The organism is Salinicola salarius, from assembly GCF_003206135.1.
Taxonomy (GTDB): Bacteria; Pseudomonadota; Gammaproteobacteria; order Pseudomonadales; family Halomonadaceae; genus Salinicola; species Salinicola salarius.
Map to the genome: position 1 here is coordinate 39647 of NZ_PZJT01000017.1, position 44141 is coordinate 83787.

Genomic DNA, 44141 nt, shown 5'->3' on the forward strand with positions numbered 1-44141 from the left:
ATGCCCGCTTCGTTGGCGGCGGCGATCACTTCCTCGTCGCGCATCGAGCCGCCCGGCTGGATCACGGCGGTGATGCCGGCGGCGGCGGCGTTGTCCAGGCCGTCGCGGAAGGGGAAGAAGGCGTCCGATGCCATGACGGAGCCTTCGACCTGCAGGCCGGCGTGTTCGGCCTTGATGCCGGCGATGCGGGCGGAGTTGACGCGGCTCATCTGGCCGGCGCCGACGCCGACGGTCTGGCGGTTCCTGGCGTAGACGATAGCGTTGGACTTCACGAACTTGGCGACCTTCCAGGCGAAGACGAGGTCGTGCAGCTCCTGCTCGGTCGGCGCCCGCTGGGTGACCACCTTGAGATCCTCGGCGGCGATCATGCCGGTATCGCGGCTCTGTACCAGCAGGCCGCCGTTGACGCGCTTGTAGTCCCAGCCTTCGGCGCTCTTCGCGGGCAGCTCGCCGCACTCCAGCAGGCGCACGTTGGTCTTGCTGGCGACGGCTTCGCGGGCTTCCGCCGAGATGCGCGGTGCGATGATGACCTCGACGAACTGGCGCGCGACGATCGCGCTGGCGGTATCGCCGTCCAGCTCACGGTTGAAGGCGATGATGCCGCCGAAGGCGGATTCGCTGTCGGTCGCGAAGGCGAGATCGTAGGCCTTGCGGATGCCGCCGTCGGCTTCCGGCACCACGGCGACGCCGCAGGGGTTGGCATGCTTGACGATCACGCAGGCCGGCTTGGTGAAGGACTTGACGCACTCCAGCGCCGCATCGGTATCGGCGACGTTGTTGAAGGAGAGCGCCTTGCCCTGAAGCTGGTCGGCGGTGGCAATGCTGGCTTCCTGCTGGCCGGGTTCGACCGTGCCTGACTCGACCGTGCCCGATTCAATGTAAAACGCGGCTTTCTGGTGCGGGTTCTCGCCGTAACGCATGCCTTGCTTCTTGGTGAACTGCAGCGACAGGGTGCGCGGGAAATCGGGCTCGCCGTTACCCACGCGCTGGCCGAAGTAGTTGGCGATGGCGGCATCGTAGGCGGCGGTATGCTCGAACGCCTTGATTGCCAGGTCGAAGCGGGTCTTGTGGCTGACGCCGCCCTCATGGCTGGCCATGTCCTTCAGGACGCGGGAATAGTCGTCGGCGCTGACCACGATCGTGGTGTGCTCGTGGTTCTTGGCGCAGGCGCGAACCATCGTCGGGCCGCCGATATCGATGTTCTCGACCGCGTCCTCCAGCGTGCAGTCCGGCTTGGCGACGGTCTGCTCGAACGGGTAGAGATTGACCACGACCATGTCGATGGGATCGATGCCGTGTTCCGCCATGACGGCGTCGTCCTGCCCGCGCCGGCCGAGGATCCCGCCGTGAATCTTCGGGTGCAGCGTCTTGACCCGGCCATCCATGATCTCCGGGAAACCGGTGTGGGCCGAGACCTCGGTCACGGCGATGTCGTTTTCCTGGAGCAGGCGGTAGGTGCCGCCGGTCGAGAGCAGCTCGACGCCGCGAGCCGCCAGCTCACGGGCGAAGTCGACGACGCCGGTCTTGTCGGACACGCTGAGCAGTGCGCGACGGATGGCCCGGGGGGCAGTAGAAGCAGAATTTTGAGACATGCCAGTCCACTCTTTTTTACGGCGAGACGGTTGACGATGAGACGGCTGGCGCCCAGGGCATCGCCCGTCCGGATAGGCTCCGCTGGAGCGAAGCGAAGGAGATTCGGGTCAGGTCGTACGGTCGTGTCGTTGTTTCGGATCGTGCCGGCTGGGTCGAATCACAATGGTGGATCGAACCGCACCGTTAGATCAAATCGTACTGCTTGAGCTTCTTGCGCAGCGTGCCACGGTTGAGACCGAGCAGTTCGGCAGCGCGGGTCTGGTTGCCTTCCACGTTGCGCATCACGACCTCGAGCAGGGGCGCTTCGACTTCCGCCAGTACCATGGTGTAGAGATTCGAGACGGATTCTCCCTCGAGGTGCGAAAAGTAGCGCTCCATGACGCGCTCGACGCACTCTCTCAACGTCGTGTGAGACAGCGCATCGGGCATCTGAAGAGGGTCGACCTCGGATGGGGATTCACCATCGAGGGCTAAAGGCTGCCGGCTATTCATGCTGCGTGGGTTCCGTTACCGATCGCGGCGGCGTCACCGCGAAAGAGTTCATGGAGAAACTCGAATTGTTGCGTTGCCTGCTCGAGACGATTGAAACGGGCACGGTGTTCGCGGCCGGGGTCACGCGCGGCGAGATACCAGCCGACATGCTTGCGGGCGACTCTGACGCCGAGATAGTCGCCGTAATGCTCGTGCAGCGCGCGCAGGTGACGTTGCATGGTAGTGGCGATCTCTTCCGCGCTGGGCGGCGCATGTTCGTGGCCGGTACGCAGGTAATGCTCGATCTCTCTGAACAGCCACGGGTTGCCCTGGGCACCGCGACCGATCATTACCGCATCGGCGCCGGTGTAGGCCAGTACTTCGGCGGCGCGTTGCGGCGTCGTGATGTCCCCGTTGGCAAAGACCGGTATCGACACCTGCTGCTTGATCGCCGCGATGGTGTCGTATTCGGCCGTCCCGGTGTAACGCTGCTCGCGGGTCCGGCCATGCACGGCCAGCGCGGCGATGCCGGCGTCCTCGGCAAGCCTGGCGACACGTTCCCCGTTGCGGCTCTCGGCGCACCAGCCGGTGCGAATCTTCAGCGTGACCGGAATGTCGACTGCCGCTACCACGGCCTCGAGAATGTCCGCGACCAGCTTCTCGTCCCGCAGCAGGGCAGAGCCCGCCGCCTTGTTGCAGACCTTCTTGGCCGGGCAGCCCATGTTGATGTCCACGATCTCGGCGCCGGCCTCGGCGTTGAGCCGTGCGGCTTCGGCGAGCATCTGCGGGTCGCCGCCGGCGATCTGTACCGAACGCGGCCCCGGCTCGCCGCGATGGATCATGCGCTGGCGCGACTTGCGGGTATGCCACAGCCGACTATCGGACGTCACCATCTCCGACACCACCAGGCCAGCGCCCAGCTCGCGGCAAAGCTGTCGGAAAGGACGATCGGTTACCCCGGCCATGGGGGCCAGAATCACGCGGTTGGGTAGCGTGTGATGGCCGATGCGGGGTAACGGGCGATCGGTCTGCGGTGACACCAAATCACGCATCGTTACAGAGGCTCAGGCAAAACGGGGAGGCTATGATACCGATCACCCTGACGTTGTTGAAGCGCTGTTTGTCGACTCGAGACCTAAGCCGTAGCGCGCAGGCTGGCGCATGAAGCACTTTCAGGCATGGGCAGCGCAGCATGAATGCCTTCGCAGCGAAAGGCCGGGACGAGGAGCGCCGTTACAAAACCTCAGCCCGGCCGACGCCCGGTCAGCAGAACCCAGCCCTCTTTTTCCTGCGGCTCGTCCATGAGGATGCCTTGGGCGCGATAGGCGTCCAGCACCGATTCTGCCTGGGCGGCGAGGATGCCCGACAGCGCCAGCTGGCCGGCGGGGCGGACCCGGGCGGCGATCGTCGGAGCCATCTCGATCAGCGGCCCGGCCAGGATATTGGCGACGACGACCTCGAACTCGCCCCGGCCGATCTTTTCCGGGTAGTCGAGGATCAGGCTCGCCTCGTCGATCTGGTTGCGCTCGGCGTTGTCGCGGCTCGCCTGCAATGCCTGCGGGTCGATATCGACCCCGACGGCGGTATCGGCTCCCAGCTTGAGCGCGGCGATGGCGAGAATGCCGGAGCCGCAGCCGTAGTCGAGCACCTGCCGTCCGGCGAGATCCTGTGCATCCAGCCAGCCGAGGCAGAGTGCGGTTGTGGGGTGGGTGCCAGTGCCGAAGGCGAGGCCGGGATCGAGCAGCAGGTTGACCGCGTCGGGATCGGGCGCCTCGTGCCAGCTCGGCACGATCCACAGGCGCTGACCCATGCGCAGCGGTTCGAAGCCGTCCATCCATTCGCGCTCCCAGTCGCGATCGGCCAGCAGCTCGTACTCGATCTGCGGCGGCGGGTCGTCGGGCAACTGCTCGGCCCAGGCGCGCCGAACGCGTTCGATCATCGCCTCGACCTCGTTGAGGTCGTCGTAAAGCCCCGTGAGGACGGTTTCCGACCACAGCGGGGTCGTGCCTCGGTCGGGTTCGAATACCGGCTCGTCGTGGGCATCCTGCAGGGTGATCGCGCTGGCGCCCTCGGCAAGCAGCAGCTCTTCCAGCCATTCGGCCTGCTCGGGGGCGATGGATGCCTTGAGTTGTAGCCACGCCATGGGCAGCTCTCCCGGAATGAAGTTTGTGCTCTGTTTGCATGAGCCGGGCTCGCCGGTTTCAGGCAGAGCCTGAGACTCGAGTGAAGATCAGGACGAAAACGGGGCGGCCTTCGAAGGATAGGCCGCCCCGTCGTCAATGCCCGGAAATCAACTCAGCCCGAGCTTCTTTTCAAGATAGTGGATATTGACGCCGCCACGCTGGAAGGCGCTGTCACGCACCAGATCCTTCTGCAGATCGATATTGGTCTTGATGCCCTCGACCAGCAGCTCGTCCAGCGCATTGCGCATCCGCACCAAGGCTATCTCGCGATCCGCCCCCCAGGTGATCAGCTTGCCGATCAGGGAGTCGTAATGCGGCGGCACGCTGTAGCCAGTGTAGATATGGGAATCCATGCGCACCCCGAGACCGCCCGGCGGGTGGTAGAGGTTGATCTTGCCGGGAGAGGGCATGAAGGTGCGGGAATCTTCGGCGTTGATGCGACATTCGAAGGCGTGGCCGCGCAGCTCGACATCTTCCTGGCGGATCGACAACGGCTGACCGCAGGCGATACGCAGCTGTTCCTTGACGATATCGACGCCGGTGACCATTTCGGTCACGGGGTGTTCGACCTGGACGCGCGTGTTCATCTCGATGAAGAAGAATTCGCCGTCTTCGTACAGGAATTCGAAGGTCCCGGCGCCACGGTAGTTGATCTCGATGCAGGCGTCGGTACAGGCCTTCAGCACCTTGGCGCGCGCTTCCGGGTCGAGATGCGGCGCCGGGGCTTCCTCGAGCACCTTCTGATGGCGGCGCTGCAGCGAGCAGTCGCGATCGTAGAGATGGATCGCGTTGCCCTGACCGTCGGCCAGCACCTGGACTTCCACGTGGCGCGGGTTCTCGAGGAACTTCTCCATGTAGACGGTGCCGTCGCCGAAAGCCGCTGCGGCTTCGGAGCGCGTCACGCTGGCCGCCTTGGCGACCTCATCGTCGTTGCGCACCACGCGCATGCCGCGGCCGCCGCCACCGGCTGCCGCCTTGATGATCACCGGATAGCCGATACGGCCGGCGATACGACGGATCTCGGCGTCGTCGTCCGGCAGCGGACCGTCGGAACCCGGCACCGTCGGCACGCCCGCCGCCTTCATGGCGTTGATCGCACTGACCTTGTCGCCCATCAGCCGGATGGTCTCGGCGCGTGGTCCGACGAAGGTGAATCCGGAGCGCTCCACCTGTTCGGCGAAGTTGGCATTCTCGGCGAGAAAGCCGTAGCCGGGGTGGATGGCGCTGGAGTCCGTCACCTCGGCCGCGCTGATCAGGGCCGGGATGTTCAAGTAGGATTGCGCCGAGGAAGCGGGGCCGATACAGACGGCTTCGTCTGCCAGGCGCACGTGCATCAGCTCCCGGTCGGCCTTGGAATGAACCGCCACGGTCTTGATCCCCAGCTCCTTGCAGGCGCGCAGGATGCGAAGGGCGATCTCGCCGCGGTTGGCGATGAGTACCTTGTCCAACATGATGGTTTCGCTCGTGTGGCCCTAGTTGAAGATGATCAGTTGATGATGATCATCGGCTGGTCGAATTCGACCGGCTCGCCATCCTCGACCAGGATTGCTTCGATCACGCCATCCTTGTCGGCTTCGATCTGGTTCATCATCTTCATCGCTTCGACGATACACACGGTATCGCCTTTCTTGACGCTCTGGCCGACTTCGACGAACGCCTTGGCGCCGGGCGCCGGGGAGCGGTAGAAGGTGCCGACCATGGGCGAGGTCACTGCGTGACCGGCAGGCTGGGCCGGTGCCGCGTCGCCGGCTTCGGCAACCGGCGCGCTCGGTGCCGCTGGTGCGGAAGGTGCCATCGGCTGCTGCTGTTGCATGACCATTGGCTGTTGCATGGCGCCGAAACCGTTAGGGTGGCGGCTGATGCGCACGGACTCTTCGCCTTCCTGGATCTCGATTTCGCTGATGTTGGACTCTTCCAGGAGTTCGATGAGCTTCTTGACCTTGCGTATATCCATGGCGATGTCTCGGTTTGGTTGAATGCGATAGTTGGATATGACAGTAGCGTGCGACGCGAAGTGTCGCTAAACGTCTGCTGGCGAAAAAGGATCAGTCTCGATCCAGCTGTGCAAGCGCGGCGTCCAGCGCCAGCACGTAGCTGTCGGCGCCGAAGCCCGCGATGACGCCACGGGCGACGTCGGAGAAATAGGAGTGTGAACGAAACGGTTCGCGCGCGTGCACGTTGGAAAGGTGCAGTTCGATGAACGGAATGGCGACGCCGGTCAGTGCGTCGCGCAGGGCCACGCTGGTATGGGTGAAGGCGGCCGGGTTGAGCAGGATGAAATCGATGTTCTCCTGCTTCGCGCGGTGCACCCGCTCGACCAGTTCGTGCTCGGCGTTGGACTGTAGCCAATCCAGTTGATGGCCGGCGCTCAGTGCGCGCTCGGTCAAGCGAATCCGGATGTCCTCCAGGGTGGTCGTGCCGTAGACCGCCGGCTCGCGTGTGCCGAGCAGATTCAGGTTGGGACCGTTGAGAACCAGGAGTCTAGCCATGACTGTCCTTGCGCTGTTAACCCTTTCATGGATTGTCGAGATCGCGTCACTTTGCTGCAAGATGCCGTCTCGGCGCACCGTTTTCGTTGGTGTCGAAGTTTGCCGAAAAATGCTGAGAGTGTCCACCCTCACCATCGAACGATGTTCGTTAATACCTGGTTTCCATTGCCGAGGGTTAACGGCGCGGAACCATGAACCAGGAGCCGCGAACTAAGAACTGAAAACTAAGAATTGAAAGCCAAGAACTAAGAACCGGACGCCACTGAAGAGCGGTCATGTGCCAGCCGCTTCACCGCATCCAGATGGCGAGTCAGCGCTTCGGCGTCGACTTCTCCCTGGATGCGGGCCCGTCGAAGCTCCGTGCCGTCGGCGAAAAACAGCAGCGCCGGTGGCCCGAACAGCTGGTAGTGATCGAGCAGCTCACGGCTTGCGGTGGTGTCCTGGGTCACGTCGGCGCGGATCAATGTGAAATCCGCCAGGCGTTCGGCCACGGCCGGCGCGGGGAAGACCGTCTGCTCCATCACTTTGCACGAGATGCACCATTCGGCGCTGACATCGACCATGATCGGCCGCCCGCTGGCACGCGCCGAGGCCAGTGCCGACTCGAGCTGGTCGAGGCGATTGACGGTCCGGAAGGCCAGGTTCGACGTTTCCGAAGACGCCTCGGCGTTCGATCCCGGCAAGGGGCGCAGTGGATCGCCACTACCCTGGGCCGCGCCCCAGACCATCGCCACGCCCCACACCAGCAGTACCCAGCCGGCCGCCTGGCGCACCCGCGGCCAGCCACCGCCGATCTGTCTATCCAGCGCGCCCAGGGCCAGCGCGCAACCCAGCGTCAGCGCTCCCCACAGCAGCAAGACCGCCGGTGCCGGCAGCAGGCGCTCGACCAGCCAGATCGCGACGCCCAGCAGCATCACGCCGAACAACGCCTTGATGCCTTTCATCCAGGCGCCGGCGCGGGGCAGCCACTGCCCGCCGAAAGTCCCGACGAGAATCAGCGGCACCCCCATGCCGGCACCCAGCGCGAGCAGCGCCAGTGCGCCGCCCAGGGCGTCGCCGGTGGAGGAGATGAAGACCAGCGCGCCGGCCAGCGGTGCGGAAACGCAGGGTGACACCACCAGCACCGACAGGGCGCCGGCCGCGGCCAGGCCGAGCGGGCCGCTGCGCTGCATTCGGCCTTGCCAGGTATCGACCCGCTGGCTGATCCCGTTGGGAAGCCGCAGGTCGAACGCGCCGAACATCGCCATCGCGAAGAGCACGAAAAGCAGCGCGAAGGGGACCAGTATCCAGCCGGATTGCAGCCGCGCCTGGAGATTGAGCGAGGCGCCGAAGACGCCCATCAGCGTGCCGAGCAGCGTGAACGTCGAGACCATGCCGATCACATAGCTCGCCGATAGCAGCAGCGCCCGCCCGCGACGCGCGTTCTGGCCCACGATGATGGAGGTCAGGATCGGCAGCATGGGCAGCACGCAGGGGGTGAAGGTCAGCCCTAGCCCCGCGAGAAAGAAAAGCCCCAGCGTGCTCGCCCCGAGGCCTTCGCGGAGCAGGGATTGAAATTGGCCATCGGCGGTGGCGACCGGCAGCGCGGTGCTCTCGCTGGCTGAAGCGGGCGACAGAGCCGCCGTTGGTCTGGACGTGTCGGGGATAGACGTGCCGGAGATAGACCTGTCGGGGATAGACCTGTCGGGGACAGACACTTCGGGAGCGATGGCCGAATTCGAGAGCGGTTCGTCCCCGGGCGATGCGGAGAAAGGATCGCGGGTGGCCTCGGGACCGGATGCCGGCGATAGGATCGGCGAGGCCTTGGCGTCACGGCTGGCATCGCGATAGGCGGCGGGCGGCGGCCCGGCCTTGGCGGTCAGCGACCAGTGCTCGGGGGGATAACAGAGCCCCGCATCGGCACACCCCTGGAAGGAGAGCGTGATCGGTATCGGAGCCTGGGAGGCGAGGTCGTCACCGCCGGCCAGCGGCGCGCTGATCTCGACCTGATCGTAGAACACATGGACATCGCCCAGATATTGATCGTGCTTGAACTGGCCGGGCGGGATCCTGAACGATCCCAGCGCGATTCCGGGTTGGCGACTTTCCAGGCCGAAGCGATGACGATAGAGATAGTAGCCGGGCTGGTTGCGGATGCCGACGTAGACCCGTTCGTCGTCATGCCAGGCGTAGGCATGAAAGGCCTGATCGACCGGCAGGAACTCGTTGCCGCCGCGAGCGGAAAAGGCGGCCTGATTCGAGGAAGCGGGAGAGTCCTGTGCCTGGGCCGGGGCAAGGGCTGCCAACAGGCAGTAGCCGAGCACCAGGAGGCATCCGTAAAAGCGTGACGTCAAAACATGAATTCCTGACAGCGATGAAAGCGCAGACCTGGCGTGCCCGCTCATGGTGAATCCGAGCATGCCGCCCGCCTTGTTGCTCGTTCGTGCGTACCTGTCACGTTCGTAGTCGCGAAAGGCGAATGACGCTTTGATCGCATGGGGCGAGAAAAGTGCCGCGGCGACAGCGCAGTAGGCCGATATGCAGCGAAAGACGGGCTGCGTGTGACGGGGAGCATGATAGGATAGAGTCAATCCTATCCCAACCCTGTTTCCGTTGACGCTGGCTCTCTGCGCCGGTTTTTACAACTGATCGTCACAACCGGTTTTCACTCTCAGCAATCACAAGGATCGTCCATGGCCCTGTTTCGCAAGAAGGCGCCGCTATCGCGCACCGAGGTTCTCGAAACGCCCCAGTACGGCTGGATCTGGAAGCCGCTGGTGGCACTGGTCGTCATCTATCTGCTGGTCTGCATCGTCCTCGGCATCTGGTGGAGCTGGACCCCGTCACCGACGGATCCCAGGCAGGCGGTCCAGATGCAGCGCGGCTTCCCGCAGAGCGTGGATACCGGCGGCAATGACGCCCAATCGCCGCCGGCCACCGCGCCAGGCGAGGCGCTTCTTGCCAGCAACATCTCGATTCTCGATACGCTGCTCGACAAGCCCGGCGGCTACCTGCGCAACGATGTGATGCCGCCCGGGCTGTGGCTCGACAACATGCCCAACTGGGAAGCCGGTGTGACCCGGCAGGTTCGCGATGCGGTGGCCCTGCTGGGCGAATCGCTGAGCGTGGGCGATGCGCCGCTGGCGCAGGCCAACGAATCGCTCTCCGGCGATCTGGAAAGCTGGCGCTGGCCGGCCTCCGAAACCGTATTGCGCGCGGCTCGCAACAATCTCGGCGAAGCCTTCACCGCCGTGGAGAACGCTGCCGGCCCTGGGGCGCCCAATCAGGACGCTGCCGCTTCGACTGACGCACCCGCTTCGCTCGATGCTTCGGCGCTCTCCGACTGGCTGGCACAGGTTCAGCAGCGCCTGGAAACCCAGACCCGGCAACTGGCTGCCAACGTCGGCCAGTCGCCGAATGGCGATGAGCAGGACGACAGCACGCCGTGGCTGCGAATCGACAATGTGTTCTTCGAGGCTCGCGGCACCACCTGGGCGCTGGCGCAACTGATGCAGGCTGCCAGGATCGATTACGCCGATGTCATCGAGAGCAGCGGCGTCGGCGCCGATTTCGATCAACTGGTGGCGGAGCTGGAAAGCTCCCAGGCGCGGGTCTGGAGCCCGGTCATTCTCAACGGCTCCGGATTCGGGCTGTTCGCCAACCACTCGCTGATGATGGCCAACTACACGGTGCGGGCGTCTCAGTTGGCCGAGAAGATCCGCAATCAACTTTGAGCCTGACCTGAACGGCCTATGAGCCGTAACGCAAAACGCCGCCCCGGTTTCGATGCCGGGGCGGCGTTTTTCATCGTTTCATCAGAGCCTCGAGCAAAAGCCGAGGCTCGACGAACGGTCGCGGCGCTTACTCGTTCTCGTAGGCGGCGACGGCCTTTTCGATGGCCTTGCGGGCGGCGTCGGCGCCGTCCCAGGAGTCGATCTTGACCCACTTGCCTTTCTCGAGATCCTTGTAGTTCTCGAAGAAGTGAGCGATCTGCTGGCGCAGTAGCTCGGGCAAATCGGTGACTTCGTGGACATCGTTGTAGAGCGCGCTCAGCTTCTCGTGGGGCACGCAGACCAGCTTGGCATCTTCGCCGGCCTCGTCGGACATGTTCAGCACGCCGACCGGGCGGGCGCGGATCACGCTGCCGGGCTGGACCGGATAGGGGGTGACGACAAGCGCGTCGAGCGGGTCGCCATCATCGGCCAGGGTGTTCGGAATGAAGCCGTAGTTGGCCGGGTAGAACATCGGCGTGGCCATGAAGCGGTCGACCACCAGCGCGTCCATGTCCTTGTCGATTTCATATTTGATCGGCGCGTGGTTGGCGGGAATCTCGATCGCCACGTACACGTCGTTGGGGAGATCCTTTCCGGCGGGAATCTTGTCGAAACTCATCGTTGAGTCCTTGCGGTTTGCAGGTTGAACACCAGCGGGCGAAAATCGGGGGAATTATACGAACTGGCTAGGCCGATTACCAACCTGGGCATTGACCTCCGTCCATGCAGGTTAGCCGATGCCGAGGTGTCGTGCCGCTTCGGTCGCCGATTCGAGGTTGCCCGATCACTCGCCGTTCGTCGATCCATTGGGAGAAAGCCGTTGTCCAAGAGTTCGCTGTCACTGACCTACGGCCAGGCCTTCGTCGCGCCGGACCTGCACCGTCATCGCAGCTCGATGTCGGTGCAGATCCCTCAGGGCGAGCAGTTGTTCTCCAAGGGGGGGTGCGCGCTGATCAGTGATTCCACCTGGCGCAACTCGATCGCCAAGCAGGCCGGCGATCTCAGCGTGAGGGGCTTTCTGGCCGACTACTACTCGACGCCGGATCACTGGGACATCAAGACCTCGGCCACTCGCGTGCTGCGGGCACTGAACAGCTGGTGCCACAGCCAGAGCGGCTATATCGAAGGCGGCAGCTACATCTGCTCGCTGTCGGCGATGATCTTTCATCAGCACGATGCGCATCTCTTCCACATGGGCGATACCCTGGTCTATCGAATCCGCGGGGCGGAGTTCGAACAACTGACCCGCGACCACGTCACCGATCTAGGCGGCTATCGCTACCCCTCGCGGGCGCTGGGGATGGATGGTCATGTCGATATCGACTATTCCACCTTTCCCCTCAAGCAGGGGGATCTGTTCCTGTTCATGACCCAGGCCGTCCGCGGCACGCTGGTGCCCTCGGAGTACGTGCAGCTGATCCGCGGCGATGTCAGCGATCTCGACGCCGCCTGCGAGCGGCTGGCCAAAGCCGCCAACCAGCGCGCCATCGAGCGGGGCTACAACGCCAACCAGTTCTGCTTCCAGTTGGTGAGGGTCGATCGCCTCTCCGACGACGAGCCGAACGAGCAGCCCCGCGTCTTTCATCACCTGCCGGTGCCGCCGGAACTGGCCAAGGGGGAGCGTCTCGATGGCCTGGAAGTCGTCGAGGTCCTGTCGCGCACCGCCAAGGCGCGTCTCTATCATGTGCGGGATGTGCGCAGCGGACGCGACATGGTGATGAAGGCGCCGAGTCCGGAGCTTTCGACCCGTAACGTCTATCTCGAACACTTCGGTCTGCAGCAGTGGGTCGTCGAGCGCGTCAACTCGCCGTTCGTGGTCAAGGTGATGGAGCCGGCGAGAACGCGCCGCTATCTCTACTATCTGATGAGCTACGTCGACGGCGAAACGCTGACGGAATGGCTGAGAAGGCACCCGCAGGCCAGTCTCGACCAGCGGCTCGACATCGCGCGGCAGCTGGTCAAGGCGGTACAGGCGCTGCATCGTCACGATGTGCTGCATCAGCATATCCACCCGAACAACATTCTCATCGACCGACACGGCAATCTGGTGCTGACCGATTTCGGCGCTTGCCACAAGCGCGAGGGCGACGCCCAGGGCGAGGCACGCCAGCTTGCACGTCAGGTCGGCCTGACCGAGCACAGTGCGCCGGAGTACGCGCTGGATACCGAGGTCGGTCGTCGTAGCGACCAGTATTCGCTGGCATCCACCGTCTACTGGATGCTCACCGGGCATCTGCCGTACACCCTGCTGCCTAACCATCTGCGCAGTCATACCGATCTGGAGCAGATGACCTACCGTCGCGCCCAATTGAGCAATCCGGCGATCAGCACCAATCTCGACGACGCGCTGCGGCGCTCGCTCGATCCGCTGCGCGCGCTGCGATTCCGGCGGCTCACGGAGCTCGCCTATCATCTGCGGGCGACCCCCAAGGGCGACGACGAAAGCCGGCGCCCGCCATGGCGGGAACCAGCGAACGTGTGGCAGGCGATCGCCACCGTACTGCTGCTGTTGCTGATTCTTTCCTGGTGGTTCAAGTAGCGATGTAACCCGTGCGCTCGGCTGACCGGGCCGGGTGATGGCATCACCAACGAAGAGGGCGCCGTGATGGCGCCCTCCGCGTTTTTGCCGGGTTGCGTGTGGCTTCAGACCGGTTCGCCCTACGGCATGCCCAGCCAGTTGGGCAGGCCCAGCGACAGGAATGGCACGTAGGTGACCAGCAGCAGGAAGCCGAGCAGCAGGAACAGCCAGGGAGAAGCCGCCCGGATCGTGCGCGTCAGCGGCATGCCGGTAACGGCGGAAGCCACGAACAGGTTCAGACCCACCGGCGGCGTCACCAGGCCGATCTCCATGTTGACCACCATGATGATGCCGAAATGGATCGGATCGATGCCCAGTTGTGCCGCCACCGGGAACAGGATCGGCGCCAGGATCAGAATGATCGCCGACGGCTCCATGAACGATCCTGCTACCAGCAGCACGATATTGACTACCAGCAGGAAGGTGATCGGCGAGAAGCCCTGATCCACGACCCATGCCGTGATCGTCTGCGGGATCTGCTCCGTGGTCAGCACATGGGCGAACAGCATCGCGTTGGCGATGATGAACATCAGCACCACCGACAACTTGGCGGCGTCGAGCAGCACGCCCGGGCACTGCTTGAAGGTGATGTCCCGATAGACGAACAGGGCCACGAAGCCGGCGTAGACGGCGGCTACCGCCGCAGCCTCGGTGGGCGTGAAGAACCCGCCGTAGATACCGCCGAGCACGATCACGATGGTCAACAGCCCCCAACTGGCCTTGCGGGCCGTGGAGAGAAATTCACCGATCGAGGGGCGGGGCAGGGCCGGCATCTTCTTGACGCGGGCGACGATATAGATCGCCACCATCAGGATCAGGCCCAGCAGCAGTCCGGGCACGATACCCGCGACGAAGATCTTGCCGACAGAGCTTTCGGTGACCGTGGCATAGACCACCATCACGATCGACGGCGGGATCAGGATGCCTAGCGTCCCCGCGTTGCAGACGATGCCGGTGGCGAAATCCTTGGTGTAGCCGGACCGCGCCATCCCGGCGATGACCACCGAGCCCACTGCCGCGACCGTCGCCGGGGAGGAGCCGGAGAGCGCCGCGAACATGACGCAGGAGAGTACCGAAGCGATCGCCAGGCCGCCGCGAATGTGCCCGACACAGGCGTTGGCGAAATTGATGAGCCTTCTTGCCACGCCACCGCTGGTCATGAAGGCGCCGGCGAGAATGAAGAACGGAATCGCCAGCAGCGTATAGTGCTCGGAGGTCTCGAACAGCTTGATCGCCAGCGAGCTCAGGGAATCCTGGCTGAACAGCAGGATCGTCAACGAACTGGCAATGCCCAGCGAGAATGCGATCGGCACGTTGAGGAAGAGTAGGCCGAAAAGCACCACGAACAGAAAGGCGATGGTCATGCCGACTTCTCCTCAGTGCTGGCTTCTTCCTTGAGCTTCAGGGCGTCCGTGGACTCGTTGCTCAATTCCATGGTGATCTGCTTGCCGCGCAGCATGCGCACCAGCACCTCGATCAGGCGGATAAGGACCAGCGTGAAGCCGATCGGCACGATGATCGTGATATGCCATTGCAGCACGCCGTACTGGTCGAGATCCTCGGCCCCGATCCGCGCGCGCATCAGTGCCTGTACCCAGGTGTAGCTCGAGACGGCGAACAGGGCGGTGTAGGCGATGCAGATCAGGCACGTCAGGATGCCCACGGCGCGTCGCAGACGCTCCGGCAACAACCGGACGAGCAGGTCGACCCCGATGTTGGCACCGATGCGCACGATATAGGCAATGCCCAGGAAGATCAGCCAGGCGAAGCAGGCCTTGGTCAGGGCGATGCTCCAGGTCATCTCCTGGGCCAGATCGATGATGAAATCACCGATCGCGAAGAGCGGCGTTTCCGCGAACGGGAACAGGTCCGCCGCATCGTAGAAGACGGTATAGAGGTTGTTGACCATCACGTAGCTGAAGGTCACCAGGGTCATGAGGGCGAGGAGGAAGGCCACCAGGCCCTCCTCCAGATGCGCCCAGGCACGCAGGAAACGTGTCATGGTTCGGCTCGATTACTGGCTGTTTTCAGACGAGGTGGCGTCGGACTGGTTGGCGCTATCGGCAGCCTTGATCAGGTCTTCGCCGATATCATCCTGAAACTTCTCCCACACCGGACGAACCGCGTCGCGCCACTCTTTACGCTGTTCGGGAGTCAACTGGATGATCTCGCTGGTGCCGGCATCGACGATGGACTGCTTGGCGTCCTGGTTGAGATCGTAAGCCTGCTGGTTCACCTTCTGCGAGACATCGGCCAGGATCTCTTCAAGCTGGGTGCGAACGTCGTCCGGCAGCCCGTTCCAGAAGTCGGCGTTGGTGATCACCATGTAGTCGATGATCCCGTGGTTTGACTCGGTGATGTAAGGCTGCACTTCGTGCATCTTCTGGCTGTAGATGTTCGACCAGGTATTCTCCTGACCATTGACCACGCCGGTCTGCAATGCCTGATAGACCTCGCCGAAGCTCATCTTGCGGGGGACGGCACGGAGTTCCTTGAACTGTTCGTCGAGCACGTCGGAGGCCTGCACGCGGAACTTGAGACCGCGGGCGTCACCGGGTTCACGCAACGGCTTGTTGGCGGAAAGCTGCTTCATGCCGTTGTGCCAATAGGCCAGGCCCTGAATATTGCGGTCCTGCATCGAATCGAGCAGGCCCTGGCCCTCGTCGGACTGCTGGAAACGGTCGACGGCATTGATGTCGTCGAACAAAAACGGCAGATCATAGAGCTGCAGGCTGGGGCTGTACTGCTCGAACTTGGCGAGTGAAGGCGCCAGCATCTGCACGTCGCCGAGCAGCAGGGCTTCCATCTCCTTGCCATCGCCGTAGAGCGACGAGTTGGGATAGACCTCGACCTTCACGCGGTCGCCGAGCTTCTCTTTCACTTCCTCGGCGAACATCTTCGCGCCCTGGCCCTTGGGCGTGTTCTCGGCCACGACGTGGGAGAACTTGATGACGATGGGATCCTGCGCCTGAGCGCTAGCAACGCCACCCATCAGGATGGCAACCCCGATCGCGCCAGCCACGGTTTTTGGATTGATGAGAGACATGGCATTTCACTCCTGAGTTTGTTCTGTCGTCTTGGCGTCTTTGAAGACACCTTATTGGCGATGCCATGCGGAGTATGCGGAGAATTACATGGACTCGTATATTCAACCTTTGGCGGGAGTCGAGGCGCTGAAAATCAGGGGAAGATAACATCGTTTTCTGGTTTAAAAAGTTTAAAAAGTCGATATGAGATAGGGCGATGTGATCATTTTTGCGTCGCGTTGAGAATTATAAACCCATTAAATTCAACGACTAATGTTGATTATGGAATATCGAAAAGGCGGCGTCGCCAGTATTGTCGTCGATCTAAATGCGGGGTTGATGAGCCGAGGAGAATCGGAAATATTCCGGCAGGTTGCGCTGGCGGAAAAGCATCTCGTGACGGAAATTGACGGTCGTCCCCGTTGCGTGGAGAGCCGGACGTTCGAAGAGCCGGAAGTCGAACGGAAATGCTCCTCCCGACTTCCGGCAAAATCCGGGTTCAGTCCCGTTTGGCGCTGGCGATGAGCCGGCGGGCACGGGCCATGACCGGCGCATCGATCATCTGGCCGTCGATCTGGCCGGCGCCAGCATCGCGTTCGGCGGCTTCGAGTACGCGTGTCGCCCAGGCCAGCTGGTCGACGGTGGGCTGGAAAGCATCGTTGACCACCGCGACCTGACGCGGATGAATGCAGAGCATGCCGCTGAAACCCATCTCGACGGCCAGCCCGGCAGCGCGTTCGACGACGGCCATGTCGCGAAATTCGGGGTGTACGGTTTCGATCGGTGCCGCGAGCCCGGCCAGGCGCGATTGCAACAATAGTTGATAGCGGGCCTGATTCAAGATCCAGTCGCCGCCTTCGCTACCCGGCTCGATCCCCAGATCCAGGCCGAGGTCCAGCGCGCCGAAGCTCAACTGCACGACGCCGGGAGAGCGGGCGAGCTCGGGCAGTGCCTGCAAGCCCCTGGCGCTTTCGATCAGTGGCATCAGCGCCAATCCCAGGGTGCCAGCCTGGGCGAGTGCCTCGGTCGTCTCCGCCTTGGGCACGACGAGGCCGGCGATGCCGGGCCGATCCCGGCACAGCGCCAGATCCGCGTCGAAATCGGCGGTATCGGCGGCATTGATGCGCACCCAGACGGCCTTTTCTGGCGCCTGTTCGAGGAAGGCTTCCAGCGCGCGGCGCGCTTCCGGCTTGGCTTCGGGGGCGACGGCATCTTCCAGGTCGACGATGACGATGTCGGCACCGCTGCCGAGCGCCTTGGGGATGCGTTCGGGACGATTGGCCGGCACGAACAGTGCCGAGCGGGGCAGGGTGGTCGAGGTCATGGGCGCATTTCCTTGTGTGAGCGGATGAGGGCGAAGGCGAAGGCGAAGGCTATAGAGGGATAACCCGTCGGTCCGCTCAGATCGTACCGGCCTGACGCAGCTTGTCCACGTCCTCGTCGGCATAGCCCAGCTGCTTGAGAATGGCCTCGCTATGCTCGCCGAGCGCGGGGACGGCATCCATGCGCGGCTCGTATGCCGCGTTGCGTCCGGGCGGCAGCGCTGCCGGCACCTCTCCGCCGGGCGTCATCACGCTACGCCAGCGATCCCGCGCCGCCAGCTGCGGATGCTGCCACACGCCCGCCATGTCGTTGACGTGGGCGTTGGCGATCTGAGCGCTTTCGAGACGCTCGATCACCTGCTCTGCGCTGAGTTCGGCAAAGACTTCGTCGATCAGCGCGCGCAGCGCGGCACGATTCTCGGAGCGCTTGAAGTTGGCATCGAAGCGCTCGTCCCGGGCCAGCGCCGGTTGCTCCAGTACCTTCTCGCAGAACAGCTGCCATTCGCGCTCGTTCTGCAGACCGAGCATGACCGTGCCGCCGTCGCCGGTGGGGAAGGGGCCGTAGGGATAGATCGTCGAGTGGGACGCGCCGGCACGAGGCGGCGGGGTTGCGCCGTCGAAGGCGTAGTACATTGGGTAGCCCATCCATTCGACCAGGCTCTCCAGCATCGAGACGTCGATGTGCGAGCCTTCGCCGGTACGCCCGCGCAGCAGCAATGCCGAGAGGATGTTGCTGTAGGCGTACATGCCGGCGGCGATGTCGGCGACCGAACAGCCCGCCTTGGCCATTTCGTTCGGCCCCGGGCCGCCAGTGACGGAGAGAAAGCCCGCTTCGCTCTGGATCAGCAGGTCGTAGGCTTTCTTCGTCTCGTAGGGGCCGCCCTCGCCGTAACCGGAGATATCGCACACGATCAGGCGTGGAAACTGCGCGTGCAGCGTGTCGAAGTCGAGCCCCATGCGGGCGGCGGCGCCCGGCGCCAGGTTCTGCACCAGCACGTCGGCTTCCGCGAGCAAATCGGAGAGAATCGGTTCGGCAGCGTCGTGCTTGAGGTTGAGCGTCAGGCTCTCCTTCGACCGGTTGGTCCAGACGAAGTGCGAGGAGAGACCGTGGACGCGCTCGTCGTAGCCGCGGGCGAAGTCGCCGACACCGGGGCGCTCGATCTTGATCACCCGGGCGCCTTGGTCGGCGAGCTGCCGTGTACAGAAAGGGGCGGCGATGGCGTGCTCGAGGCTGACCACGGTGATGCCGTCCAATGGACGAGGGGGATGAGCAGTCATGGCAGATCCTGTCCGGAAAGCGGAAATTCGATAGGGGTAAGGAGCCGGGTCACAGCAGCGGCTCGAGACGGTCGAGCGCCGGCAGGTTCCAGGCATGGGCGATCAGTTTGGCGGTTTCATCGTCACTGGCCGCGCCCGAGAACGTCACGAGACGGCGGAACTTGGCCTCCAGTTCGTCCCGGCTCAGGGTGTTGCCCGGGTCGCCCTTGGGTTCGTCGATCGCTGTGCTCAACTGGCGGCCGTCGCGGGTGGTGACGTCGATCCGGCCCAGCCAGCGGCGCGGGTAGGCCGCATCCACCTCGGGATCCAGCACCATCGACACCCGCCGGCGGAAGTCGGCTACGGCCTCGTCCTGCAGCGCATGGTCGCGGAAGCTGGCCAGGCTGGCATCGCCGTGGACGGCGATCAGCCCCAGCACGCTACCCATCGAGAACTTGGCCTGGTGAATGGTGCGAGGGTCGGACACGGGGCCGAGTACGTCGATCGCGGCCTGATGCACTCTGGCCGTGACGGTTTCGATATCGTCATGAGCCAGGGCTTCTCGCTGCATCAGGGCCAGCAAGGCGTCCGCTGCCGGGTGGGTGTGTCGGCAGGAGGCATGAAACTTGAACGAGGTCTCGACCAGCGCCCAGCGTTCGCCGAGCCGATCCGTCAGCCGGTCGAGATCGGCATCGGTGGACATGCCGGCAGCCATGCCTTGGGGGCCTTCGAGAACATGCCGGGCGCCCGTCAGGCCGCTGTGGGTCATGTAGGCGGCGAGCAGGCCGTCGGACGCGGCCTTGGCAGTGTGGAGCTGCTTGGAGTCGGCGGCGTCGCGCAGGAATTCCCACAGCCCGGCGGCCTGGGTGCCGGCGCTGCCAAGCAGGTTCACGAAGCCGTCGGTATCGAGTTCCATCAGTTTGCCCGCGGCCACGGCGGCTGCCAGGGTGCCGGCGGTGCCGGTGGTATGGAAGATGCGGTAGTGGGAGCGGCCGAGAAACTCGCCGACCCGAATCCCCGCTTCGTAACCGGCGACAGCGGCAGTGATCAGGTCCTGGCCACTACAGCCCAGATCCTGGGCAGTCGCCAGCGCGGCGGGGAACACCACGGTGGCGGGGTGGAGTACGGAGCTGTTGTGCAGGTCGTCCTGCTCGACCACATGCGAGGCGGCGGCATTGACGAAGGCGGCAAAGTGGGGCGACGTCATGCGGCGGTCGGTCAGCTGCTGGCTGCCGCCGTCGCTCGGGCCCATGATCTGGCTGTAGCGCTCGAACAGCGGGATCGGCGCGTGATCCTTGCCCGCCAGGGCCGAGCCCAGCCAGTCGAGGTAGAGCGCCTGGCAGCGTTCGATGACATGGCCGGGCAGTTGCTCATAGCGGAGTTCGGCCAGAAACGCGGCCAGGGTTCGGGTAGCATCCATGGTCATTCCCTCGCGGTTACGGCGTCAGAACGAACGTGGCAGATCGAGCAGATGCTCGGCCACGTAGGAGAGAATCAGGTTGGTGGAGATCGGCGCGACCTGATAGAGCCGGGTCTCGCGGAACTTGCGCTCGACGTCGTACTCGGTGGCGAAGCCGAACCCGCCGTGGGTCTGCAGGCAGACGTTGGCGGCTTCCCAGGACGCCTTGGCTGCCAGGTACTTGGCCATGTTGGCGCTGGCCCCGGCCGGCAGACCGGCATCGAACTCCTGGCAGGCGCGCCAGCGCATCAGGTCGGCAGCTTCCACCTCGATATGCGCCTCGGCGATGGGGAACTGCACGCCCTGGTTCTTGCCGATCGGCCGGTCGAAGACGATGCGCTCGTTGGCGTAGCGGCTGGCCTTGTCGATGAACCAGCGGCCATCGCCGATGCACTCGGCGGCGATCAAGGTTCGCTCGGCGTTGAGACCATCGAGGATGTAGCGGAAGCCCTTGCCTTCCTCGCCGATCAGGCTATCTGCCGGCAGCTCAAGATTGTCGAAGAACAGCTCGTTGGTCTCGTGGCCGACCATGTTGGCGATCGGCTGGACCGTCATGCCGTTGCCGATCGCCTGATGCAGGTCGACCAGGAAGATCGACATCCCTTCCGACTTGCGCTTGACCTCGGCCAGCGGCGTGGTGCGGGCGAGCAGAATCATCAGGTCCGAATGCTGGATACGCGAGATCCACACCTTCTGGCCGTTGATCACGTACTTGTCGCCGCGCTTCACCGCCGTGGTCTTGATCTTGGTGGTGTCGGTGCCGGTGGTGGGCTCGGTAACGCCCATCGACTGCAGGCGGAGCTCGCCGCTGGCGAGTTTGGGCAGTATCGCACTCTTCTGGGCCTCGCTGCCGTGCTTGAGCAGCGTCGCCATGTTGTACATCTGGCCGTGCACGAAGCCGGCGTTGCCGCCGCAGCGGTTGACCTCTTCGAGGATCACGCTGGCCTCGGTCAGCCCCAGGCCGGAGCCGCCGAACGCCTCGGGGATCATCGCACCGAGCCAGCCGGCTTCGGTCAGTTCGGTCACGAACTTCTCGGGGAAGCCCTGGACTTCGTCGATCTGACGCCAGTATTCGCCATCGTACTGCTGGCACAGGCTGCGCACGCCGTCGCGGATCGCTTCCAGCGCCTCGTGGTCGATAAGGTCGAGACTCATGATCGAGACTCCTGATCTTCAGTGTTATTGAATTCAACCGTGGCGCGATGGGCCGGCCCGTCCGCGTTGCCGGCCGTCAACTCGGCACGGCCGACACCGGTTATCCGTCCGGTGGTCTGAAAGGGCTTGTTGGCGATCAGCGGGCGCAGTCCGCGATACTGCATGCGCTTAGGGCGAGCTTGGGGGTTGGCCTCGCAGAAGGCTTGCAACTGGAGCGTGGCGATCAGCGGCCCATGCACCACGAGGCCCGGGTACCCCTCGGTTTCGGTGACGTAGGGCCAGTCGTAATGAATCCGGTGGCCGTTGAAGGTGACCGCCGAGTAGCGGAACAGCAGAACCGGATCGGGCTCGATGGTCTGAGACCAGTCCGCGTCCGGCATCGGCTCGTCGAGCGACAGCTTGGGCGGGGCCGGCTGACGGTAGACGATGTCCTGTTCTTCGCGGATGGCGAGCTCGCCGGCCTGACGATAATCGTGCTGTACGGTCACGAACAGCAGCGAGCCGGTGCGGCCATGTTTTTCCTGGATATCGGTCACCGTGGAGACACGCTCGGCTTCGATGCCCGCTTTCAGCGGCGTCAGGAACTCGAGGCGTCCGCCGGCCCACATGCGGTTGCGGTCGTCTGCCGGGGGCAGAAAGCCGCCGCGGGTCGGATGGCCGTCGCCGCCCAACTGATCGCCAGGGAGCGGGTTCTGGAAGAAGGCCCAGTGCCACAGCGGCGGCAAGGGTTCGCCCGGGGCCGGGCAGGGCTCGCCGAAGGTGGCGGCGACGCGGGCGACCAGCGCACTGTCGAGATGATCCGTGCTCTGTTCCCGGTTGCCGATCCAGCGTTCGAGCGTGTTGTCGGTCATGCTGTCGGACATAAGGCGATCCACCAGTCTCGTAAGGTGTCGCTAGCATGGCCGGACTCGATTCCTCGGGATATCTGTCTTTCGTGGCAGGGGGCTTTGGTTTTGCTGAATACGACTTTCGATGTATTCCATGCCCGTGCGCCGCCGAGAGGCATCGTCGAGTCCGTGATCCGGCTTCTGCCGGAGTTACTGAGCCGGTTGCCAGTGGACGCGGTTGCGTCCCTGCTCTTTAGCCGCATAAAGCCCCAGGTCGGCACGCTTGATGGCTGGCTTCAGAGAGGTTTCGCCGACCAGGATGGCCGTCACTCCCAGCGACGCCGTATAGTGCAGCCAACCATTTCCAGTTACCTCTGGATCGACTTCCACTGGTGATTTTTCCAGGGTCAGACGTAACCTTTCGGCAATCTGTATCGCTTGTGACTGGGAGGTATCGACCAGCAGTACGGCAAACTCTTCGCCGCCCATCCGGCAGAGTACGTCGCCATCGCGCAGCAGTTGACGGCCCGTCTCGGCAAAGGCTTGCAGCACCCGGTCACCCACATCGTGGCCGTAGGTGTCGTTGATATGCTTGAAATGATCCAGATCTATCGCGATCAGCGCGAGCGGTTCACCGCTTCGCTCTGCCCGGGCAATCTCCTGGACGGCTTGATCCTGCAGATAGCGACGGTTGCCGAGACCGGTGAGGGGATCGGTCATGGCCTGGCGGGCCAGTGTCTCCTCCAGTTGCTTGCGTTCGGTGAGATCGAATACCGTGGCGCGTGAATGCACAAAGCCGCGTGAGGTTCTGTAGGCCGTGGCCTGAATGATCACTGGAATGGTGGTACCTGCTCGGGTCCGCAGCGCACATTCCGCCGAGCCTTCCTGATCGGGGCCCAGAACGCCTTGAAAGGCTTCCTCGAAGGCCTCTCGTGTTTCAGGCGTAATGAAATGGCTATAGTCGAGCCGATCGATCACTTCCTCGGCCCGGTATCCCAGCCATTCGAGTTCCGTACGGTTCATCTGGACGACACGCCCCTCCGCATTCAACGAATGATACCCGCAAGGCGCATAGTCATAGAGATTGCGAACTTCCTTGGCGTACTGCTGGGCTTCTCGCTTCAGTAATTGCTGCCGATGGCTGCTGATGGCCCAGACGATGCCTGGCAGAATGGCCAGGGCGTAGAGCATGAAAATGAGCAGAACGGGTACGTCCTGATCGAACAGGGTGGTCAGGCGAGGCTTGGAAACCAGGATACCTAGCTGCCAGGGATAGTAGGATGGGGTGCTGTAAATCCCGCTGGCCAGACTGCGGTATTGTCGAGTCCGAATATCGATGGTCTGGAAAAGCAGGAGACGGTCGTCCATCTCTACCTGGCCGTGATCTTGTTGCGAAAGCGACTCCCATTGTTCAGGAAACTTTACTTTGAAGTTCCTGCCGAATGTCGTCGTTCCAAAAGCTTTGGCAAGAAGCCAGTTGCCTTGACCATCGATGAGAATGGGCTGCGCCGTGCTGTCGATGGACATCGCGTGTCGCATGTCGGTGGTCAAGGATTGCCAGTCGACGCTAGACAGCAAAACCCCTTTGCGTCGGCCCTCGTTATCGAAGACGGGCGTGGCGATACTGATGATCGGAACCACACTGTCATTCGCGTTTTCATAGCTGGGCTGGCGGGTGGGAGGGGAGATGTAGAGCTCGCCAGGCGCCAGTTGCATGGCTTCTTGGAAATAGACCGAATCGGCGTAAGAACGGCCGGTCGAAAGCTTGTCCTGACGCTTCCCATACTTGACATGAAGAAGTTCCTGGCCGCGCGTATTCAGCAGCATCAGCGTGGTGTATCGCCCCGAATGCGTAAGCAGGGTGTCGAACAGCAATGCGAGCCGCTCGGCAGTCAGTTGCTGGGCCGTGGAGGGGAAAGGCGACTGCCTGGTCTGGACGCTATCGAGATAATATTTGAGCAATGGCATCCTGGAAGTTGCCACGATGTCGTCGAAACATTCGTTCAGCCGCCTTTGCAGAGCCTCTCGCCCGCTCTCCAGCATGGCCTGGGCACCGACTCGACTTCCGTCGATACGCGCCTCCAGATAGGCGTGGGATAGCGGATAAAGAAACGCCGTGATCAACATCACGGGGACGACGATAGCTAGCATGAGTCGTGAGCAAAGCGCATTCACTTTCACGGATGGATCTCTCGAAATGCCACGAGGGCTATTGGCCTAGGCAGTCGATGACGCCACTGCACCCGGCGCGAGTCAGATCGAGGGCCGTCCGGCCGCTCGATCGACAATCGTTGTCTTGTCGTTTCTTCCGTTCAGGGGAGCGTATCGGGCAGTCTCTGTAACTCCCTCCAGGGCATGGGCCTGGCGAAAAAGAAGCCCTGAAGATAATCGCAGCGACGCTGGCAAAGGTCTTTCTGCTGCGTGGATTGCTCGATGCCTTCAGCTACTACCGTCAATGCCATGTGATGCGCCATGGTGATGGCGCCCTCGACGATGGCGGCATTATGGGAGGACGTCAGGATGTCTTCGATGAAGGCGCGATCCAGTTTGATCTTGTGGATCGGTAGATCACGGAGGTAGCTCAGGCTGGAAAAGCCAGTACCGAAATCATCGATGGCAATGGAGATGCACATCGCGCGCAACGCTTTGACCAGGTCAATGACCTTCTCGGCATTCTGCAGCAGAATACTTTCGGTCATTTCCAGCTCGAGCAGATTCGGTGGCAATCCGGTTTCGTCGAGCACGCGTTTGACCTCGTCGAGAAAGCCGTCGCGGTGAAACTGCAGTGACGATATGTTGACCGCAACCGGAACGACTCGGTCTCCTCGCGCTTGACTGTCGGCTAGCGTCTGGCAGGCCTCACGCAATACCCAGCGGCCGATATCGATGATCTGTCCGGTCTGTTCGGCCACCGGAATGAAGACGCCGGGAGATATCATCCCATGCAGCGGGTGGTGCCAGCGGATCAAGGCTTCGACGCTGCGAATTCTGCCAGTAGTCGCCTCGACGACCGGCTGATAGAAAAGCTCGAACTGACCTTCACGCAGCGCCATCTGGATATCGTGGCGCATCAATACATACTCGCCCGTGCTCTCGTTGCCACCACCTTGATACCACTGCCAGGTATTGCGCCCCTGGCGTTTCGCGCCCTCCATGGCCAGGTCGGCATATTGCAACAGTTCCTGCGCGCGCCGAGTGTCTGCGCCACGACAGGCGAGCCCGATGCTGGTACTGATATGCAGCATCTTTCCATCGATATCGAAGGGAGACTCGAAAGCTTCGAGAATGTTCTTCGCAGCCTCGGCCGCAGCGTCATGGTGAGGCAGGTGCGGCAGCAGAAAAATGAATTCGTCACCACCGACACGGGCCAGCATGTCGCCGGCGGCCACATACTGGCGGAGCCGTTCCGCGACGGCGACGAGCATGCGATTGCCGACGGGATGCCCCAGGCCGTCGTTGACGGTCTTGAAACCATCCAGATCGAGATACATCACGGTCAACGGGCTCTGGCGCTTGAGGCTTTTGCGGTATTCCCGTTCCAGGCGCGCGTCCAATGAGGCTCTGTTGGGCAAGCCGGTGAGCAAATCGTGGGTCGCCTGATAGGCAATTTGCGCTTCCTGATCCCGATGCTGGGTAATGTCTTCCTGAGTGCCGATGAAATGGGTGCACTGCCCCCGTTCGTCGGTGACGGGGCTAACGGTGAGGCGGTTCCAGAACGTCGAACCGTCCTGTCGATAGTTGAGCAGGGTGACCTGTACTTCGGTGTTTGCCTGCAAAGCCTTGCGGATGGTCTCGACAGCCGCCGGATCGGTTCGCTCCCCTTGCAGGAAGCGGCAGTTCCTGCCGAGAACCTGATCGTGCGAGTAACCCGTCAGATGACAGAAGGCGTCATTGGCATAAACGATGGGTCTTTCCGTCTGGATCGCATCGACCATCACCATGCCGACGGGGCTGGCCTCGATGCCGCGTTGCAGGAGTCTGAGGTCGGCTTCCCGGCGTTTGCGACGGGTGATGTCGTGGCAAATCCCGTAGACGCCCACGATCTCCCCATCGACGGTGACCGGAAAGTTGATGACCTCCAAAGGATAGGTGCGTCCACTGGCGTGGATGCCGATCGTCTCATACTGGCGGGATTCGCCACTCCGGGCGGCATCGAAGGCCGCTTGGGTCAGCTCTCGGTAATCCGTGGCGATGAAGTCATCGAAGTGGCGGCCGATCATCTCGTCCACCGGGTAGCCGGTGATCTGCTCCAGCGCGGCGTTCCCCTGCTGGAAGCGCCCCTTCAGATCGAATTCGTAGACACCATCCGGATGGTTGTCGAACAAGGAGCGATGCCACTCGGCCAGGGTGCGATGCTGATGAGTATCACGGTCGCGGAGGAATGCCAGCGTGACCAGTGCTGCCGCTTGCCGCAAGCGTTTCTGCGAGGTCTCGTTGGCGGGCATGTAGCCACGATAGTACGTCTCGAAAGTCCCCAGTAACTCGCCTTGTGACGTGATCAGCGGACTCGACCAGCAGGTCTCGAATCCCTCGAGGATGGCTGCATGACGTAGTGCCTTCCAGCAGGGAGCCGTCCGGATTTCGGTGAGCATGACCTTACGCCGGTAAGCCGCGGTTCCGAAGGCACCCTGCTCCGGGCCGAGCGGAACGTTCTGCAACTGTTCGGCATAGCGGCGAGAGAGGCGGGGGTTCGGCAGCAAGCTGAGCGTATGCCGATCGGGATCAAAGCGCATGAAAGCGGCCACCGAGCCAGGAAACAGTGCTTCCACCCAGTCGGCCATGGCATTCAAGAGACTTTTCAGATCTGCTTGGCCAGCGATCATGTCTAGGACGTTCTGCTGCGCATCCATCAGTTCGAGATCGGCGTTCATCATTTTCTTCACACTATCCGATATCCCTTCTTCTGTCGGCTTTCAAGGGGCCGTATCGTGCAGAGTTTCAGTGAAGGGATGCCAGAAAACAAGCGCCTTTTTAAACGCTATTTATGCTGCTTTTCAGTGTCTTGCTTCTCGTTATTTTCGGGTATTATGGCTGCTTTATCGTGTCACCTCGGCGGAGAAGGTGCTTGTGTTTCGGCCATGATCGTCTCGCTTTCGATGGCGATGACTTGCGCAACTCCTTGCTTTCCATCGGAATCGCTTGCCGGCTGGCTCGCAGTCCTGGGACGTAGACATCTTTTTTTGCGACGCGTGGTGTGGGGATGCCAACCTCTGTCGTAAAATGTCGCGTAATGATTTTATCTAATTTACATAAATAAACATTTTAATCTTGGGGATCAGAATAACGCAGGTTTATGGGAGATGACCCGGCAGGGAGTGGTCCGATAGGAGGTGATGATATGATGAAAAATAGTGTTCTGGTAGAAAGTAGCAGTCTAAGGAGTATCTCAGCCGCCCTTTGACAGCTGCGCCTGGATAGCGCGACGAAGTTGCTGCTTGTCCAGCGACAACCGTCGATACATTTTCGCAGAACATGTCAGCCCTGGATCGATGCCCTGGATCGATGCCCTTGGTCGACATTGGTCGACATTGGTCGATGCTCCTGGTCGATATAAGGAACACCAGACCATGACGACAAAAGCCCACGGCTTTCGCCGTGGGCTTTGTGTCTGTCTTTACTGCTTTACTGTGCAAGCGAAGCCGTTTAGGCGTCGTCCAGCTTCTGCTTGAGCAGGCCATTGACCTGTTGCGGATTGGCGGTGCCGCGAGAGGCTTTCATTACCTGGCCGACGAAGTAGCCGATCATCTTGCCGCGCTTCTCCGGGTCGGCTTCGCGGTACTGCGCGACCTGAACCGGGCTGTCGGCGATCACCTGATCGATCATCGCTTCGATGGCCCCGGTATCCGTGACCTGCTTGAGGCCGCGGGCGTCGATGATCTCGTCGGCGCTCGCGCCTTCGTTGTTCCACAATGCCGCGAAGACCTGCTTGGCAGCCTTGCCGTTGATGGTGTCGTCGAGCACGCGGCTGATCAGGCCGCCGAGCTGTTCCGGCGTCACCGGGCTGTTGCTGATATCGATGTTTTCGCGGTTGAGATGCCCGGAAAGTTCGCCCTGGACCCAGTTGGCGGCCTGCTTGGCATCGCCGCAGACGGCCAGTACGGCTTCGAAGTATTCGGCCATCGGACGCGTCGATGACAGTACGCCGGCATCGTAGGTGGAAAGCCCCAGGCTGGTTTCGAAACGGTTGCGTTTCTCGGTGGGCAGCTCCGGCAGCGTCGAGCGCTGGTGCTCGATGTAGGCTTCGTCGAGCATCACCGGCAGCAGGTCGGGGCAGGGGAAGTAACGGTAGTCATTGGCTTCCTCCTTGGTCCGCATGCTGCGGGTTTCGTCCTGGTCAGGGTCGTAGAGCCGGGTTTCCTGAACCACCTTGCCGCCGTCCTCGATCAGCTCGATCTGGCGCTCGACCTCGAATTCGATCGCGCGCTCGACGAAGCGGAAGGAGTTGACGTTCTTGATCTCGGCGCGGGTGCCGAGGGTCTCCTGACCCTTGGGTCGGACCGAGACGTTGACGTCGCAGCGCATCGAGCCTTCGGCCATGTTGCCGTCGGAAATGCCGAGATAGGTGACGATGGCATGAATCGCACGGATGTAGGCCACCGCTTCTTTGGCCGAGCGCATGTCCGGCTCGGAGACGATCTCGAGAAGCGGCGTGCCGGCGCGGTTGAGATCGATGCCACTCATGCCATGAAAGTCTTCATGCAGAGATTTGCCGGCGTCCTCCTCCAAGTGGGCGTGATGGATGCGAATGCGCTTGCGGACATCGTCATCCAGCACGATTTCCACTTCGCCCTTGCCGACGATGGGCTGGGCCATCTGGCTGGTCTGGTAGCCCTTGGGCAGGTCGGGGTAGAAGTAGTTCTTGCGCTCGAACAGCGAGGTCTCGGGGATCTCGGCATTGATCGCCAGGCCGAACTGGACTGCCATCGCCACGGCGCCTTCGTTCAATACCGGCAGCACGCCCGGCAGGCCCAGATCGATGGCGCAGGCCTGGGTGTTGGGCTCGGCGCCAAAGGCGGTCGAGGCGCCGGAGAAGATCTTGGATTGGGTGGCGAGCTGGACGTGGACTTCCAACCCGATGACGGTTTCCCACTGCATTAGGTTGTCTCCTGATCGGTCGGGTGCCGACGGTGCCAGTCCGTCGCCTGCTGGAACTGGTGCGCCACGTTGAGCAGTTGGCTTTCGGCGAAATGCTGGCCGAGGATCTGCAGGCCGATTGGGCGTTTGCCAGCGAACCCGGCCGGCACGCTGATGCCCGGAATGCCGGCCAGGTTGATGGCGATGGTATAGATGTCCTGCAGGTACATCGAGACCGGGTCTTTCTTGGCACCCAGGTCGAACGCCGTCGTCGGTGCGGCCGGCCCCATCAGGACGTCGACCTCGTCGAAAGCATCGAGGAAGTCCTGCCGGATCAGGCGGCGAACCTGCTGCGCCTTGCGGTAGTAGGCGTCGAAGAAGCCCTCGGACAGGGTGTGGGTGCCGATCAGGATGCGGCGCTTGACCTCGTCACCGAAGCCTTCGGCGCGGGTACGCTTGTAGAGATCCTCGAGGTCGGCCGGGTTCTCGCAGCGATGGCCGAAGCGCACGCCGTCGTAGCGCGAGAGGTTGGAGGAGGCTTCCGCCGGGGCGATGACGTAGTAGGCCGGAACGGCCAGATGCGTGTGCGGCAGGCTCACCTCGCACACCTTGGCGCCCAGGGATTCGTAGACGCGAATCGCCTCGCGGATGGCGCTTTCGACCTCGGTATCGAGCCCGTTGCCGAAATACTCCTTGGGCAGGCCGATCTTGAGGCCGTCCAGCGGGGCGTCCAGTTCGGCGAGATAGTCCGGCACCACGCGGGCGACGCTGGTGGAGTCGCGCAGGTCATGCCCGGCGATGGCACCCAGCAGGTGGGCACAGTCTTCCGCGCTCCGGGCCATCGGGCCGCCCTGGTCGAGGCTCGAGGCGAACGCGATCATGCCGTAGCGGGAGACACGGCCGTAGGTCGGCTTGAGGCCGGTAATGCCGCAGAAAGCGGCGGGCTGGCGAATCGAACCGCCGGTGTCGGTGCCCAGCGCGGCGGGGGCGAATCCGGCGGCGATGGCGGCGGCGCTGCCACCGGACGAGCCGCCCGGCACGGCGGTACGGTCCCACGGGTTCTTCACCGGGCCGTAGAAGCTCGATTCGTTCGACGAGCCCATGGCGAACTCGTCCATGTTGGTCTTGCCGAGGCTGATCATGCCGGCGGCCTCGAGCTTCTCGACGACGGTGGCGTTGTAGGGCGCCTGGAAGTTGTCGAGCATCTTCGAACCGCAACTGGTGCGGATGCCCTGGGTGCAGAAGATGTCCTTGATCGCCAGTGGCAGACCGGCGAGCGGCCGTGAATCGCCCTTGGCGCGGGCCTGGTCGGCGGCATCGGCGGCGCTCAGCGCCTGGTTACGAGTGACGGTGATGAAGCTGTTGATGTCGCCATCCAGCCGCTCGATGCGGTCGAGCAGGCTGGTGGTCAGCTCTCGACTGGAAAAGTCGCCGGCCTTGAGCCCTTTGGCGAGCTCCGTGAGCGTCATATGGTGCATGGGGTCGCAGTTCCCTGAATCAAATCGCTACGCAGAATGGGTGACAAACGGTGCCGGCCCATCGAAGAAGTGGCGCCGAACCTGGTCGTCTCGCCATCGGCGTCGAACTCGTTTGTCGGTTCATGACGTCGAACGCATTCGGCTATTCACGGCGTCGAACTTATTCGGCTGTTCACAGCGTCGAACTTATTCGACGACGCGCGGTACCAGATAGAGGCCATCGGCCGTTTCCGGCGCACAGGCCTGGAAGGCTTCGCGCTGGTTGGTCTCGGTGACTTCGTCCGGTCGCAGACGCTGAGTGGCGTCGAGCGGGTGAGACAAAGGGGCTACGCCGTCGGTGTCCACGGCCTGCAGGCGGTCGACCATTTCCAGGATCCGGGTCAGATCGTCGACATAGCCGGCAGCTTCGGCGTCGCTGTTGAGGCCCAGGCGTGCCAGGTGCGCTGCGCGCAACACGTCTGCGTGTTCGATTGCCATGTAGTGAAGGTCCTCTCGTTGGGACATCGCGTCGTTGGTGTCGGAGACGCCGTATCGGCGGCGGTTGCGTCTCCGGAACGATTCGTCTCTGAGCGTTCGTCGCAAAAAAGGTCGCGAAGGTTCGCGACTTCCTGTTCGCCACGTCAAGAAATGGAGGAGACATTATCATATTCGCGCCCCCTCTGGCAGGCTCGCGCTTGCTGCTTTACCCCCACGGTGATACCGTTTGCGTCCGCACAGGGTTCCGGTCTGGACTAGGTAAAAGTTTCCATGTTTAAACGTTTACGGGGGCTGTTCTCGAGCGATCTGTCGATCGATCTGGGAACCGCCAACACGCTGATTTACGTCCGCGGTCGCGGTATCGTCCTGGACGAACCCTCCGTTGTGGCGATTCGCCAATCCGGCAACATGCGCAGTGTTGCGGCCGTCGGTCTCGACGCCAAGCGGATGCTGGGGCGCACGCCCGGTAACATTACCGCCATCCGTCCGATGAAGGATGGCGTGATTGCTGACTTCACCGTTACCGAGCAGATGCTGCAGCACTTCATACGCAAGGTTCACCAGAGCACCTTCCTGACTCCCAGTCCGCGCGTGCTGGTGTGCGTTCCCTGCATGTCGACGCAGGTCGAGCGCCGCGCGATCAAGGAGTCCGCCGAGGGCGCCGGGGCGCGCGATGTCTATCTGATCGAGGAGCCGATGGCTGCCGCGATCGGTGCCGGTCTGCCAGTCGAGGAAGCCCAGGGATCGATGGTCGTCGATATCGGTGGTGGCACGACCGAGATCGCGATCATTTCGCTCAACGGGGTGGTCTATTCCGAATCCGTGCGTGTGGGTGGCGACCGCTTCGACGAGGCAATTACTTCCTACGTGCGCCGTCACTACGGCAGCCTGATCGGTGAAGCCACGGCGGAGCGGATCAAGGAAGAGGTCGGGTGTGCCTATCCCGGTGGCGAGCTGCGCGAGATCGATGTGCGCGGCCGCAATCTGGCCGAGGGTATTCCGCGCAGCTTCACGCTCAACTCCCACGAGATTCTCGATGCGCTGCAGGAGCCGCTGGCGTCCATCGTGACCGCGGTCAAGAGTGCGCTGGAGCAGTCGCCGCCGGAGCTTGCCTCGGATATCGCCGAACGTGGCCTGGTGCTGACCGGTGGCGGGGCCCTGTTGCGGGACATCGACAAGCTGATCGCCGAGGAAACCGGCCTGCCGGTCATCATCGCCGAGGATCCGCTGACCTGCGTGGCACGCGGTGGCGGCAAGGCGCTCGAGATGATCGATCAGCATACCTTCGAACTGCTCTCCAGCGATTGAGGCCAGCCGCGACGGATGACGCCACCGGTGGCGCCATCCGTCCTCGGTAGATGGGGGTGAGGCCTATCAAACCGCTGTTTTCCTACGGCCCGATACCGACGTACCGCATGCTGTTGTGTGCGGTACTGGCATTCGGGCTGATGTTTGCCGAACATCGCTTCAGTGCGGTGGAGACGGCACGTTCTCATTTGACCACGGTCGTGGCGCCCATTCAGTGGCTGGTGGCGCTGCCGAGCGAGGGTGTGCGCTGGAGCGCCATGGCGATCTCCGATCAGCAGGCGCTGATCGACGAGAACGGGCGGCTGCGCGAGCAGTTGCTGACGCTCTCCAACCGCGTGCAGCGCATGGCGAGCCTGACCGCCGAGAACATCCATCTGCGCGAGCTGCTGAACGCGCCCAATCCTGCCGACGTGCCCTATATCACCGCCGAGCTTTTGTCGCTGGACTCCGATCCGTTCACCCAGCAGATGGTGATCAATCGCGGTCGCCGCGACAGTGTCTACATCGGCCAGCCGGTGATGGATGCCTCGGGGCTGATCGGTCAGGTAGTGTCGGTATCCGCCTATACCAGCCGCGTGCTGATGGTGGCCGACGCCAACCACGCCGTGCCGGTGGAGATCAATCGTAACGGTCTGCGCTTCATCGCCCAGGGCACCGGTCAACTCGATACGCTCAATATCCCCAGCGTGCCGGCCACGGCGGACATCCGCGAAGGCGACCTGCTGGTGACCTCCGGCCTGGGAGGGCGTTTCCCGCAGGGATATCCGGTGGCCCGGGTGGATGAAGTCAAGCGCGAGTCGAGCCAGGCATTCATGGAGGTGTCGGCCGAGCCGATTGCCCAGCCCGAGCGATCGCGCTATTTCCTGCTGCTGTTTCCCCCCGAACGACCCGAGGTGAAGCTGGACGGACCGGAGCGTATGGCGCGGCAGGTGGTCTGGCCGGGGGATCCGGCGCATCCCGACGCCAACCGTATCAGTGAAGAGGCGTTGACCGCAGCGCTGATGCTTCAGTCGACGGAGCAGGAGTGAACATGGGCCCGTTCGGTTATCTCTTCGTCTGGTTCACGCTGCTGCTGGCGCTTTGCCTGCAGGTGATGCCGCTGCCGGATGCCTGGCTGGTATGGCGTCCGGACTGGCTGGGCGTGTTGCTGGCCTACTGGTGTGTCGCCACGCCGCAGCGGGTCGGCGTGCTGCATGGGTTCGTGCTGGGCCTGATGCTCGACCTGATCGAGGGCGCGCCGCTGGGGCAGAATGCGCTGGTGCTCTCGCTGTTGGCCTATCTCTTCTTGCTGCTCTATCAGCGCTTCCGGGTCTACTCGATCTGGCAGCAGGCGGTGCTGGTGTTCATCCTCCTGGGTATCGCGCAGCTGGTGGAGCAGTGGCTGCGCACGATCTTCGGGCCGATCTCCGTCAGCCTGGAATTCCTGCTGCCGGCACTGATCGGCGGGCTGCTGTGGCCGTGGCTCTTCACCATGATGCAGGTGGTGCGGCGCCGGCTGGGGATCGGTTAGAAAACACTGCCTAAATGTCTGCGCAGGCGAAGCGATGCTGGAGCGCCAGCCCGACCGGAATTCTCACCTATATCCCCTAGGCTCCGGTTGCTGCGCTCCGGGCGTCTTGCGATGGAGTGCCGTCCACTTCATCCTGCTCGACGATTGATACAGCGTTTCCTCGGTCTGTCTTCACCTGGAGCCTTCGGATGCTTTCTACCGCTATTCCCATGCTGCGCCTGGCATCGGCCTCGCCGCGCCGGCGCGAGCTGCTCTCATCGATCGGTGTGGCGGTGGAGGTGGCGCCCACGGATATCGACGAGTCGCGCCGCGAGGGCGAGTCGCCCGAGGATTTCGTTTCCCGGCTGGCCCGCGAGAAGGCCGAGGCGGGCCACGTCGACAGTTCGTTGCCGACGCTGGGCGCGGACACTGTGGTGGTCTGCGATAACGCCATCTTCGGCAAGCCGAACGACGAGACGCACGCCCGCGAGATGCTGGCGGCGCTGTCCGGGCGGACCCATCGCGTGCTCTCGGCCGTGGCAGTGATCGGCGCCCACGGTATGCGTGACTGTCTCGTTGCCACTCGGGTGTCCATGCGCCGCATCGACGAGGCGGAAATGGCCGCCTACTGGGCGACGGGAGAGCCGGCGGACAAGGCCGGCGGTTACGCGATACAGGGCCGCGCCGCAATCTTCGTCGAGCGACTGGAAGGAAGCTATTCGGCGGTCGTCGGGCTGCCGCTTTACGAGACGGCGGGACTCCTGCGCGCTCAGGGCATCGCCTTGTGGGATGGTGTCGGGGCTGTGTCATAATCCTGAGCACGGCCCCAACAACTCGCGAGAATCCGTTGACGACCTCGCGAGCTAGAGTCTCGATTTTGGATAATTCGGGCGAAAACACTTTAGGAAGCGGAGTTTACATGGGGTTAAATGAGCATTCCGAAAGTGTCTGACTCGCTTCGCTCGCCCTACGGGCCAGCCTCCGGCTGTTGTCTCCGCGAAGCTCCGACTCAACAATGTCTGGCCGACGCGCAGCAGATCGTAGGCAGGTTCTGACAAGGATGTCCGCATGAGCGGTGAAGTACTGATCAATCTGACTCCGATGGAGACGCGGGTTGCCGTGGTGGAAAACGGCGTGCTGCAGGAAGCCTTCATCGAACGCAGCCGGCGCCGCGGTATCGTCGGCAACATCTACAAGGGCAAGGTCGTGCGCGTGTTGCCGGGCATGCAGGCCGCCTTCATCGATATCGGGCTCGAGCGCGCGGCGTTCATCCACGTCAACGAAGTGCTGCCGCCCGATGCGCCCCATGAAGAACCGGCCTCGATCAGTCATCTGCTTTACGCGGGGCAGCCGCTGGTGGTCCAGGTCACCAAGGACCCCATCGGTTCCAAGGGCGCGCGGCTGACGACCCATCTCTCCATTCCTTCCCGCTATCTCGTCTACATGCCGGATTCGCCTCATGTCGGCGTGTCGCAGCGCATCGAGGACGATACCGAGCGCGAGCGACTGAAGGCGCTGGTCGAGAGCGGCAAGGCCGAGCTGCCGGACGAAGGCTGCGGTGGCTTCATCATTCGCACCGCCGCCGAAGGCGTCGGCCAGGAAGAGCTGTTCGCCGACATGGTCTTCCTGCAGCGTCTGTGGCAGAAGATCGCCGAGCGACGCGCCACGGCGCCGGTCGCGACGCCGATCTACGACGACCTGCCGCTGTTCATTCGCACCCTGCGCGACGTGATGCGGGACCAGATCGAGAAGGTGCGCATCGACTCCCGCGAGAACTACTTCAAGCTCAAGGAGTTCGCCCGGGAGTTCATGCCGACGATGGAGTCGCGCATCGAGTACTATCCCGGCGAGCGGCCGATCTTCGATCTCTACAGCGTCGAGGACGAAATCCAGAAGGCGCTGGGGCGCAAGGTGCAGCTCAAGTCCGGCGGCTATCTGGTCATCGACCAGACCGAGGCGATGACCACCATCGACGTCAACACCGGCGGCTATGTCGGCCATCGCAATCTCGAAGAGACCATCTTCAAGACCAACCTCGAAGCGGCCACCGCCATTGCCCGCCAGCTGCGGCTGCGCAATCTCGGCGGCATCATCATCATCGATTTCATCGACATGGAAGAGCTCGAGCATCAGCGTCAGGTACTGCGCGTGCTCGAGAAGTCGCTGGAGCGGGATCACGCCAAGAACAAGCTGACCGGCGTCACCGAGCTGGGCCTGGTGCAGCTGACCCGCAAGCGCACCCGAGAGAGCCTCGAGCAGACGCTGTGCGAGCCTTGTCCGACCTGTCTGGGGCGCGGCTCGCTGAAGACGCCGGAGACGGTCTGCTACGAAATCTTCCGCGAGATTCTGCGCGAAGAGCGTGCCTATTCGCCGGAAACCTACATGGTGCTGGCATCGCAATCCGTGGTCGATCGTCTGCTGGACGAGGAATCCGCCGCCGTGGCCGATCTCGAGTCCTTCATCGGCAAGACCATCCGCTTTCAGGTCGAGGCCCACTACTCCCAGGAACAGTACGACATCGTACTGATGTGAGCCGATGAGCCGTCCGTGGATCACTCGTTTGCGATTGACATGGCGCTGGCTGCTGACGCTGGTCGCTCTCGTCGCCATCGTCGTCGCCGTGCTCTCGACCGGCGTTCGACTGGCGGCGTGGCAGATCGACAGGCTGAGTCCCTGGCTTGCCTCGACGCTGGAACATCAGCTCGATGCCCAGGCCGAATTCGGCCGACTGTCGCTGGCAGTTCACCACTGGAATCCTCGTCTGGCAGTCGACGATCTTCGCCTGACCAGCGAAAGCGGCCAGCCACTGTTCCGTATCGACCACGCGGCAGGCCGTCTCGAGACTCTGGCGAGCTGGCAGCTGGGCGTGCCGGTGATTCGGGGTGGCGAAATCGATGGCATGACGCTGCATCTCTACCAGACCGCCGATGGACAGTGGGCCTGGCCGGACGGCGCGGGCAGCCGCTGGTTCGGCGGTTCCGACGATTCGAAATCTTCGTCTTCACTCGGCGTCGATGGCTGGCTGCGCACGCTGATGCGCCAGCAGGCGACATTCGAGGATGTCACGCTGGTGCTGCATGGACAGCGCGAGCAGGATGGGCAGCGCGAGCAAGCGCGGGTTTCGGTATCGCAACTGGCGCTGGCCAGTCGAGGCAGTCAGGCGTCGATTCAGGCGACGCTGGCTGTCGAAAACGAACACGCCGGGCAGCTACATCTGACGATCGGGAACGGCGATCAGGACAAGGGCGCTGGCGTGGATACGCCCGGCGGCGCCAGTCATCCCGAGGCGCGCTTCGCCGGAACGCTCGATCTGGCTGCGCTGTCGCCGGCGCTGGCGGTGGCGAGTTCGAACTGGGCCAGGGCGCTGGGAGAGATCGACGGGCAGGCATCCGCGACAGGAGAGTGGCGTGACGGCGGATTGCGCGACGGCCGTCTATCCGTGGATATTCCAACCCTCCGAGTGGTCGATACCAGCAATGAAATCTCCGAGACGCTGACACAGCTAGGCTTCGATGCGGGGCTGCAGAGAGGGACGGACGGCCACTGGCAGGCCTGGCTGGACGGCCTGACGCTCTCCCATGCCGGGCTGGCGGCGATCGACTGGCCGCAGCAGCTGCAGGCGCGATCCACCGACAGCGGCTGGCGGCTGCGCAGCGCGCCCTTCGAGCTGGCGGGCATGACGGATTACCTGCGCTACCTGCCGCTGCCGTTCGAGCTTTCCCAGACCTTGATCCAGCTCGACCCTCGCGGTCACGTCGCCGGCCTCGAAGTAGGGCAGGATCATGGGGAATGGTATGCGCAGAGTGCCCTCGAGAAAGCCTCGGTAACGGCCTGGAACGAAATCCCCGGTGGCGGCCCTGTCGATGCGTGGGTCACCTTTCGCGGGCGTGGTGGCACGGTTTCCTTTGCCGGAGACGAATCGACGCAGTTCTCGATCCCCATCGTCTACGCCGATCCGCTGGATCTTTCCCACGCCAGCGGTCAGGTCGACTTCGAATTGACCCGGCAGGGCGCCGTCATCAGCGGCCAGAATCTCGAGGCGGGGTGGCGTGGTGCCCGTGCCGAAGGGCGATTCGGCCTGACGCTCTACGATGCCCAGGACAAGCCCGGCACCTTCCTCCTCGATCTCGCCTTTGCCAATGCCGATGCGCGAAACTCGCGAGTGCTGTCGTGGCTGCCGACGCGGGTGATCGATGACGAGCAACTGCGCGAGTGGTTCGGCGGCGATATCGGCGGCATCGTCAAGCAGGGAAAGCTGGGGCTATCGGTTACCTTGAGCGACAAGGAAGCGCCGGAAGGGAAGATGTTCGTCAACCCGGACGACTACTTCACCCTGTCGCTGGACGTCGCCGACGGGCGGCTACAGTACGCGCCGGACTGGCCGGCGCTGGAGCGGGTCTATGGTCACCTGCAGATGCAGAACATGGATCTCGATGCCGACATCGAACATGCCACCAGCCATGGTCTGACGACGCGAAACGCGGTGGTCAAGCTGGCCGACAAGCAGCTGAGCATCGACGGCGATGTCAGTGGCAGTAGTGGCGGCGTGCTGGATTTTCTGGCTCACGCACCGCTGGAGTCGATGAGCGAAACGTTCTCGCGCTGGCAGAGCGAGGGCGCGGTCGATGCCAGGCTTCATGTCGCCATGCCGATGACCGAGGAGAGCGATGCCGAGACCGACATGATGGTCGATATCCAGGGGCAGGTCGACGCAAAGAGGCTGACCTTTCCCGAACTGCAATTGACGCTGAACGATATTGGCGGCGACTTGCGTTATCGTCGTGAAAAAGGCGAGGACTACGTCACGGGGGATCTGAACGCCCGTGCTTTCGACGGATCGACCCAGGCTCACTTCAACATCGGTGGCTACCGGAATGGCCCCAGCGGTATCGCGTTCGAGGGGCAGATGCGGGGGAGCGGGCTGCTCGAATGGGCCGGTCTGGCCCGTGTCGATGGCCTGCTGAGCGGTTCCTTTCCTTATCAGGCCAGCGTGGTTTTCGAGGACCAGGGCGATTCCAAGGACCAGGGCGATTCCAATAGCGGCACCAGCCTGACGCTGCGTAGTGACCTGCAGGGGCTGGCAATTGCGTTGCCGCCGCCATTCGGCAAGGTATCCAAGGCCAGGGAGCCGTTGGCGATCGATGCCGATATCGCCGCGGGTACCGGCAGCGTGACGCTGGGCAGCTGGGGGCACGCGCGCTGGCGCACGATCGAGGATCAGGCGCAGGGGCAGGTATGGCTGGAAGGGTGGCCGGGCAAACAAGCGGCCTGGCCCAGCGAGCCGGGCTGGTATGTGCTGTGGCGCCCGGACCGCGTGGATACGCAGCGGTGGGCCCAGGCGCTGACCCAGTTGGGGGCTACCGAGGCGAATTCGACGCCGGAAAGCCGCCCCGAGACCACGCTGGAAGAGGATGTCGAAAATCCGGACGTCCAGCCTGTGAACGAGGGTGGCGGGCTCAAGCGGGTGGCGCTGTCGACGCCATGCATTCTGGTGAAAGGTCGCTGTCTCGGGGGCTTGCAGGTCGACGCCGCACCGCTTTCCAATGGCTGGCGGCTATCGCTCGATGGCGGTATCGCCGTTGGCGAGGCCAGCTGGCAGCCAGAGGCAGCGATGCCGATCGATGTCGACCTGCAGCGACTCAATCTCGATGCGCTGACGCCCAGGAAAGCGGAAGATCAAGACCAGGCATCGAACCTGATGGGCGAGATCGAAGTCGCGCCTCATCCGATTGCGCTGCCTGCAGAGCTTGCCAAGGCGCCAGCGGGCCACGTGCGCGTCGCGGAGTTCGAGCGCCAGGGGCAGCGATTCGGGCCGTTGGAAGCGACCTGGCAGGCCGACGAGCAACGGTTGATCGTCGAGCCATTGACGCTTTCTCTGGGCGAACTGGACCTGTCGGGATCGCTCGACTGGGAAGCCGCCGGGAGCGCGAGCCTGAGCCGGGCCCGGCTACAGGCCAGCGGTGGCGATGTCGGGAGCGTGTTCCGTGTGCTGAATCAGCAGGTGCCGATCACCAGTGAAAGCGCCGAGGTCGATCTCCAGCTATCCTGGCCGGGTGCGCCCTGGCAGTTTGCCCTGCCGCTGTCGACGGGGCGGGTTCAGGCCACGATGGGCAACGGGCGGCTGCGTCAGATCCATTCGTCCGGGGCCAAGCTGGTGGGGCTTTTCAATCTCGACAATATCCTGCGGCGTCTGCAACTGGATTTCTCCGATGTCACCAGCGGTGGTACCTCTTTCAATGGCCTCAACGGCAGCGCTACCCTGTACAACGGGCGTCTGCAGACCGAAGGGCCGATCGTGATCGATGGCACCGCGACCCGGTTCACGCTGGCCGGCAGCGTCGATCTCAATCGCCAGACGCTGGATCAGCGTCTCGGGATCACCGTTCCCGTGAGCCAGAATCTGCCGCTCGTCGCGGTCATGGCCGGCGCGCCGCAGGTCGGGGTCGGCCTGTTCGTCTTCGACCAGCTGTTCGGCCGCTGGCTGGATCGGGCGACGCAGATTTACTATCGCATCGAGGGCCCCTGGTCCTCGCCGAACATCAACCTGGAAAGTGCCCAATGACACTGAGTCCGATGAGACAAACGAGTGATGATGCCCTGAAGCAGGCGTCGACGCTGTTGTTGACCCCGGGTGGGCTGGACGTGGAATCGTTGAATGTCGGCCTCGGCCACGCCATGGGCGTCGGCATCGATTACGCCGATCTCTTTTTCCAGCGCACCTGGCACGAGATGTGGGTACTGGAGGATGGGGAGGTCAAGGACGCCAGCTACAGCATCGATGGCGGCGTCGGCGTGCGTTCGCTCTCCGGCGAGAAGACCGGATTCGCCTACTCCAGCCAGATCAGCCAGGACGCCCTGCTGGATACCGGGCGCACGGCTTCTGGCATCGCCCGCAGCGGCCAGCGGCACGCCCCGAAGTCGATCCAGGTCGCTGCGGCGGCCTCTCGCTATCAGGGCATCGACCCGTTGAGCGGGTTGAGCGCCGAGGACAAGATCGCCATGCTCAAGCAGGCGGATCGCGTGGCGCGGGCGGCAGACCCCAGCGTGACACAGGTCAGCGCATCGTTGACCGGTGTTCACGAAGTGGTGCTGGTATGCGCCAGCGACGGCACGCTGGCGGCCGATATCCGTCCGCTGGTGCGCTTCAACGTCAACGTGATCGTGGCGAAGGACGGCAAGCGCGAACGGGGCAGCGCCGGCGGTGGCGGCCGTTATTCCATGGAGCGGTTGCGCGAAGAGAACGTGGCCGACAAGTACGCTCGCGAAGCGGTTCGCCAGGCACTGGTCAATCTGGACGCGGTGGCCGCGCCGGCGGGCCAGATGCCGGTGGTGCTGGCCAATGGCTGGCCCGGTATCCTGCTGCATGAAGCGGTGGGTCACGGGCTCGAGGGCGACTTCAACCGCAAGGGAAGCTCCTCCTTTTCCGGTCGCCTGGGTGAACGAGTCGCCGCCAAGGGCGTCACGGTGGTGGACGATGCCACGCTCACCGATTGTCGCGGATCGCTCAGCATCGACGACGAGGGGACGCCGGGCCAGTACACGCCGCTGATCGAGGATGGCATTCTCACCGGCTACATGCAGGACAAGCTCAACGCCCGGCTGATGGGCATGAAGCCCACCGGCAACGCGCGTCGGGAATCCTACGCCCACGTCACCATGCCGCGCATGACCAACACCTACATGCTGGCGGGCCAGGACGATCCGGAAGAGATCGTCAAGAGCGTCAAGCGCGGCATTTATGCGGTCAGCTTCGGCGGCGGCCAAGTGGACATCACGTCCGGCAAGTTCGTGTTTTCCGCCTCCGAGGCGTATCTGATCGAGGACGGCAGGATCACGGCACCGGTCAAGGGCGCCACACTGATCGGCAATGGTCCCGAGGCCATGTCGCATGTCTCGATGATCGGCAACGACATGGCGCTGGATAGCGGCATCGGAGTCTGCGGAAAAGAGGGGCAGGGGGTACCGGTCGGCGTAGGCCAGCCGACGCTGAAGCTGGACGAGATCACGGTCGGTGGTACGGCATCCTAGGCCACGAGCCACGAGCCACGAGCCACGAGCCACGAGCCACGAGCCACGAGCCACGAGCCACGAGCCACGAGCCACGAGTGCAGAGGATGCGTAACTCGACTGTTTGCCGAGGCCGGAGCGTCGCGGCTGGCGCTCAGAGCCCGACGGTATCGCGAATCAGCTGGAACAGCTTGCGCGAACTGGCGGGCGGCTTGCCGCGCTGCTTCTCGCTGCGAGCGTTGCGAATCAGCTGGCGCAGTGCCTGGCGATCGACCTGGGGATGCGCTTCGATGAACGGCTCCAGTGCGGCGTCATCGTCGATCAGGCGATCGCGGAGCTGCTCGAGCCGGTGGAAAGCCGCGTTGCGCTGGGCATGCTCCTGGTCGATCTCCTCGAAGGCGGCCCGGATCGCCTCGCGATCTTCCTTGCGCATGACCTTGCCGACGTACTGCATGTGGCGACGGCGGCCTTCGTGGGAACGGATGCGCCCGGTTTCCTCGACAGCGTCACGCATGTCGTCGGATAGCGGCAGTCGAGCGCGCACGGCCGGGTCCAGCGCGATGATGCGTTCGCCCAGTGCCTGCAGCTCCTGCATTTCGCGTTTGAGCTGGCTCTTGCTGGGAGGTGCGTCGTCCTCGAAAGCCATGTCGTTGTCCGAACCCTTGCCCATGTTGTTACCCCAAGCGACGAATGAAGGCCGCAGTATATCAGTGTGAACCCGCACGCCAACGCATGGGTTCATCATGCCCAGGTCCGAATGTCGATGATCCGAGTTTCATGAATCAGGAGTCCGAGATGAGTCAAGCTTTCAATGCCGAGGCGCAGCAGTCGCGTCTCGAGGAGCGCGCCGGCATGGCGCTGGAGCTCGCCAAACGACTGGGAGCGGACGCCTGCGAGGTGGGTGCCAGCGTCGACCAGGGGCTGGGCGTGAGCGTGCGTCTCGGCGAGACCGAGACCGTGGAGCTCTCCCGCGATCAAGGCATTGCGGTCACGGTGTACGTGGGCAACCGCAAGGGCAACGCCTCCTCGTCGGATGCGGGCGATGCCTCCATTCTTGCCGCGGTCGAGAAAGCCATTTCGATCGCGCGATATACCGGCGAGGATCCGGCTTCGGGGCTGGCGGACGCCGAACTGATGGCGACCGATCTTCCGGATCTGGATCTGCATCATCCCTGGGCGTTGAGCACGGACGAGGCGATCGAGCTGGCGTTGCGCTGCGAAACGGCCGGCCGCGAGCAGCCGGGCATCACCAACTCGGAGGGAGCGAGCCTGTCTTCTTCCGAGGTGGTCACGGTCTACGCCAACAGTCACGGCTTTCTGGGCAGCAAGCGTGGCACGCGGCACTCGCTCTCGTGTCTGCTGATCGGGGGCAGTGGGGATGGCATGCAGCGCGATCATGATTTCACCACGGCGCGCCGGGCCAGCGATCTGGCAAGCCCCGAGTCGGTGGGCATCAGCGCCGCCGAGCGCACCCTGCGCCGGCTGGGCGGCCAGCGCCCGAAGACCGGCCGTTTGCCGGTGCTGCTGGCGCCGGACATGGCGCGCGGATTGGTCGGCAACCTGCTCAATAGCATTGCCGGCGGTGCGCTTTATCGCGAATCCTCGTTTCTTTGCGACCAGTTGGGCGAGACGCTGTTTCCCGAGTGGTTCTCGCTGGGCGAACATCCGCGCGAGCTCGGTGGCTTGGCGAGTGCCGCGTTCGATGGCGACGGCGTGGCCACGCGTGACAATGTCTTCATCGATCGCGGCAGGCTGGCGAGCTACATGCTGGCCGCCTATAGCGCTCGCCGGCTGGGGCTAGAGACCACCGGCAACGCCGGCGGCGCGCGTAACGTGCGCATCCAGGCACCGACCACCTCGCTGAAAGACCTGATGCAGCAGATGGGGACGGGCATCATGGTGACCGAAATGATGGGTCAGGGACTCAATCCGGTGACCGGGGACTACTCGCGGGGCGCTGCGGGCTTCTGGATCGAGAATGGCAAGATCTCTCATCCGGTGGAGGAGTTCACGGTGGCGGGCAACCTGCGCGATATGTTCGCCGGCCTGCAGGGCGTGGGTGACGACATCGACCGCCGCGGCAGCATCCAGACCGGTAGTTGGCTGCTCGACTCGATGACCATCGCGGGGCAGTAGACGCTGGAGCTACGGGCTACGACTGCGCCGGCTTCGGGGCGCTAAACAGCAGCTACGAGC

33 protein-coding genes are annotated in these 44141 nt (G+C 63.3%); 10 read left to right on the forward strand and 23 right to left on the reverse strand.

Annotated elements, in window-relative coordinates; genetic code table 11:
• From purH to dsbD, 8 genes are all read right to left on the reverse strand, one after another.
• On the reverse strand, positions 1–1592 hold a 1592-nt coding region (gene purH, locus DOM32_RS15005; RefSeq protein ID WP_110635906.1), incomplete at its 3' end, for a bifunctional phosphoribosylaminoimidazolecarboxamide formyltransferase/IMP cyclohydrolase.
• Positions 1593–1776: 184 nt separating this feature from the next.
• On the reverse strand, positions 1777–2022 hold the full coding sequence (fis, locus tag DOM32_RS15010) for a DNA-binding transcriptional regulator Fis (protein WP_071232932.1): 246 nt from the start codon (positions 2020–2022) through the stop codon (positions 1777–1779).
• Between the two features lie 59 nt (positions 2023–2081).
• A complete protein-coding gene (dusB, locus tag DOM32_RS15015) occupies positions 2082–3116 on the reverse strand; it encodes a tRNA dihydrouridine synthase DusB (protein WP_110635848.1) in 1035 nt (344 codons plus the stop codon).
• 191 nt (positions 3117–3307) lie between these two features.
• Entirely contained in the window at positions 3308–4207 is a 900-nt protein-coding gene (gene prmA / locus DOM32_RS15020) for a 50S ribosomal protein L11 methyltransferase (protein ID WP_110635852.1), read from the reverse strand.
• A gap of 147 nt (positions 4208–4354) precedes the next feature.
• Positions 4355–5698 carry an acetyl-CoA carboxylase biotin carboxylase subunit gene (accC, locus tag DOM32_RS15025; protein WP_071232929.1) on the reverse strand — a complete coding sequence of 448 codons (1344 nt, stop codon included), beginning with the start codon at positions 5696–5698 and terminating at the stop codon, positions 4355–4357.
• A gap of 35 nt (positions 5699–5733) precedes the next feature.
• Positions 5734–6201, reverse strand: a complete 468-nt coding sequence (gene accB / locus DOM32_RS15030) for an acetyl-CoA carboxylase biotin carboxyl carrier protein (protein WP_071232928.1) — start codon at positions 6199–6201, stop codon at positions 5734–5736.
• A 91-nt stretch (positions 6202–6292) separates the two neighbouring features.
• Positions 6293–6736 carry a type II 3-dehydroquinate dehydratase gene (aroQ, locus tag DOM32_RS15035; RefSeq protein ID WP_071232927.1) on the reverse strand — a complete coding sequence of 148 codons (444 nt, stop codon included), beginning with the start codon at positions 6734–6736 and terminating at the stop codon, positions 6293–6295.
• A gap of 245 nt (positions 6737–6981) precedes the next feature.
• Positions 6982–9069, reverse strand: a complete 2088-nt coding sequence (dsbD, locus tag DOM32_RS15040; RefSeq protein ID WP_157957085.1) for a protein-disulfide reductase DsbD — start codon at positions 9067–9069, stop codon at positions 6982–6984.
• A gap of 339 nt (positions 9070–9408) precedes the next feature.
• Between dsbD and DOM32_RS15045 the strand changes: the two genes are divergently transcribed.
• Complete coding sequence (locus tag DOM32_RS15045; RefSeq protein WP_110635857.1) at positions 9409–10449, forward strand: DUF2333 family protein; 1041 nt, start codon at positions 9409–9411, stop codon at positions 10447–10449.
• 127 nt (positions 10450–10576) lie between these two features.
• Here the strand turns inward: DOM32_RS15045 and ppa are convergent, their stop codons facing one another.
• Positions 10577–11107, reverse strand: a complete 531-nt coding sequence (gene ppa / locus DOM32_RS15050) for an inorganic diphosphatase (protein WP_071232924.1) — start codon at positions 11105–11107, stop codon at positions 10577–10579.
• A 201-nt stretch (positions 11108–11308) separates the two neighbouring features.
• Between ppa and DOM32_RS15055 the strand changes: the two genes are divergently transcribed.
• A complete protein-coding gene (locus DOM32_RS15055; RefSeq protein ID WP_110635860.1) occupies positions 11309–13027 on the forward strand; it encodes a bifunctional protein-serine/threonine kinase/phosphatase in 1719 nt (572 codons plus the stop codon).
• A gap of 119 nt (positions 13028–13146) precedes the next feature.
• Here DOM32_RS15055 and DOM32_RS15060 read toward each other — a convergent pair whose 3' ends face one another.
• The 13 genes from DOM32_RS15060 to gatC form a co-directional block, all read right to left on the reverse strand.
• Positions 13147–14430: a TRAP transporter large permease gene (locus DOM32_RS15060; RefSeq protein ID WP_071232922.1), complete on the reverse strand. Its 1284-nt coding sequence runs from the start codon at positions 14428–14430 to the stop codon at positions 13147–13149.
• Entirely contained in the window at positions 14427–15068 is a 642-nt protein-coding gene (locus DOM32_RS15065) for a TRAP transporter small permease (RefSeq protein WP_071232921.1), read from the reverse strand. Before DOM32_RS15065 ends, DOM32_RS15060 begins: the two co-directional genes overlap by 4 nt.
• Before the next feature lie 12 nt (positions 15069–15080).
• On the reverse strand, positions 15081–16112 hold the full coding sequence (locus DOM32_RS15070; protein WP_071232920.1) for a TRAP transporter substrate-binding protein: 1032 nt from the start codon (positions 16110–16112) through the stop codon (positions 15081–15083).
• A gap of 479 nt (positions 16113–16591) precedes the next feature.
• Positions 16592–17416, reverse strand: a complete 825-nt coding sequence (locus DOM32_RS15075) for an HpcH/HpaI aldolase/citrate lyase family protein (protein ID WP_110635863.1) — start codon at positions 17414–17416, stop codon at positions 16592–16594.
• Positions 17417–17492: 76 nt separating this feature from the next.
• Complete coding sequence (locus tag DOM32_RS15080) at positions 17493–18692, reverse strand: CaiB/BaiF CoA transferase family protein (protein WP_110635866.1); 1200 nt, start codon at positions 18690–18692, stop codon at positions 17493–17495.
• 49 nt (positions 18693–18741) lie between these two features.
• Positions 18742–20091: an MmgE/PrpD family protein gene (locus DOM32_RS15085; protein WP_208625390.1), complete on the reverse strand. Its 1350-nt coding sequence runs from the start codon at positions 20089–20091 to the stop codon at positions 18742–18744.
• A gap of 24 nt (positions 20092–20115) precedes the next feature.
• A complete protein-coding gene (locus DOM32_RS15090; protein WP_110635871.1) occupies positions 20116–21285 on the reverse strand; it encodes an acyl-CoA dehydrogenase family protein in 1170 nt (389 codons plus the stop codon).
• Entirely contained in the window at positions 21282–22148 is an 867-nt protein-coding gene (locus DOM32_RS15095) for an HTD2 family dehydratase (protein ID WP_244179941.1), read from the reverse strand. Before DOM32_RS15095 ends, DOM32_RS15090 begins: the two co-directional genes overlap by 4 nt.
• A gap of 174 nt (positions 22149–22322) precedes the next feature.
• Positions 22323–24293: a diguanylate cyclase gene (locus tag DOM32_RS15100; protein WP_244179942.1), complete on the reverse strand. Its 1971-nt coding sequence runs from the start codon at positions 24291–24293 to the stop codon at positions 22323–22325.
• A 131-nt stretch (positions 24294–24424) separates the two neighbouring features.
• Positions 24425–26986, reverse strand: coding sequence for a bifunctional diguanylate cyclase/phosphodiesterase (locus tag DOM32_RS15105; protein ID WP_167400677.1), 2562 nt, complete (start codon positions 26984–26986; stop codon positions 24425–24427).
• Positions 26987–27755: 769 nt separating this feature from the next.
• Positions 27756–29207: an Asp-tRNA(Asn)/Glu-tRNA(Gln) amidotransferase subunit GatB gene (gene gatB, locus DOM32_RS15110; protein ID WP_071232914.1), complete on the reverse strand. Its 1452-nt coding sequence runs from the start codon at positions 29205–29207 to the stop codon at positions 27756–27758.
• Positions 29207–30664: an Asp-tRNA(Asn)/Glu-tRNA(Gln) amidotransferase subunit GatA gene (gatA, locus tag DOM32_RS15115; protein ID WP_110635878.1), complete on the reverse strand. Its 1458-nt coding sequence runs from the start codon at positions 30662–30664 to the stop codon at positions 29207–29209. The genes gatB and gatA overlap by 1 nt, the downstream gene beginning before the upstream one ends.
• Positions 30665–30850: 186 nt before the next feature.
• Positions 30851–31141, reverse strand: coding sequence for an Asp-tRNA(Asn)/Glu-tRNA(Gln) amidotransferase subunit GatC (gene gatC, locus DOM32_RS15120; RefSeq protein ID WP_071232912.1), 291 nt, complete (start codon positions 31139–31141; stop codon positions 30851–30853).
• Between the two features lie 270 nt (positions 31142–31411).
• Here gatC and DOM32_RS15125 point away from each other — a divergent pair, with 270 nt between their 5' ends.
• The 7 genes from DOM32_RS15125 to tldD all read left to right on the forward strand — a co-directional run bounded on the left by DOM32_RS15125 (position 31412) and on the right by tldD (position 41966).
• Complete coding sequence (locus DOM32_RS15125; RefSeq protein ID WP_071232911.1) at positions 31412–32449, forward strand: rod shape-determining protein; 1038 nt, start codon at positions 31412–31414, stop codon at positions 32447–32449.
• Positions 32450–32505: 56 nt separating this feature from the next.
• On the forward strand, positions 32506–33477 hold the full coding sequence (gene mreC, locus DOM32_RS15130; protein ID WP_276232420.1) for a rod shape-determining protein MreC: 972 nt from the start codon (positions 32506–32508) through the stop codon (positions 33475–33477).
• Between the two features lie 2 nt (positions 33478–33479).
• Positions 33480–33959: a rod shape-determining protein MreD gene (gene mreD / locus DOM32_RS15135; protein WP_071232910.1), complete on the forward strand. Its 480-nt coding sequence runs from the start codon at positions 33480–33482 to the stop codon at positions 33957–33959.
• Between the two features lie 188 nt (positions 33960–34147).
• Positions 34148–34750, forward strand: coding sequence for a Maf family protein (locus tag DOM32_RS15140; RefSeq protein ID WP_110635881.1), 603 nt, complete (start codon positions 34148–34150; stop codon positions 34748–34750).
• 256 nt (positions 34751–35006) lie between these two features.
• Complete coding sequence (gene rng / locus DOM32_RS15145) at positions 35007–36470, forward strand: ribonuclease G (RefSeq protein WP_071232908.1); 1464 nt, start codon at positions 35007–35009, stop codon at positions 36468–36470.
• 28 nt (positions 36471–36498) lie between these two features.
• Complete coding sequence (locus tag DOM32_RS15150; RefSeq protein WP_167400675.1) at positions 36499–40500, forward strand: YhdP family phospholipid transporter; 4002 nt, start codon at positions 36499–36501, stop codon at positions 40498–40500.
• Between the two features lie 11 nt (positions 40501–40511).
• Positions 40512–41966 (forward strand): metalloprotease TldD, encoded by a 1455-nt coding sequence (gene tldD / locus DOM32_RS15155; RefSeq protein ID WP_110635915.1) that lies wholly within the window; start codon positions 40512–40514, stop codon positions 41964–41966.
• A gap of 133 nt (positions 41967–42099) precedes the next feature.
• Here the strand turns inward: tldD and yjgA are convergent, their stop codons facing one another.
• The gene (gene yjgA / locus DOM32_RS15160) at positions 42100–42615 is read right to left on the reverse strand and encodes a ribosome biogenesis factor YjgA (RefSeq protein ID WP_071232906.1); all 516 of its coding nucleotides are present in this window, start codon (positions 42613–42615) and stop codon (positions 42100–42102) included.
• A 125-nt stretch (positions 42616–42740) separates the two neighbouring features.
• On the opposite strand from yjgA, the gene pmbA reads away from it, so the two are divergent.
• Complete coding sequence (gene pmbA / locus DOM32_RS15165; protein ID WP_110635888.1) at positions 42741–44081, forward strand: metalloprotease PmbA; 1341 nt, start codon at positions 42741–42743, stop codon at positions 44079–44081.
• Positions 44082–44141 lie beyond the last annotated feature (60 nt).

Bases quoted from the DNA above. Each gene is read 5' to 3' on its own strand.
- fis (WP_071232932.1), bottom strand. From the start codon at position 2,022: ATGCCCGATGCGCTGTCTCACACGACGTTGAGAGAGTGCGTCGAGCGC.
- dusB (WP_110635848.1), bottom strand. From the start codon at position 3,116: ATGCGTGATTTGGTGTCACCGCAGACCGATCGCCCGTTACCCCGCATC.
- prmA (WP_110635852.1), bottom strand. From the start codon at position 4,207: ATGGCGTGGCTACAACTCAAGGCATCCATCGCCCCCGAGCAGGCCGAA.
- accC (WP_071232929.1), bottom strand. From the start codon at position 5,698: ATGTTGGACAAGGTACTCATCGCCAACCGCGGCGAGATCGCCCTTCGC.
- accB (WP_071232928.1), bottom strand. From the start codon at position 6,201: ATGGATATACGCAAGGTCAAGAAGCTCATCGAACTCCTGGAAGAGTCC.
- aroQ (WP_071232927.1), bottom strand. From the start codon at position 6,736: ATGGCTAGACTCCTGGTTCTCAACGGTCCCAACCTGAATCTGCTCGGC.
- DOM32_RS15045 (WP_110635857.1), top strand. From the start codon at position 9,409: ATGGCCCTGTTTCGCAAGAAGGCGCCGCTATCGCGCACCGAGGTTCTC.
- ppa (WP_071232924.1), bottom strand. From the start codon at position 11,107: ATGAGTTTCGACAAGATTCCCGCCGGAAAGGATCTCCCCAACGACGTG.
- DOM32_RS15060 (WP_071232922.1), bottom strand. From the start codon at position 14,430: ATGACCATCGCCTTTCTGTTCGTGGTGCTTTTCGGCCTACTCTTCCTC.
- DOM32_RS15065 (WP_071232921.1), bottom strand. From the start codon at position 15,068: ATGACACGTTTCCTGCGTGCCTGGGCGCATCTGGAGGAGGGCCTGGTG.
- DOM32_RS15070 (WP_071232920.1), bottom strand. From the start codon at position 16,112: ATGTCTCTCATCAATCCAAAAACCGTGGCTGGCGCGATCGGGGTTGCC.
- DOM32_RS15075 (WP_110635863.1), bottom strand. From the start codon at position 17,416: ATGACCTCGACCACCCTGCCCCGCTCGGCACTGTTCGTGCCGGCCAAT.
- DOM32_RS15080 (WP_110635866.1), bottom strand. From the start codon at position 18,692: ATGACTGCTCATCCCCCTCGTCCATTGGACGGCATCACCGTGGTCAGC.
- DOM32_RS15085 (WP_208625390.1), bottom strand. From the start codon at position 20,091: ATGGATGCTACCCGAACCCTGGCCGCGTTTCTGGCCGAACTCCGCTAT.
- DOM32_RS15090 (WP_110635871.1), bottom strand. From the start codon at position 21,285: ATGAGTCTCGACCTTATCGACCACGAGGCGCTGGAAGCGATCCGCGAC.
- DOM32_RS15095 (WP_244179941.1), bottom strand. From the start codon at position 22,148: ATGTCCGACAGCATGACCGACAACACGCTCGAACGCTGGATCGGCAAC.
- DOM32_RS15105 (WP_167400677.1), bottom strand. From the start codon at position 26,986: ATGATGAACGCCGATCTCGAACTGATGGATGCGCAGCAGAACGTCCTA.
- gatB (WP_071232914.1), bottom strand. From the start codon at position 29,207: ATGCAGTGGGAAACCGTCATCGGGTTGGAAGTCCACGTCCAGCTCGCC.
- gatA (WP_110635878.1), bottom strand. From the start codon at position 30,664: ATGCACCATATGACGCTCACGGAGCTCGCCAAAGGGCTCAAGGCCGGC.
- gatC (WP_071232912.1), bottom strand. From the start codon at position 31,141: ATGGCAATCGAACACGCAGACGTGTTGCGCGCAGCGCACCTGGCACGC.
- DOM32_RS15125 (WP_071232911.1), top strand. From the start codon at position 31,412: ATGTTTAAACGTTTACGGGGGCTGTTCTCGAGCGATCTGTCGATCGAT.
- mreD (WP_071232910.1), top strand. From the start codon at position 33,480: ATGGGCCCGTTCGGTTATCTCTTCGTCTGGTTCACGCTGCTGCTGGCG.
- DOM32_RS15140 (WP_110635881.1), top strand. From the start codon at position 34,148: ATGCTTTCTACCGCTATTCCCATGCTGCGCCTGGCATCGGCCTCGCCG.
- rng (WP_071232908.1), top strand. From the start codon at position 35,007: ATGAGCGGTGAAGTACTGATCAATCTGACTCCGATGGAGACGCGGGTT.
- tldD (WP_110635915.1), top strand. From the start codon at position 40,512: ATGAGACAAACGAGTGATGATGCCCTGAAGCAGGCGTCGACGCTGTTG.
- yjgA (WP_071232906.1), bottom strand. From the start codon at position 42,615: ATGGGCAAGGGTTCGGACAACGACATGGCTTTCGAGGACGACGCACCT.
- pmbA (WP_110635888.1), top strand. From the start codon at position 42,741: ATGAGTCAAGCTTTCAATGCCGAGGCGCAGCAGTCGCGTCTCGAGGAG.